Origin of the sequence: Martelella endophytica, assembly GCF_000960975.1 — a bacterium.
Classification (GTDB): domain Bacteria; phylum Pseudomonadota; class Alphaproteobacteria; order Rhizobiales; family Rhizobiaceae; genus Martelella; species Martelella endophytica.
Map to the genome: position 1 here is coordinate 3530781 of NZ_CP010803.1, position 57671 is coordinate 3588451.

The window sequence follows — 57671 nt, forward strand, 5'->3', positions numbered from 1 at the left end:
GAGCCGTCGCTCAACGTCTATCCCAACACGCTGGCGCCGATCGTTCGCGTCGGTGGCGATGGCAAACGGGAAATCGTCAGTGCCACCTGGGGCATGCCGACGCCGCCGGCCTTCGTCAAAGGCAAGGCCGATCGTGGGGTCACCAATATCCGCAACGTCGGATCTCCGCATTGGCGGCGCTGGCTTGGGCCGACAAGCCGCTGCGTCGTGCCGTTCACGTCATTTGCAGAACCCGATCCCGCCAGCAAGGTGGAGGGCGGGCGCGTGCCGAATGCCTGGTTTGCGCAGAACCCCGACCGGCCGCTGATGTTCTTTGCCGGTTTCTGGACGCCGTGGAAGGGTGTGCGGAAGGTCCGCGATGGCGAACAGGAATACGAACTGTTCGGGTTTCTTACGACAACACCGAACGAGATCGTCAAACCCATTCATGAGAAGGCGATGCCGGCGATCCTGACGACGCCGGAGGAAGTCGCTCTGTGGCTCACCGGCGAGTGGGCAGATGTGAAACACCTTCAGCGACCGCTGCCCGGAAACATGCTGGTCGTGGTCGACCCTCCTGAAAACTCCTAAGACGAATAACGTCGTCACGGATCACGCTCTTGAGATGGTCATGGCCGCCCTGGATGAAATGACAGCCTTGGAAAGAGACCACGAGGTCAAAACGGATGGTGCTGCCCCAGTCATCCGCAAGATCATCCATGTCGATATGGATGCCTTTTATGCCTCCGTCGAGCAGCGCGACAATCCCGACTTGAGAGGCAAGCCGGTCGCAGTCGGAGGCTCGGCGGCCAGAGGTGTCGTCGCGGCGGCCAGCTATGAGGCGCGGGCGTTTGGTGTGCGATCCGCGCTCCCCTCCGTGACCGCTAAGCGCCGCTGTCCCGACCTGGTCTTCGTGAAACCGCGGTTTGACGTCTACCGGTCGGTCTCGGCGCAAATTCATCAGATATTTGCCGAGCATACAGATCTGATCGAGCCGCTTTCGCTCGATGAGGCCTATCTCGATGTAACCGAAAACAAGCAAGGCATCGCGTTCGCAACCGAGATCGCGACGATCATTCGCGCCCGTATCAAGGAAGTGACCGGCCTCAACGCGTCTGCCGGGATTTCCTACTGCAAGTTCCTCGCGAAGATGGCGAGCGATCTGAACAAGCCAAACGGTCAGGCCGTGATCACGCCGAAGATGGGGCCGGCATTTGTTGCTGACCTCGCCGTCAAGAAATTCCATGGCGTCGGGCCGGCGACGGCCGAAAAGATGCAGCGGCTCGGGATCGTGACCGGAGCCGATCTGCGTCAGAAACCGCTCGCCTTCCTGCGTGACAACTTCGGCAAGTCGGGCGGGTGGTATTATCGGATCTCGCGGGGGATCGACGAGCGGCCGGTTCAGCCCGATCGGCCGCGCAAATCGATCGGCGCGGAAGACACGTTTGCTGCCGATATATTCGAGTTGGAGGCGGCGAGGGCGGAGTTGATTTCGCTTGCAGAGAAGGTCTGGCGCCACGCTGAGAACAAGCAGATCAGTGGGCGGACCGTCACGCTGAAGGTGAAATATGCTGACTTCCAGCAGATCACACGGAGCCGGACGGTTGGCCAAAATATGCGAAGTGCAAGCGATATTGCTGGAATTGCCAACGTGATGCTGACCGAGGTGTTTCCAATTCAAAAGGGTATCCGCCTGCTCGGGATTACCCTTTCCTCATTAGGGGAAAGCTCTGATGGAATACGAGAGCCTCAGATGAGTTTGCTGTGATCCCCACGACCGAAGGAAGAGACGTCTACTCTGCAGGTCCGACAGAAGCGAGAGAAAACCTTGGCACGCTGTGAACGGCAGTAAAGGGGCCGGAAGCGGACCTTCCGGTTCAAAGCACTGGAGGTGGCAAAACTAACGCGAGTTATAATCGCGATGACAGCGCGTGTCATTAGAATGCGCCTGCTATCAAGCCCGCTTCGGGCCTTCGCATCGCCTCTATCCACGCTTGCACCTGTGCGCGGTTCGCCGTCGTGATCGGATAAGCACGCGCGCTCACGTCGCTCGATGCGCCTGGGCTGATGTCGCTCGTTGTTACCACAAGCCCTGCATCGGCGCGCTCCTCAAGCATGTCGGCATAAAGCGCTTTCACCACCACGCGCCCGACCTTGCGCTTTTGGCGCTTGCACTGAACGATCACCGCCGGCGGCGCGCCCGGCGGTGCGTCGGCGTTCCACAGCCGCACATCGATGCTACCGTCGTTGCGTCCGGGCCCTAGCTCGACACTGTAGCCGCCGCGCTGGAACCACTCGGCGGTCAGTCCCTCGAATTGCCGCCAGTGAATGTCCTTGAGCCGTTCGGGATGGCTCGCAAGGTAGTTGATGAAGCGCTGATCGAAATAGCGCATGGGTTCGGCTGGAAGCTGCTCGCTCGCGAACAGCGCATCGAGTGTGATCCGATCAGCAAGCGCCACCGACCGCGTGAAAAAGGGCGAGAAGGCGAGATGATGGGTCATCGCCTCTTGGAGCGCGTCCCAGACGCCGGCCTTGCCTGCGACCATCGCCTTCAATTCCGCCAGGATCGCCGCCTGTTCAGCTTCATTGCTGCTGCGCAGGCGCAGATAATGGCTGGCGACCGCCTCGATTTCCAGCATCTCATCGAGCGTCGCAAATTCCCGCCAGTCACGCCCGACCAGCTTCATCAGTCGGATGCCCAGCGTCGGCATGCCTGGTTCGTCGGTGACGCCGAGCGCATACAGCAGATCACCGACCGTATCGGCATATTCATCCGATCCCACCCGCATCGCGACATCCCCTTCGAGGCCTTCACGCAAGCTGTGCACCTTCGGCAGATGCGCGAGTATCTCGGCTTCATTGAGCGCAAAACCGGAGCGCACTCCGGCATCCTCGCTGAGCGAGGTACGGAACGCAAAAGAGGGCATGATGATATGGCCCATTAGCTAGTCGTTCATTGTACTGCTGGGGAGCTGAGGCGGCCTAAAAGTGAACTTAATCTCTGTCGCTCCTACATCGCCAAAAATTGCCCAAACGTCGTCGCTCCCAGTGCGTTGAGCGCCTGCTTGATTGGCTGCTGATTCGTTGACAGGCAAATGTCAGTTTTCCTAGCGTGACCGCCAAGACCTGCCATTCCGCTTTACCACTTAATCGGGAACATTCAGCATACGCAAGCCGAGCGGCTACTTTCGGCAATTCTATAGCCCGCGCAAACGACCAGAATGACGGCGCTTAGCCGCCAGACCGCTCATGGCGCAACAAGATCGACAGAACCGGGGCCGTGAACGGACTGTCCGGACTTGGCAGTGGGCGAAGAAACAGCTGCCATAGACCACGGTCGGCCTCCATGACCGCTTCCGACCCCATCTCGGACACTCGATGGCCGTTTGCAGATCCCCGAAAGCTGTCCTTCGTACAACGACTGAGTACGACAAGTTCGGGGCCGATCTAAACAGTCCTAGTCATGCTGAAATGTGATCAGTTATGATATAAGTTGGTATGAGGGGGCACTATGTATCTGTCGCGAATCAGGATTGAGAATTTCCGCAACTTCCGCGACCTTGATGTCGCGCTTGGCGGTAACATTGTCATTGTCGGCGAAAACCGCGTCGGAAAGAGCAATTTGCTCTTTGGCCTGCGCCTTGTCTTCGACCCCTCACTGCCCGATAGCGGCCGACAGCTCGGCCTCGCGGACTTCTGGGACGGGTTGGAGGAGATTACCGCTGATACGACCATAACCATTTCGGTAGAGATCAAGGATTTTGAGGACGACCTCGACGTCTTGGCGGTGCTGACCGACTATCGACTCAATAGCGATCCGAACACCGTCTGCCTTACTTATCAATTGCGTGCTCAGCCTGGCCTTGGTCATGCCCCCGCTAGTGACGATGATTTCTCATTTGTCTGCTTCGGTGGCGAGGATGAAGCTAAGCGCTTCGGTCATGATCTTCGGCGCCGCATCACGATGGACTTACTGCAGGCCCTTCGGGATGCGGAGGGCGATCTTGCTGCTTGGCGCCGATCCCCCCTTCGTCCTCTCGTCGAAGATGCATTCATCGGAATCGACAAGGATGCTCTCAAAGAAATTGGAGAGAAGATTGCAGGGGCCAGTGCCGCGGCGATCGATTTCGATGAGGTGAAGACGCTCGAAGTCAACATCTCAGAGCTATTTTTGGCAATGGCCGGCTCGAAGCAGGATGTGCATCCATCACTTGGCTTCAGCTCGACCGACGCCACGCGCATCAACCGGCAGATTCGGCTGCTGATAGATGAAGGGCGACGTGGCATCGCCGACGCCAGTCTCGGCTCGGCAAACCTCATCTTTCTCACGCTCAAACTGCTTGATCTGCAGCGCTTGATCACTGCCAACAAGCGCGATCACTCGTTGCTCGCGATCGAGGAGCCGGAGGCGCACCTGCATCCGCATCTTCAACGCCTAGTTTACAAGCATCTCTTTGAGACTATCGTCGATGGCGGAGACGGCGTTGATGCTGACAACGACGAAGATGCCGCTGGTCCGCTTTCGGTTATTCTGACCACCCACTCGCCGCATATTGCAAGTGTTGCCCCGTTGGAATCGCTCCTACTCTTGCGAGCTTCCTTAAACGAGGGAACGGTGGGATATTCGACCGCTGCAGCGGACTTCACCAAAGCCGAAACCGAAGATCTCCAGCGATATCTGGATGTCACTCGTGCAGAGATGGTCTTCGCGCGCGGTGTCATCCTCGTCGAAGGCGAAGCAGAGCGGTTTCTGATCCCAGCATTTGCCGAGGGTATGGGCATCTCGCTCGATGAGCATGGGGTGTCGGTGTGCTCTGTCGCCGGGACGAACTTTCAGCCGTATGTCAAGCTGCTCTGCGCTTTGGGCATCCCATTCTCCGTGATCACCGATTATGACGAAGTGGACGAGATGCCACGCGCCAACAATCGGGCGCTCAAGCTCATTCGGATCATCGACGAAGCCGCTGAGGAGGGTGACACTGACGCAGTAATCAAAGCCATCGAGGACAAGGGAACATGGAAGGAGACATTTGCGGAAATCGAGAAGTTCGGCATCTTCGTGAACGGGAGTACGCTTGAGACCGAGCTGTTCGAGGGGGACTATGCTCAGGAGATGATCGACACCCTCCGTGAGCAGAAATTCGGCGCCGGACGCAAGGCATTCCTTGATGCATGGGAAGCGCAGCCAGAGGATTTCGACGCTGATGAACTGCTGAAGATGATCGAGCAAATGGGCAAGGGGCGGTTCGCGCAAAGACTAGCGACGCGTTCGGCCGGCAAGCCCGTGCCCGACTATATTAAAGATGCGATTAATCATGTCATCCGTCTCGTCTAACAGGGCACTTTTTCTTAAGGCGGCAGAGGATCTGCGTTCTAATGACAAGCAGTGGCAGGCCTATGAAGCTGCGGGGCATTGCGTGTTGCTGGCTGGGCCAGGCAGCGGCAAAACCAAGACGCTGACGGTCAAACTTGCCAGAATGCTTAGCGAAGATGTGGACGAGCCACGCGGTATTGCCTGTATCACCTACAATAACGAATGTGCACGGGAGCTTGAAAGCCGCTTGGAAACGCTAGGCATCGCACCCGGCGGACGCGTTTTTATCGGAACCGTTCACTCATTCTCACTCACACAAATTCTGCTACCCTACGCTAAAGTGGCCGGACTGGGCCTACCCGATGAATTCAAAGTGGCGACTCGGCAGGAGGCTCGAGCCGCATTGGCGGCCGCTCATGCGCAGGTAATAGGTGGACCGGAGAACCCGCAGAACTGGGACATGCGGCTCGGCCGTCATCGTCGCCGCTTCCTCAATCGCGAGCTGCCGGAGTGGAGAACGCTCGATCCCGAGCTTACCGAACTGGTCGAGGCGTACGAAGCCGAACTTCGCGCACGCCGACTGATAGATTTTGACGACATGCCGCTCCTCGCAGTGCGTGCGCTTGCCGCCAATGAGTGGCTTAGAACGGCGATGGTGGCGAAATATCCGATCCTAGCTGTAGACGAGTATCAAGACTTGGGCCGTGCGTTGCACGGTATGGTCATGGGCCTCTGCTTCAGCGCGGGCATGCGGTTGTTCGCGGTCGGCGATATCGACCAGTCCATCTATGGCTTTACCGGCGCAACGCCAGAGTTGCTGCGACGACTGTCCGAGCGCGATGACGTCGAAACGGTGCGACTAGGTCTCAACTATCGCTGCGGCTCGCGGATTGTCAGCGCGTCCGAATACGCGCTCGGAGAGAACCGAGGCTATAAGGCGCCCGACGGTGCCCATGAGGGAACGATATATTTCCATCCCTGCACAGGCGGCCATGCCGGGCACGCACGATATCTCGTCGAGGAACTGATCTCTGAGATCCGCGAGCGTCGACCCGGCACCAATCTTGGCGAGATCGCCGTACTGTATCCTGCGGCATTCCTCGGTGACGAAGTCGCCAACGCGGCTGCAAAGCATGGCTATTCCGTAATCCGAACCGATGGCAACGCGCTTTATCCGCGCGGCAGCAGGTTGATGCGATGGCTGGAGCAATGCGCAATGTGGTGCTGCGGGGGGTGGCGATCTGGGAGGCCCCGGCTGTCTCGTGTAGTAAGCGAAGGAGCCAGGCTATTCCACGAAACTATAATCGATGAGGATGAGCGGCTCACCTTTCAACGTGACGTCACCGCTGCGTTATGGGATCGGCGGGACGAAACGCTCAGCCTCTCCGATTGGCTGGCAGCTCTGCGTGATGAAATCATTCGTCCCCGGGTCGATCTCGCCCGATCACTCGCTGATGAACTTGGCATCCTAAACGACTTCCTCAATCGTATCGGTCCAGACGGCGATGTCGATGATTTTCCGCTGGGTGAGTTTGCGGGAATTGGGAGCGGCCTTGATCGTCTCAATCTTTCGACACTGCACAGTGCCAAGGGGCGCGAATTCGATGTGGTAATTCTGTTCGGCGTGGATGAAGGCCGATTGCCGCGCAACAATGCTACGGAGAACGACGTCCGTGAGGCTCGACGCCTCTTCTATGTCGGCTTCACGCGTGCGCGGCATGAGATTCATCTTGTGTATGCCCAGCACAACCCGTCGCGCTTCGTGACAGAAGTCCAGGAGCGCCTCGAAGGTGAATGAGCTTGTCCGACTGCTTAGGTACGGCAATGCTCGCCGGCAATCTCCAAGGACCGGATCGTGGGCGCGTTGCCGCCGAAGCCCGTTCACCAAGTAGAAGGCAGCTTTCCCGCCGTAGCCGTTCGAAACCTGTCAGTCCTCTTCCCACCCCAAATTCGACGCGGGCCTAGCGTGGCGGGAATGGCAGCTTTCGGAGCACCGCTAACCGAGTCTCGGTGACCGCATTGGGGGCGCAAAGCGGTCGTCGCTGGGGCGTGGGAAGTCGTTTCGGCAGAATCTCGAGAATGACCAGCGTTCATTCCATTGCAGGTAAGACAGATGAAGCGGTTTTCAATTCACTGTTTGTTCCCGGGCAGAATCGAGTAAATCGCCTAATCCTCTGGAAACCCGTTTCATTTGAAATCAATTCGTTGTTGTTGGAAGCATTTTCTCTTAATCAGCGGGTCGTAGGTTCGAGACCTACATCACCCACCATTTTTATCCTGATATGTTCTGAGATGGTATCCGGTCCTCTACGTGTCGCTGTAGGGCTTTTTCGTTATTCGCGGCACAAGGCGCAACCGTAATCAGCCTCCCTTTAGCGGGGCATACGCGGCCCCGCCATGCGTTTGGCGGAGCCTTGCCCGTCACGCCCTCATTCGCCCGAAAGCGCGGTCACGGGATCGAGTTTCGAGGCGCTGCGGGCCGGCAGGTAGCCGAAGGTGAGACCGATGAGGGTCGAGCAGACCACGGCGGCGATGATCGAACCGGGCGAATAGAGCACCGAGAAACCCGAGCTTAACGTCGTCAGCAGCGTTCCGAAACCGAGCGCCGCGGCAATGCCCAGGAAGCCGCCGATCAGGCAGACGATCGTCGCTTCGATCAGGAACTGCAGCAGGATATCGCTGCGGCGCGCACCGACGGCCATGCGCACTCCGATTTCCGAAACGCGTTCCGAGACAGAGACCAGCATGATGTTCATCACGCCGATACCGCCGACGACCAGCGAGATGACGGCAATCGCCGTGATCAGCAGCGCCAGCGTAGAGGCGGTGCTGGTGATCGTCTCGCGGATGTCGTCGGTGTTGAGGATATAGAAATCCTTGGTGCCGTGGCGTTGCGTCAGCAGCGCGGTCACGGCGTTCTCGGCATCGTCCATCTCGTAGCTGTCGTCCACCTGCAGGATCACGCTGCGCAGCGTTGTTTCTCCCAGAAACCGGGTCTGGACGGCCGTATAGGGCATGTAGAGGGCAAGGTTGCCACTTGAGCCGAATCCGGTCTGGCGGGTGGCCACGACACCGATCACGCGGGCCGGCACATTGCCGACGAGGATCACCTTGCCGATCGGATCTTCCCCATCCGGAAACAGCGTATCGCTTGTGTTGCTGTCGATGACGACATCCTGGGACCGCGCTCTGACCGCACTGGCGCCAAACAGACTGCCATCGGAGAGTTCGAGCGCCTTGGCGGTGAAATACTGGGCCCCGACGCCGTTGACGAGCGCGTTCGATTCTGTCGAGCCGTAGCGCACCGTCGACGATTTCGAGACGGTCGGCGTGACCGCCGCTGCATAGGGCTGCCCCGACAGGGCATTGGCATCATTGACCGTCAGCGTCGTGATCTTGCCGGCGCGCACATCGCCAAAGCTCTTGCCAGCGAAGATTTCCAGCGTGTTGGTGCCAAGGCTCGATATGTTTTCCAGAACCTTCGCCTGCGAACCCTGGCCGATCGCCACGACGCTTACCACCGAGGCGATGCCGATGATGATGCCGAGCATGGTAAGGAAGCTCCTGAGCTTGTGCGCCCACATCGCCACCAGCGCCATCTGGAAAGCCTCCGAAAGCGCCGCGCCGATACGAAAGGGCGAACGCTTCCTGGCGGTCGCCTCGGCTTGCCCATCGGCCTTGCGATCGAGAGAGCGGGTCACCGTATCGGCGGTGATCTCGCCATCGGCAATCTCGATGACGCGGGCCGCGCGGCTTGCCACCTTGGGATCATGGGTGACGAGGATGACGGTATGGCCCTCGGCGTTCAGTTCCTCGAGAATTTCGAGAACGTCGTCGCCGCTATGCGAATCGAGTGCGCCGGTCGGTTCGTCGGCGAGGATCACATTGGCGCCGTTCATCAGCGCCCGGGCGATCGAGACACGCTGCTGCTGCCCGCCCGAAAGCTGGCCGGGGCGGTGGCTGGTGCGTTCAGCCATGCCGAGCCGCGCCAGCAGCGCCGCCGCCCGTTCCCGCCGCGAGGCCGAGGCCATGCCGGCATAGATCGCCGGTATCTCGACATTGCCGACGGCGTTCAGTTCCGGCAGCAGGTGATAGCGCTGGAAGATGAAGCCGAAATGCTCGCGCCTCATTGCCGCCAGTTCATCGCTGTCGAGGCTCGAGACCGCGCGTCCGGCAATGCGGTATTCGCCCGCCGTCGCCTGGTCGAGGCAGCCGAGGATGTTCATCAGCGTCGACTTGCCCGATCCGGAGGAGCCGATGATCGCAACCATCTCGCCTTCCTGAATTTCAAGGTCGACGCCCTTGAGCGCTTCAATCTCTTCGTCGCCGGCGCGATAGGCGCGACGGATGCCCTTAAGGCTGATCAGCGGGGTGTTCATGGCTCAAAGCCCCATCGGTGGCGGGCCGCGGAAACCGCCGCTTCCGCCACCTGCACTGGCAGGCGCAACATCGCCGGTGACGATGCGCTCGCCCTCGCTGAGGCCCGAGGTCACCTCGGCCTTGACCCGGTTGTCGAGCCCGATCTCGATCTTCGTTGTCTTGATCTTGCCGGTGTCGTCTAGGACGCGGACAGTGTAGCGGCCGTCGGCATCGGCCGTTCCAAGTGCCGCGGCGGGAATGGTGAGCACGTCCTTCGCCGAGCCCAGCACGATCTCGACCTCCGCCGTCATGTAGGTTCTGAGCTTGCCATCCTCATTGGGCACGGTGAACACGCCATTGTAGTAGATCGCTTCCGAAGAGGACGAGCTGGAGGACGATGACGACGAGGATGACGAGGTCGAGAAGCTCGAATCGCTCTTCACCGATTCGGGCGCCGGCTCGATGCTCTCAAGCGTCGCCTGATAGACCGTATCGGGATCGCCGATCACGGTAAATGTGACCGGCATTCCGGGCGAGACCCGGGTGATGTCCGCCTCGGAAATCTCGGTGCGCACTGTCATCTGGTCGAGCTGGCCCAGAACCACGATGGTCGGCGCGGATTGCGAGGCGTTGACCGTCTGCCCCTCCTGGCTGACGATCGCCAGCACCGTTCCGTCGATCGGCGCGGTAATCTTCGTATAGCCGAGATCGACCTTGGCCGTGTCGACGGCAACCTCCGCCTCGACGATGGAAGCCTTGATGGCCGCGATTTGCGCGGTGGTGACGCCGACATCGGCCAGCGCGCTCTCATAATCGGCCCGCGTCCCCGAATTCTTGTCGAACAGCTCCTTGTAGCGCGCGAGCGCCTGCTCGTTCAGCGTCAGCGTCGCCTGCTTTTCGGTGAGCTGCGCCTTGGCATTGTCCAGCGCTGCCTGCGCGGTGCGCAGGTTGTTCTGCTGGGTGACCGAGTCGATCTCGGCAATCAGGTCGCCGGCCTTCACGGTCTGTCCGAGCGCGACGTCAACGGCGGTAATGCGGCCGGAAGCCTGCGCGCCAACGGCGACAAGGCGCGCCGGCTTGACGATCCCCGTCGCAAGCACCGTCTCTTCGATGTCACCGCGACTGACGGTTGCGGTCGCCGGCGGTGGCCCCGAAGGCGCTTCATAGCGACCCCACAACCAGTAACCCGTTCCCCCGAGGACAAGCAGAATGGCAATGGTGATGACAAGTGTACGGGGTTTCATCGCTGGACCTTCGATTGACGGACGGAAAGCCTGTCGCTTCCGCTATCGGCTTATGACGGCTTTATTGCCTGAATTCGGGCGGATGATCTCGCAATGTTGCCGGAAACAGGAAATTTGTAACCGAATGTTTCCGGCAGACCGAGGGCAACATTTCTTTTCCAAAAGGCCGACCGCGGCGAAGGTGGAGAGCTTTTCATCGGGCAGGAATTGAGGCAATTCAGGAACATGGAAACGCAGTATCACATCCTGATCGTCGATGACGACCCCGAGATCCGTTCGCTCCTGGCGCGCTATCTCGCAGGCCAGGGGTTCGACGTCAGCCTCGCCGCGGATCGCCGCGAATACGAGAAGCAGACGGAGCTGCGGCGGCCCGATCTCATCGTCCTTGATGTCATGCTGCCGGATGGTTCGGGCCTCGACATCTGCCGCGGCCTCTATGACGCGTTTCCGCATGTCCCCGTGATCCTGCTGACCGCGCTCAAGGAAGACGTCGATCGCATCATCGGGCTGGAGATCGGCGCCGATGACTATCTCGGAAAGCCGTTCAACCCGCGCGAACTCGTCGCCCGCATTCGCGCCGTGCTGCGACGCGCCCAGCAGTTCGAGGAGCCCGCACCGGCCGGGCTGGTCTACCGCTTCGGCGATTTCATGCTTGACCCCGAGCGCCGCCAGGTCGTTCGCCACAGCGGAGAGATGGTCGATCTCACGGGCGCGGAGTTCGACCTGCTGCTGGTCTTCGTCGAACGTCCTGGCCGGCTACTGACCCGCGACCGGTTGCTGGATCTCACCGCGCGGCGCCGGCACGATCCCTTCGACCGGTCGATCGACGTGATGATGAGCAAGCTTCGCCGCAAGCTCGGCGAGAGCGAGGAGGGCCCGATCTTCAAGACGGTTCGCAATGGCGGCTATCAGCTGACGCTACCGGTGCTCTCCGAGGCGGCCCCACGATGAACTGGCTGCGCAATCGGATCGTCATCCTTCTTATCGTCGCCATCCTCTCGGTGGTCGGACTGGCGACCTTTGCTGCCGTCAATGCCCTGCAGCGGCCGGATCCCGATACGCTCATGCTTCCGCTCGCCCGCCAACTTGCGACCCTGGCGCAGGTCGCGGAGGCAGACCCCTCTCTCGCGGCCGCCGAGGGGCTTGTGATGGCACCGGCGCCGGCCTCCGGCGATCTCGATCAAAAGGCCACCCGTCATGTGAAGCGAGCACTGCTGAAGGTCGGCTTCACGGGCGAGACACTGATAACGCGTCCGGAAGGCGGCGGGCTCACCATCTCGATCGATCTTGGCGAGGACGGCTTTCTGGTCATGCCGTTTCCCGATCTTCGTCCACCACCAGGAGGGCGCTATGTCTTTGCCGGCTGGATCGCGCTGATCATCATCGGCAGCATCGCCGTTTCGGTATTCGCGGCCTCGATGATCATGCGACCGCTGCGCCTCATCCAGAATGCCGTCGGCAGCATCGGACCGGACGGCATGCTGCCGCATGTGCCGGAAACCGGTCCGCCGGAAACACGCATGGCCGCGCGGGCGCTGAACCGGCTTTCGAGCCATCTGAAGGCCGCGACCGAAAGCCGGATGCGGCTCGTGGCGGCTGCCGGACACGATCTCAGAACGCCGATGACGCGCATGCGCCTTCGCGCCGAATTCATCGAAGAAGAGGCGGAGCGCGAGAAATGGCTGGCCGACCTTGAGGAGCTCGACCGCATCGCCGACAGCGCGATCCGCCTGGTGCGTGAGGAGGTGAGCCGGGACACCACCGCCATCGTCGATCTGGCCGCACTCCTGCGTGAAATCGTCGAAGGGCTGGCGCCACTCGGCATGCGCGTCGACCTGCAAGCGACCGTTCCCGTGGAAATCGAGGCTGCGCCTCTGGCGATCAAGCGGGCGCTGCGCAATCTGATCGTCAATGCGGCAACCCATGGCGGCGGCGCGACGATCACGCTCGACCGCGATGGCGGAGAGGCGGTGATCACCATCGCCGACGAGGGCCCCGGCATTCCCGAGGATCTTCTCGGCCAGGTCTTCGAGCCGTTCTTCCGCGTCGACCTCGCGCGCCGCAAGACCATCCCCGGAGCAGGTCTCGGCCTCGCCATCGCCCGCGAGATCATCGAACGCTCAGGCGGCCACATCACCATCGCCAACCGCAAGCCATCAGGCCTGCTGCAGACAGTGACGTGGACATTGTGACGAGAAACGTGGTGAGCGCGCAGGGGTTCGAACCCTGGACCTACTGATTAAAAGTCAGTTGCTCTACCGGCTGAGCTACGCGCTCCCAGGCCGGGCGGGCCCGGCGGAAAGTGGGCGGAACATAGGCAGGGTCTTTCTGAAGGTCAACCCGGAATATGTGCGCCGCAATGACATTTTGGCGGGTTCTGGCGCGCGGAAAGGTGATTGGCATCGGCGGGCGGCGTGGTTTATGACACGCGGCGAAGCAGGAGGATGGAGCGCACGGCCTGAGGCCGGGTCCGCCTGCCCAAAGCCCGGGCCATGTCGAAGTCCCGCGCAAGTGTGTTGAAGGGCCGGAAGGAATAGCCGTTGTCGTTTGGTGATATCTCGTTTCTGACCGCGCTTTTTGCGGGCGCGCTTTCCTTCCTGTCGCCCTGCGTGCTGCCGCTCGTCCCGCCCTATCTCTGCTATATGGCAGGCATTTCGATCGACGAGTTTCGCGGTGATGCCGAGGCGAAGGCGCCGAGGGCGGTGGCTGTGCTGCTGCCGGCGCTGTTCTTCACGCTCGGCTTTGCCACGGTGTTCATCGCGCTCGGCGCCGGCGCCTCATCCATCGGACAGTTGCTCCGGCAATATATGGACATCCTCGCCAAGATCGGTGGCCTGGTGATCATCGCTATGGGCCTGAACTTTCTCGGCGTCCTGAAGATCCCCTTCCTGTCGCGCGAAGCCCGGTTCCAGGGCGCCGGAAAGCCGGCCAGCGCAAGCGGTGCCTATGTCATGGGCCTTGCCTTCGCCTTTGGCTGGACACCGTGCATCGGGCCGGTTCTCGGTGCGATCCTCGCCGTCGCCGCGACCCGCGACACGGTCGAAAGCGGCGCGGTGCTGCTCGCCATCTATTCGCTCGGCCTTGCCGTGCCGTTCTGGATCGCCGCGTTGTTCTCGGGTGCCTTCACCCGCTTCCTCGCGCGCTTCAAGCGTCACCTCGGCATGGTCGAGAAGATCATGGGCGTGCTTTTGATCCTGACCGGCCTTGCCTTCCTGTTCGGCTTCATCGCCGACATGGCGATCTGGTTCCAGCAGACCTTCCCGGTACTCTCGCGCATCGGCTAGAGCGCCGTGCATCCATTCGGATGCACAAAGGACGCTCTAACCTATTGAATCTACGCCGTCAGTCCGTGAACAGCGCCTTCAGTCCGCGCAGCGGCTGCACACCCTCACGCATCGCAAACTGCCTGAGCGGGGGCAGGGAGGCGAGCATGTGAAGGCCGGCGGCCCGGGCAATCTGCGCCGGGATGAAATCGGCAAGAAGCGAGCGGTTGAGGAGATCGACGCTTGCCGTGCGGCTCCAGACATCCGACTTGCGCAGGAAATCGTAGCGGTCGCCGGTGCGGCCGGAAATCTTCGACCCGTCAATGCCATCGAGCAGCCGCGCGAGCCGCATGATATCGCGCAGGCTGAGGTTCAGCCCCTGCGCGCCGATCGGCGGGAAGGCGTGGGCCGCCTCGCCAACAAGCACGACACGTCCCCGACCGAACTGATTGGCGACCTGCGATGACAGCGGCCAGCGCTGCACCGGTTCTTCGACGGTAACGGCGCCGAGCAGCGATTGCATGCGGGCCTCGACCGCGCGGGCGAGGGCAGGGGCATCGAGCTTGGCCATCGCCTCGGCTTCGCCCGCACCCTGGACCCAGACGAGGCTTGAGCGGTTGGGATCCGGCAGCGGCACCTGGGTGAAGGGGCCGCCGTGCGTGTGAAATTCGGTCGATATATCGTCATGCGGCAGCGCATGCTGGAAATTGAGGACCAGTGCTGCCTGCTTGTAGGTCCAGCTCCGGACCGAAATGCCGGCGCTTTCGCGCACCATCGAGCGGCGGCCATCTGCCCCGACGGCAAGCGCGGCGGTGAAACGCTCGCCGGAGGAGAGCGTCACATCGAAGGCATTGCGCCCGGTTTCGACGGCCTTGGCCGGTTCGGCGAAGTGGGTGATGTTGGGCTCGCTTGTAATCGCGGCTGCGAGGTGTTCGACGAGGAGGGCGTTCGGAATGTTGTAGCCGAACGCATCAAGTTCGATCTCGGCGGCGCGGAAGCTGACGGTCGGCGCCCGAATCAGCCGGTCGGTTCCGTCGATGATCCGCATTGTCCGCAGCGGCGCCGCATGCGGGCGGATCGCCTGCCAGAGGCCGAGGCGATTGAGGAAGGCGATCGAGTGATCCATCAGCGCCGTGGTGCGGTGGTCATGCCCACCCGGTTCCGGCGCCACCAGCGCCACCTGCCGACCCGCCCGTGCTGAGGCGAGTGCAGTGATCATTCCGGCGGGGCCTCCGCCAATGACGGCGATTTCGTACTCGGACATGTTTCAGACCTCCTGCAATGCTGACGTTCATATAACGCGCGGACCCGGCCATGCCCCATGAAAAAATTCCGGCAGCCCGTGAAAAATGCTGGAAAGGCCATATTTTCTTGTACGGAGGCCGGGCTTCTGGTGCATTGTGGCCCTCACGATTGCAGCCAGCGACGGCAATGCAGCCAGGAAAGACGGAATTCGAATGGGTTTATTGAGCCAACGGAAAGTCCCTTACGCGGAAATTCGGGCGTTTTCCGTTCACATTCTCACCGCCTCGGGCTCGTTCCTCGCTTTTCTCGGCGTCGTCGCCGCGGCAGAGGGGCGATTCGTTTCGATGTTCTGGTGGCTGGGGCTTGCACTGCTCGTCGACGGTATCGACGGACCGATCGCCCGGCGTCTTCGGGTCAGCGAGGTGCTGCCGAGCTGGTCCGGCGTCATGCTCGACAACATCATCGACTACGTCACCTACGTGCTGTTGCCGGCCTTCGCGCTCTACCAGTCGCACATGATCGGAGAGCCGCTGTCGTTTCTCGCGGCCGCCCTCATCGTCGTGTCGAGCGCCATCTATTATGCAGACAGCGGCATGAAGACCGATGAGAATTTCTTCTCAGGCTTTCCGGTGGTCTGGAACATGGTGGTGTTTTCCTTCTTCGTCATCGAGCCGAGTTCGCTGGTGGCCATGGCGATCGTCATCGTCTCGGTGGTGCTCACCTTCCTGCCGATCAACTTCCTGCATCCTGTCAGGGTCAAGCGGCTGCGCCCGCTCAATCTGGCGATGTTCTTCCTGTGGTGCGCGACCGGTCTCTACGCCCTGCTGGTCTCGTTCAAGGCGCCGCCACTGGTCGAAATTCTGTTCGTTGCGAGCGGCATCTATCTTTATGTGGTCGGCGGGGTGCTGCAGTTCTTCCCGAAACTCGGTGCACGCAGCGCCGCAAGCCGCGCGGAATTGTGAGCCTGGCTCGCGCGAATGTGGGTCTGATGCAGAAAGCGGTTGGCAAACAAGCAAAAATGATTGCGCTCTCTCCTCTGATTATGCTTCATTTATACGCACAAAAGGGGGCAACCTAATTTTTAGTCATATCCATTTCCGACAGTGCGCCGTCGGGAAAAGCTGCGGCGCAATGGCATGAGTGTGGTCCGGAGGACGGGGTGAACACATCAGAAATGCCGGCGTCCGGCACGCTGCTTTCCGTCGAGGGGCTGACGAAATATTTCGGCAGCTTCGCGGCCTGCGATGGCATAGACCTGAAGATTGCCAAGGGCGAGATTCATGCTCTGCTCGGCGAGAACGGCGCCGGCAAGTCGACATTGGTGAAAATGCTGTTCGGCGTGCTGGAACCCTCCGCCGGACAGATCATCTGGGACGGAACACCGGTCACCATCGAGGCGCCAGCTCACGCGCGCCGGCTCGGCATCGGCATGGTGTTCCAGCATTTCTCCCTGTTCGAGGCGCTGACGGTCGCCGAAAACATCGCTCTCTCGCTCGAACCCGGCATCTCGCTTTCGCAGATTGCCGAGGAAGCCCGGCGGCTTTCCGTCGAATACGGTCTGCCGCTCGATCCGCGCGCGCACGTGGCCGATCTTTCGGTCGGCGAGCGGCAGCGCATCGAGATCGTCCGGGCGCTTCTGCAGAACCCGAAGCTCATCATCCTCGACGAGCCGACCTCGGTGCTGACGCCGCAGGAGGCGGACCGGCTGTTCGAAACGCTGAACAAGCTGCGGGCCGAAGGCCGCTCGGTCCTCTATATCTCGCACCGGCTGGAAGAAGTGCAGCGGATCTGCGACAAGGCGACGGTGCTGCGTCACGGCAAGGTCACGGGTGCCTGCGACCCGAGCCAGGAGACCGCGGCATCGCTGGCACGGATGATGGTCGGCGGCGACGTCTCAGAGATCAAGCGGCCAGAGGCCGGCAAGACCGGCAAGGTGCTGCTTGAGGCGAAAGGCTTGAACGCCCCGGCGCGAACCCCATTCGCCACGGCATTGAAGGATATTTACCTGCAGGTTCGCGCCGGCGAAGTCCTCGCCATCGCAGGCGTTGCGGGCAATGGCCAGACGGAACTCTTCGACGCGCTTTCCGGCGAGTTTCCGGTGGATGAAAACATCACGGTTCAAGTTGACGGACAGCCGGTCGGCGCGAAGGGGATCAATTTCCGCCGCAAGCTTGGCGCCGCCTTCGTGCCGGAAGAGCGCCACGGCCACGCCGCCGTCACGGGCCTGCCGCTCTCCGAAAACCTCATTCTCGCCCGCAATGAAGCCGAGTCTGAGACCTTTCTGGCGGGCGGACCGCTGAGAATCATCCGCCGGGCCGTGGCCAGGACGCGCACCGGCCTCATCTCCGGTGCGATGGATGTGCGCAAGAGCGGCGACAATCCGGCCGCAGGCTCGCTTTCGGGCGGCAACCTCCAGAAATTCATCGTCGGGCGCGAGCTCGATCGCAAGCCGAAGGTCATCATCGTCAACCAGCCGACCTGGGGTGTCGATGCAGGCGCTGCCGCCCACATCCGCCAGTCGCTGGTCGATCTGGCCAAGGCCGGTTCGGCCGTGCTCGTCATCAGCCAGGACCTGGACGAAATCTTCGAAATCGCCACGCGCATCGCCGTCATCTCCGAGGGGAAGCTCTCCGACAGCCACCCCGCCGAGACCATGACGCGCGAACGCATCGGCCTGCTGATGGGTGGCATCCACGGCGAGAACGTGAGCCCGGAGACTGCCGATGCGCATTGAACTCGAAAAACGGCCCGATCGCTCGGCGGTTTTCGCGCTTGCCTCGCCGGTGATCGCCTTCGTGCTGACGGTGATTGCCGGTGCCATCATGTTCGCGCTGATCGGCAAGGATCCGGTCGAGGCGCTCTACGGCTTCTTCATCCAGCCGCTCACCGACATATGGTCGCTGAACGAGTTGATGATCAAGGCCGCGCCGCTGATCATGATCGCCGTCGGCCTGACGGTGTGCTACCGGTCCAACATCTGGAACATCGGCGCCGAGGGGCAGTTCACGGTTGGCGCCATTATCGGCTCGATCGTTCCGGTCTATTTCTATCAGTGGGAATCGCCGCTGCTGCTGCCGATCATGCTGGTGATGGGCGCGATTGGCGGCGCGCTTTACGCCGGCATCCCGGCGCTCCTGAAGAACTATTTCAACACCAATGAAATCCTGACGTCGCTGATGCTGGTCTATGCGGCGCAGCTCTTCCTCGACTGGCTGGTGCGCGGTCCATGGCGCAATCCGGAAGGCTTCAACTTTCCTCAGACGCGTGAATTCGTGGATTCGGCGGTGCTGCCGGCAATGCTGTCTTCGGGGCGCGCCCATTACGGCTTCCTGCTCGCCATGCTGGCGGCCCTTGCCGTGTGGTTCATGATGCGGTTCACGCTGAAGGGCTTCGAGGTGAACGTCATCGGTCAGTCACAGCGGGCGGGGCGGTTTGCCGGCTTTTCCTCGCGGCGGATGGTGTGGTTCTGCTTCCTGCTGTCGGGCGGCCTCGCAGGGCTTGCCGGCATCAGCGAGGTTTCCGGCGCGATCGGCTATCTGCAGCCGTCGATTTCGCCCGGTTACGGTTTCACCGCCATCATCGTCGCCTTTCTCGGCCGTCTGAACCCGCTCGGCGTGATCGTCTCGGGTCTGGTTCTGGCGCTGACCTATATCGGCGGTGAGAACGTGCAGTTCGTGCTCGGCGTTTCCGACAAGGTCACCCGCGTCTTCCAGGGCATGCTGCTGTTCTTCGTGCTCTCCTGCGATACGCTCATTTTGTACAAGGTCCGCCTCATCTTCAGCGGCCGCCATGCCGAGGAGAAGGCGTCATGATCGTCGAGGCCATTCTTCTCACTGTCATCACCGCATCGACCCCGCTGGTGCTCGCCGCCATCGGTGAGCTCGTCTGCGAGCGTGCCGGCGTTCTCAACCTCGGCGTCGAGGGCATGATGGTGATGGGCGCCGTCGGTGCCTTCATCACCGCACAGCTGACCGGCTCACCCTATATCGGCATAATCGGGGGGCTGCTGACCGGTATGGTCTTCTCGCTGCTGTTCGGATTTCTGACGCTGACGCTGGTCGCCAATCAGGTCGCAACCGGGCTTGCGCTCACCATACTGGGGCAGGGGCTCTCGGCGATGATCGGCGAGGGTTATGTCGGCAAGGGCGGCATCAAGATGCCCTCGCTCGATATCCCGCTTCTCTCCGATATTCCGGTCATCGGCCCGCTGCTGTTCGACCAGGACTTTTTCTTTTATCTGTCGATCGCCCTTGTGGCGGGTACGGCGTGGTTTCTTTTCAAGACTCGCGGCGGCCTCGTGCTGCGCTCGGTCGGCGACAACCACGCCTCCGCCCATGCGCTCGGCATCAACGTCATCGGCATCCGCTATCTCGCCGTGATGTTCGGTGGAGCCTGCGCCGGGCTTGCCGGCGCACAGCTGTCGCTGGTCTACACCCCGCAATGGTCCGAAAACATGGCGGCCGGGCGCGGCTGGATTGCTCTGGCGCTGGTCGTATTTGCCTCCTGGCGACCATGGGGCGTGCTGATCGGCGGCTATCTGTTCGGCGCGGTCACGATCGGCCAGCTTCATGCCCAGGCTTTCGGGATCGCGATCCCGGCGCAGTTCCTGTCGGCGCTGCCCTACGTGGTCACCGTCATAGTTCTGGTTATCATCTCCAGAAACCGGAGAATGACCCTCATCAACACGCCTGCGGCGCTCGGCAAACCCTTTGTGCCGGACCGCTAGGCATGCCATTCTGAAACTTTCAAACCGAAAGAGGTGAACGATGAAATCCCTGAATATTGCCCTCGCTGCCTCCGCAGCCATCATCGCCGGTCTTGCCGCTACCGGCGCCAGTGCTGCCGATGACCTCAAGGCCTGCTTCATCTATGTCGGTTCGACGACCGACGGCGGCTGGACCGAGGCTCACGACAAGGCCCGCCAGCAGCTCGAAGAGGAAACCGGCGTCGAGACCGCCTACATCGAGAACGTGCCGGAAGGCCCGGATGCCGAGCGGGCCATCGAGCGCATGGCCCGTTCCGGCTGCTCGATCGTGTTCACGACCTCCTTCGGTTTCATGGAGCCGACGCTGAAGGTCGCCGCCAAGTATCCGGACGTGAAGTTCGAGCACGCCACCGGCTACAAGACCGCCGACAATGTCGCGACCTACAATTCGCGCTTCTATGAAGGCCGCTACATCTCCGGCGTGATCGCCGGTTCGATCTCCGAAAGCGGCATCGGTGGCTACATCGGCTCGTTCCCGATCCCGGAAGTGATCATGGGCGTTGATGCCTTCGAACTCGGTGCAAAATCGGTCAATCCGGACTTCAAGACCAAGCTGATCTGGGCCAACACCTGGTTCGATCCGGGCCGCGAAGCCGATGCCGCCAAGGCGCTCATCGACCAGGGCGTCGATGTTCTGGCACAGCATACCGACACCACCGCGCCGATGCAGATTGCAGCCGAACGCGGCATCAAGGCCTTCGGCCAGGCATCCGACATGATCGAGGCCGGCCCGGATACGCAGCTGACGGCGATCATGGATACCTGGGGCCCGTACTACATCAAGCGCGTCAAGGCGCTGCAGGATGGCACCTGGACCTCGGAACAGAGCTGGGATGGCCTTGTTGACGGCATTCTGACGATGGCGCCCTACACCAACATGCCGGATGACGTGAAGAAACTCGCCGAAGAGACTGAAGCGAAAATCAAATCCGGTGAGCTGAAGCCGTTTACCGGCCCGGTCAACCTGCAGGACGGCACGCCGTGGCTCGCCGAAGGCGAGGAAGCCGACGATGGTACGCTGCTCGGCCTGGATGTCCTCGTCGAGGGCGTCGAAGGCACGATCCCGAAGTCGGAATAACGACATCGCAATTGGCAGGAAAAGGCGTCCCTCGGGGCGCCTTTTTCGTTTGCTGGTCATGTGGCCTGAGCTGGTGAAAATCCATTCATAAAATTTGAAGAGGTCTCGTTCACGATTGGGCTAAAAGCGGAAAGCCAGAATCGCGTTGGAGGCCCCATGACACCCACCCGTACCGCCCTTGCCATCATTCTCGCGGCCGGCGACGGCACCCGGATGAAATCTGCCCGCACCAAAATGCTGCATGAGGTGGCCGGCCGGGCCATGCCCGCCCATGTTGTCGACACCGTTTCGCGCTCCGGCGTCGACGCAGTGGCCCTGGTCGTCGGTCGCGACGGCGAGGCGGTGGCGAAGGCCTGCGCGCTGCCGGGCGTTTCGCTTTCCACGTTCGAACAGACGGAGAGACTCGGCACGGCCCATGCCGTGCTCGCAGCCCGCGAGGCGATTGCCGCCGGTTACAACGATCTGCTGGTGACCTATGGCGATACGCCGCTTGTCACCGCCGAAACGCTGGCGCGGGCGCGTGAGGGGCTTGCCGCCGGTCACGATGTCGTTGTCATCGGCTTCGAAACCGACCGGCCGACCGGCTATGGCCGGCTGCTCGTCCGCGACGGCAATCTCCAGGCAATCCGCGAGGAGAAGGATGCGAGCGACGAGGAACGCAAGGTCACGCTCTGCAACAGCGGCCTGATGGCGATCAACGGCCGCCGCGCGCTGGACCTGCTCACCACGATCGGCAACGGCAATGCCAAGGGCGAATATTATCTGACCGACGTGGTTGAGGTGGCGCTGGCCGCAGGCGGCAGCGCCGGTGTCGTCATGGCCGAGCTTGACGAAGTCGCCGGCTGCAACAACCGCGCCGAACTCGCCGAGCTGGAGCGCATCTGGCAAACCCGACGCCGTCGCGAGATGATGCTTTCCGGGGTCACGCTGATTGCGCCGGAAACGGTGTTCTTTTCCTACGATACCGAGATCGGTCCCGATACGCTGGTAGAGCCGAACGTCTGGTTCGGTCCCGGCGTCACAATTGCCGGCGATGTCACCATCCACGCCTTCAGCCATATCGAGGGCGCGACCGTCGAGGCTGGCAGCCAGATCGGCCCCTATGCACGGCTGCGACCGGGTGCGGTGCTGCATGAGGATGCCAAGGTCGGCAATTTCTGCGAGGTGAAGAACGGCGACATCGGCAAGGGCGCCAAGGTGAACCATCTGACCTATATCGGCGATGCCGAGGTCGGCGCCCGCACCAATATCGGCGCCGGCACCATCACCTGTAATTACGACGGCGCCAACAAGGCGAAGACGATCATTGGCGAGGACTCTTTCATCGGCTCCAATTCCGCGCTCGTTGCTCCGGTCACCATCGGTGCGAAGAGCTATGTCGGATCGGGCAGCGTGATTACCGATGATGTGCCGGACAATGCGCTGGCGCTTGGCCGCGCACGGCAGACGGTGAAGGAGGGCAGGGCGGAAGCCATTCGTGAACGGGCGCTGGCGCTCAAGGCCGCAAACAAGGCCGCTGGCCAGAAATAGGGAGAAGCCCATGTGCGGCATTGTAGGCATCGTCGGCAACGCGCCGGTTTCTGAACGCATGGTGGAGGCGCTGAAGCGGCTGGAATATCGCGGCTATGATTCCGCCGGCATCGCCGTGATCGAGGACGGGCGGATCGCCCGCCGCAGGGCGCCCGGCAAGCTCGAGAACCTCCGTGCCGTCGTCGCCGAAAGCCCGGTGGATGGCGTCACCGGTATCGCTCACACCCGCTGGGCGACCCACGGCGTCCCCAATGAGGCGAATGCGCATCCGCATATCGCAGGCTCGGTCGCTGTCGTCCACAACGGCATCATCGAGAATTTCGCAGAGTTGAAGGCCGAGCTGATTGCTGCCGGCGCGGCCTTTACCTCCGACACCGACACCGAAGTGGTGGCGCGAATGCTCGACCATTATCGCTGTGCCGGCATGGCGCCGCGCGAGGCGGTGCTGGCAATGCTTGCCCGCGTCACCGGCGCATTCGCGCTGGTGATCCTGTTCGAGGACCGGCCGGACACGCTCTATGTCGCCCGCTTCGGTCCGCCGCTTGCGGTCGGCTACGGCGACGGCGAGATGTTCGTCGGCTCCGACGCCATCGCGCTTGCCCCATTCGCCCACGGCATTTCCTATCTTGAGGACGGCGACATGGCGATCGTCGACCGTGACGGCGTCGAGTTCTGCGACTTCGCCGGCAATCCGGTGTCGCGCCGCCGCCAGCCGCTGCAGCTTTCCTCGATGCTGATCGACAAGGGCAATCACCGCCACTTCATGGAGAAGGAGATCTTCGACCAGCCGGAGGTGATCTCGCACACGCTCGGCCATTATTGCGATTTCGCCAGTGAACGCGTGGCTGTGGATGGCGACGGGATCGATTTTTCGCGAGTCTCCCGTCTGCAGATCGCCGCCTGCGGAACCGCCTATCTGTCCGGCCTGATCGGCAAATACTGGATCGAACGCATTGCCCGGCTGCCGGTCGAGATCGATGTCGCATCCGAATTTCGTTATCGCGAAATTCCGGTTTCAAAAGAAGACCTTGCGCTGTTTATCTCACAATCCGGTGAAACCGCCGATACGCTCGCATCGCTGCGTTATTGCAAGGAGAGCGGAGCGCGGACCGGCGCGCTGGTCAATGTCACCGGCTCGACCATCGCGCGTGAGGCCGACGCGGTGTTTCCGATCCTCGCCGGCCCTGAAATCTCGGTCGCATCGACCAAGGCCTTCACCTGCCAGCTGGCGCTGATGGCCTCGCTGGCGCTGAGGGCAGGGCGCGAGCGCGGGACGCTCTCTGAAGCGGACGAGCGGCTGATGGTGCATCAGCTTTCGGAAGTGCCGCGGCTGATGAGCCGGGTTCTGCACGACGTTCAGCCGAAGATCGAACGGTTGGCGCGGGAGCTGTCTCGCTTCCACCACGTGCTCTATCTCGGCCGTGGCACCAGCTATCCGCTGGCGCTGGAAGGCGCGCTGAAGCTCAAGGAGATCACTTATATTCATGCCGAGGGCTATGCCGCCGGCGAACTGAAGCATGGGCCGATTGCGCTGATTGACGAAAACATGCCGGTGATCGTCATCGCCCCGCATGACCGCTTCTTCGAGAAGACGGTTTCCAACATGCAGGAGGTGGCCGCCCGCGATGGCCGCATCATCTTCATCACCGATGAGAGCGGCGCCAAGGCCTCCGACCTGAAGACGATGGAGACCATCGTGCTGCCGGACATGCCGGAATTCATCGCGCCGATGGTGTTCTCGCTGCCGATCCAGCTTCTGGCCTACCACACGGCCGTGTTCATGGGCACCGACGCCGACCAGCCGCGCAACCTTGCCAAGGCGGTGACCGTGGAATGATCATCCGCCGCGAGCGCTTTGAGGATGTGAAGGCCGTAGATGCGCTGGTGCGCAAGGCCTTTCAGGGGATGCCATATAGCGATGGCAGCGAACCCGCGATCATCCGGCGGCTGCGAAAGGCCGGCGCCCTGTCGCTGGCGCTGGTGGCTGAAGAGGACGGCAAGCCGGTCGGGCATATTGCCTTTTCCCCGGTCGGGATTTCCGATGGCGCGAGTGACTGGTTCGGCCTCGGCCCTCTGGCCGTCCGTCCCGACTTTCAGCGACGCGAGATCGGCACGGCCCTGGTGCTCGGCGGTCTGGAGCTTCTGCGCGATGACCGCGCCGGCGGCGTCGTGGTGCTCGGATCGCCGCAGTTCTACCAGCGCTTCGGCTTTCGCTGCGAACCATCGCTGACGCTCGAAGGCGCGCCACCGGATCACTTCATGGCACTGCCCTTCGAAGGCGACGTGCCGGCGGGAAAGGTGGCGTTTCACCGGGCGTTTTACGGGGAAGGGTGATTCACAGGTGCTGCAAGGGGCGGTTTGTTGACACCGGCCACATCACTCTGCGTCATCCTCGGGCTTGACCCGAGGCTCCAGGCCGCCTCCCGTCAGGTTTTGTCAGAGGCAGCCGACGCCGCTCGCTTGGAGCTGTGGTTAGATCCTCGGGTCAAGCCCGAGGATGACGCCCGTGAAGAGGAGGGAGCCAGCCCCCCAGAGCCTCACTCAACCCGCATTCAGATACCGGATCGCCTCATCCCGACGGAACAGGTAGAGCAGCGTTCTGAGCGCCTGACCGCGCTCGCCCATCAGCTCCGCATCCTTGTTCACAACATAGGCCGCATCCTTGCGGGCGAGTGCGAGAATGTCGCCGTGGGCCTCGAGGCTGGCGAAGCGGAAGCCGGGGATGCCGGACTGGCGGGTGCCGAGAAGTTCGCCTTCGCCTCTGAGCTTCAGGTCCTCCTCGGCGATACGAAAACCGTCATTGCTCTCGCGCAGCACCGAAAGCCTGGCGCGGCCGGTTTCAGACAGCGGGCCCTTGTAGAGCAGGATGCAGGAGGAGGCCTCGTCACCGCGGCCAACACGACCACGCAACTGGTGAAGCTGGGCAAGCCCAAACCGCTCGGCATGCTCGATCACGATGATCGTGGCGTCCGGTACATCGACGCCGACCTCGACCACTGTGGTCGCGACCAGAAGCCGGGTGCGGCCCGCCTTGAAGTCCTCCATCGCGGCATCCTTGTCTGCGGATGACATCCGGCCATGGATGAGGCCGACATGTTCGGGCCCGAGCGCCTTTGCCAGCGTCTCGAAGCGTTCCTCGGCGGACATCAGCTCGACGGCCTCGGATTCCTCCACCAGCGGGCATATCCAATAGGACTTTTTGCCTTGCGTCAGAGCCTCACGCAGCCGCCCGACGACATCGCCGATGCGTTCCAGCGGAATCGTCACGGTCTGGATCGGCTTGCGGCCAGCCGGCTTCTCCGTGAGGTTCGAGACATCCATGTCGCCGAAGGCGGCGAGCACGAGCGTGCGCGGAATGGGTGTCGCCGTCATCACGAGAAGGTGAGGGGCAGCACCCTTTGCCGTCAGTTTCAGGCGCTGATGGACGCCGAAACGATGCTGCTCATCGACAATGACAAGCCGCAAGTCGTGGTAGTTTACATTGTCCTGAAACAATGCATGCGTGCCGATGACGATATTCGCCGAACCATCGGCGATCTCGGCCTCGATCAAGCGGCGATCCTTGGCCTTGGTCTTTCCGGTCAAGAGCCGGACGGTGACGCCGGCGCTCTCCGCAAGGGCGGCGATGCCGTCGAAATGCTGGCGGGCGAGGATTTCGGTGGGTGCCATCAGTGCTGCCTGCCCGCCATCCTCGACGACGGCGAGCATGGCCATCAGGCCGACCACGGTCTTGCCCGAGCCGACATCGCCCTGAAGCATGCGCAGCATCCGGGTTTCCTTGCCCATGTCTGCGAGAATTGCGGCAATCGCCTCGTTCTGGCCGGCGGTCAGTGAAAAGGGCAGGGCAACCTTGCCTGAGAGAGCGCCTGTCGGATGCACCGGTCGGCCCTTGGCGCGGCGCATACGGCTTCTGACCAGAGCCAGCGATAGCTGGCCGGCGAGGAATTCGTCATAGGCGAGCCTGCGCCGCGCCGGTGACTGCGGATCGAGATCGGTCTCGTCGCGCGGATTGTGGAGCGTCAGAAGCGCGTCCTTCAGCGTCGGGAAACCCTGTCGCCGGACGATCTCGGCATCGATCCAGTCGGGGAAATCAGGAATACGCGCCTCGGCATTCTCGATCGAGCGGCGCAGGACCTTCGCTGAAAGCCCGCCGGTCATCGGATAGACCGGCTCGACCTCGGGCAGGGTGTGCGATTCGGCGGCCGGCACGATATAGTCCGGATGCACCATGGAGGGCCTGCCGTTGAACCATTCGGCGCGGCCGCTGACCACGACATCCTCTCCGACGGGCAAGGCCCGGTCCAGCCAGTCCGACTTGGCATGAAAGAAGGTCAGCATCAGCTCGTCCGTGTCATCGTGGAGATAGACGCGTGTCGGTGCGTTCGAGCGCGGCGGTGCCTTCTGGTGGCGGTCGACGCGGCCTTCGACGGTGACGATGGCGCCTTCGGGGAGGTGAGCGATGCCGGGCTTCAAACGCCGGTCGATCAGTGCATTCGGCGTATGAAACAGAAGATCGATCACGCGTGCTTCGTCATCGTCGCGCGCCAGAAGACGGGCGAGGAGTTTCGCGAGTTTCGGCCCGATACCGGCGAGCGTGGTGACGGGCGCAAACAGCGGGTCGAGTAGGGCCGGGCGCATATTTCTGAAATGTACCCCTAGCGAGGCTTTGGCAAGGCTGACAAGCCGGAAACAAGCCGCTATAGAGACCAATCAACAGAGAAGGTTTTGGAAATGACTGGCCTGAAACGTACGAGCGCCGATCTCGACCCCCGCCGCCGCCGGATCCTGTTCCGCGCCTGGCATCGCGGCCTCCGCGAGATGGACCTCATCCTCGGCCAGTTTGCCGAGGACAATATCGCCGATTTCGATGAGGCGACGCTCGATATCTTCGAGACCATCATGGCCGAGGAAGACAATGACCTGATCAAGTGGATCAATGGCGCCGAGGTGCCGCCGGAGCGGATGAACCTGCCGCTATTTGCGGAAATCCGCGCCTACCGTCCGGATTTCGATCCGGTTGAAAGCAAGACCTGACGAAGACATGATTGCCGGTTTCAATCCCAAAAAGCTCGACAGCCTCGAAGGCGTCGTCACCATTGCCAATGCCGTTCCGGGCACCGAGCCGCTGGTGCTGGCCGAGATGGCACGTTCAGGCATGCCTGTCGCCTATGTTCTCTCGGACGGACAGAAGATCGCCGATTTCGAACAGATGCTGTCCTTCGTTGCACCGGATATCCCGGTTCTGTCGCTGCCGGCCTGGGACTGTCTGCCTTATGACCGTGTTTCGCCTGGCGCCGATACCGAGGCGCGCCGCCTCTCGGCGCTCTCCGGGCTGGTGGCGCATGCGAAAAAGCCGCACCCGGCCATCGTGCTCGTCACGGTCAACGCCATGCTGCAGAAGCTGCCACCCCGAGACGTGGTCGCCTCGCTCGGCTTTTCAGCACGCGCCGGCCAGGTCATCGACATGGACGCGATCGTGCACCGGCTTTCCGATGCCGGGTTCGAGCGCGTGCCGACGGTGCGCGAGGTCGGCGAATATGCGGTGCGCGGCGGCATTCTCGATGTCTTCGTTCCGGGTGCTGAAAACGGCGTGCGGCTCGATTTCTTCGGCGACACGCTGGAGACGATCCGTTCCTTCGATGCCGCGACCCAGCGCACCGTCGGCACGCTGAAATCGCTTGAACTCAACGCCATGAGCGAAGTGGCGCTGACGCAGGAAAACATCGCCCGCTTCCGCAAGAACTACCTGTCGATGTTCGGCGCGGCGACCCGCGACGACGCGCTCTACCAGGCCGTCTCCGAGGGCCGCCGCTATGCGGGCATGGAACACTGGCTGCCGCTCTTTTATGAGCAGCTGGAAACGATCTTCGAATACCTCGACGGCTTTCGCATCGTTGTCGACCAGAATGCGCGGGAAGCCGCGAGCGACCGCGCCGAACTGATCGCGGATTACTATGAGGCCAGACGGGCCAACATGGCGGGCGGCGGTAGCCATGGCGCGCCCTACAAACCCGTGCCGCCGGCCATGCTCTATCTCGATGCGGATGGTTTTGGCGCTGGGCTGGAAAGTCGTAGCGCCCTCCGCCTGTCGCCCTTCAACGAGGCTTCCGCGGTCGGGCGCCCGGTGATTGCGCTCGAAGCTCATGCGGGGCCGCGCTGGGCGGTGGATGCGCAAGCGCGCGCGATGAGCGATGGCGAGCGCGCCAACGTGTTCGAACAGGCGGTGAAGCATATCGCCGACAAGCGCGCTGAAGGCGGCAAGGTGCTGATCACCGGCTGGTCGGAGGGCTCACTCGATCGGCTGCTGCAGGTGCTGAAGGAGCACGGGCTTTCGAAGATCAAGCCAGTGAAGGCTTACGGCGATCTCGACAGGCTGGGCAAGGGCGAGGCGGCAAGCGCCGTGCTCAATCTCGAGGGCGGGTTTGAGACCGGCGATGTCTTCGTCATCGGCGAGCAGGACATTCTGGGCGACAGGCTGATCCGCAAGACGCGTCGGCGGCGCAAGGCGAGCGATTTCATCTCCGAGGTCTCCGGTCTCGACGAGGGATCGTTCGTGGTGCATGCGGAGCACGGCATCGGCAAGTTCATCGGACTGCGCACGATCGAGGCCGCAGGCGCCCCGCGCGACTGCCTTGAACTCCTCTATGCCGACGACGCCAAGCTGTTCCTGCCGGTCGAAAACATCGAGCTCCTGTCGCGCTACGGCTCCGATTCGGCAGATGTGCCGCTGGACCGGCTGGGTGGCGGTGCATGGCAGGCCAAGAAGGCGCGTCTGAAGAAGCGGCTGCTCGACATGGCGGACGAGCTGATCGCGATCGCCGCCAAGCGGGCGACCCGCACCGCGCCGGTCCTGACCGCGACGGAAGGGCTCTACGACGAATTCGCCGCCCGCTTCCCCTACGAGGAGACCGAAGACCAGTATAACGCGATCGAGTCGGTGCGCGGTGATCTCGGTATGGGCCGTCCGATGGACCGGCTGATCTGCGGCGATGTCGGCTTCGGCAAGACCGAAGTGGCGCTGCGCGCCGCCTTCCTTGCCGCCATGAATGGCGTTCAGGTCGCCGTCGTCGTCCCGACCACACTTCTGGCGCGCCAGCATTACAAGACCTTCGTGGAACGCTTCCGTGGCCTGCCGATCAAGGTGGCGCAGGCCTCTCGGCTGGTGAGTGCCAAGGAACTGGCTCAGACCAAGAAGGACCTCGCCGACGGCAAGGTCGATGTCGTCGTCGGCACGCATGCGCTGCTCGGAACCTCGATCAGTTTCGCCAATCTCGGCCTGCTGATCATCGATGAGGAGCAGCATTTCGGCGTGCGCCACAAGGAGCGGCTGAAGGAACTGAAGAGCGATGTGCATGTGCTGACGCTCTCGGCGACGCCGATCCCGCGCACGCTGCAGCTTGCGATGACGGGCGTGCGCGAACTGTCGCTGATCACCACGCCGCCGGTGGACCGCATGGCGGTGCGCACCTTCATTTCCCCCTTTGATGCACTGGTGATCCGCGAAAGCCTGATGCGCGAGCACTATCGCGGCGGCCAGAGTTTCTATGTCTGCCCGCGGCTTGCCGATCTCTCGGAGGTGCAGGAATTCCTGCAGACCGAAGTGCCAGAGCTTAAGGTGGCCGTCGCCCACGGGCAGATGGCGGCGGGCGAGCTCGAAGACATCATGAACGCCTTCTATGACGGCCAGTACGACGTGCTCTTGTCGACGACCATCGTCGAATCCGGCCTCGACGTGCCGACGGCCAACACGCTGATCGTGCACCGCGCCGACATGTTCGGCCTTGCACAGCTCTACCAGCTCAGAGGCCGCGTCGGCCGTTCGAAGATTCGCGCCTTCGCGCTGTTCACGCTGCCGGCCGGCAAGCGTCTGACGGATACGGCGGACCGGCGGCTCAAGGTACTGCAGTCGCTCGACACGCTCGGCGCCGGCTTCCAACTCGCCAGCCATGACCTCGATATCCGCGGCGCCGGCAATCTGCTCGGTGAGGAACAGTCGGGTCATATCCGCGAAGTCGGCTTCGAGCTTTACCAGCAGATGCTGGAAGAGGCGGTCGCCGAAGCCAAGGGTGATGAGGACGCCGGCAGCAACGACTGGTCGCCGCAGATCGCGCTTGGCACCTCGGTGATGATCCCGGAACACTATGTGCCGGACCTCAACCTCCGCATGGGTCTTTACCGCCGTCTCGGCGAACTCACCGATGCCGGCGATATCGATGCCTTCGGCGCCGAGCTGATCGACCGGTTCGGTCCGATGCCGGAGGAAGTGCAATCGCTGCTGAAGGTCGTCTTCATCAAGCTTCTGTGCCGCACGGCCAATGTCGAAAAACTCGATGCCGGCCCGAAGGGCGTTGTCGTCCAGTTCCGCAACCGCGAATTCCCCAACCCTGCGGGGCTGGTGCAGTTCATCGGCGAAAACGCGACGACAGCAAAGATCCGCCCCGACCAGAGCATCTATTTCAACCGCGATCTGCCGACGCCGGACAAGCGCCTCGGCCAGGCGGCGGTAATCATGAGCAAGCTGTCGAAGATCGCTGTGGCATAGAGCAGTCGAGGGGCATTCGCAGCGCCATCAATCTCCCCCTTCGAGGGGTAGAGGGGGCGCAGCGCAAGCTTATGAACTCTGAGTATCTTTGATAGGGTTCACCCCTCTCTGTCGCTTTCGCGACATCTCTCCCTCAGGGGGAGAGATTGGGGGTGAGAAGCCAGAGGACCACCCAATGGCCAGCGCCCCCTGAAGTTTGTCTCACCCCGCCTACTACTCGTACCGCAACGCATCGATCGGGTTCAGCCGTGCCGCCCGGCGCGCCGGGAAATAACCGAAGACGACGCCTATAAGGGCCGAGAAGCCGAAGGCTGCGCCGATGGCGGTGTAGTCGATGACGAAGGGCAGGGCGAGATACTGAACGGCGGCGTAGGCGACGGCGAGGCCGAGCACGATGCCGGCAAGCCCGCCGATCAGCGCCAGCACCACGGCCTCCACCAGGAACTGCGCCAGCACCTGCCGCTCGAGCGCGCCGACAGTGAGACGCAGGCCGATCTCGCGAGTGCGCTCCGTCACCGAAACCAGCATGATGTTCATGATGCCGATGCCACCGACGAGCAGGCTGACGGCGGCGACCGCGCCGAGCATGCTTGTCAGCACACCCTTGGTGCCCGCCATGGCATTGGCGATCTCGGTCATGTCGTTGACCTCGAAATCATCGGCACGTCCGGGTTCGATATTGCGGCGCTCGCGCAGAAGGGCGGCGACCTGCGGGCGCACCTCATCGGTGGTGAGGCCGTCGCGGGCCGACAGAAGAATGCTCTCGATATAGTTGTCGCCGCCGACGCGACGCTGGAAGGTGGCGATCGGCATCAGCACGATGTCGTCCTGATCGCGGCCCATGCCGCTGTCGCCCTTCCTGGCGAGAAGTCCGATGACGGCACAGGAAACATTGCCGACCCGGATGTTCTTGCCAACGGGATCGCTGTCGCCGAAAAGCGTCGCGCTGACCGTGGCGCCAAGGATGCAGGTCGTGTCGTTATCGCCGTTGGAGCCACCGGTGAAATCACCGCCGGAGGCGACAGTCCAGTCCTGGGCGGCAAGAAAGTCGTCATTGGTGCCGATGATGGTGGTGCGCCGGTTGTTGCCCTCGGCGACGACGGTGGTCGTGGAGGTATTTTGCGGCGCGACGGCGGCAAGGCCGGGGATCTGGTTGCGAAGGGCGGAGATATCGCGATCGGTGAAGCCTTTGGCGGCTTCCGTCGGCGCCCCTGGCGCGCGCTGGCCCGGCCGCACGAACAGCACGTCGTTGCCGAGCCGCGCGATCTCGCTGCGGACCTCGGCGGCGGTGCCACTACCGATGGTCACCATCGAAATCACCGCCGAAACGCCGATGATGATGCCCAGCACGGTGAGGAAGGAACGGAACAGGTTGCGCCGGACGGCGCGGAGCGCGAGCTTCAGCATCTCAGGAAACATGGTCGTTCTCCTGCCGTTCGAGCCGGCCCGGCCTGAAGCCGCGGTCCAGCGAGCCATCGAGGAACTGCATGCGCCGGCTGGCATAGCGGGCGACGTTTTCCTCATGCGTCACGATCACCACCGTCAGGCCAATATCGCGATTGAGGCCGGTGATCAGCTCCATGATCTCGTTGCTCGTCTTGGTATCGAGGCTGCCGGTCGGTTCGTCGGCGAGCAACACTGTCGGCTGGGTGATCAGCGCCCGGGCGATCGCCACACGCTGCTGCTGGCCGCCGGAAAGGTCGTTCGCGCTCTGGTGCAGCCGGTCGCCGAGACCGACCTCGACCAGTGCCTGCTCGGCCCGCTCCCGCCGCTCGGCCCGCTTCACGCCCCGATAGATCAGCGGCAGTTCGACGTTCTCGATTGCCGAGGAGCGCGGCAGCAGATTGTAGCGCTGGAACACGAAGGCCAGCAGATGACGGCGCAAAAGCGTGAGTTTGGAGGAGGGGAGGTCCGTCGTGTCGACGCCCTGGAACAGGAACTGACCGTCGGTCGGCCGATCGAGCCAGCCGAGAATGTTCATCGCCGTCGACTTGCCCGAGCCAGATGGCCCCATGATCGAGACGAACTCGCCGGCCTCGATCGAGAAATCGACGCCGTTCAAGGCGTGGATCGCGGCCTCGCCGGCGCCGTAGATCTTGTAGACATTGCGGAATTCGATGAGCGGGCTCATGCCTTCTCCCTCATTCTGCGCCGGTGATGAGCGTGTCGCCGGCGCGCAGGTCGCCCTCGAGCACTTCCGAAAACTGCCCGTTGCTGGCGCCGACGACGATATCGACAGGACGCGCCTCGTCGTTGCGCAGCAGGTAGACACGGCGATGGTTGGCGCCATCCGAATTTTCCGGCGGCGTCTGGTCGGCGCCCGGCGGGGCGTAGCGCAGCGCCGCATTGGGCACCAGCAGCGCATCGTCATTCTCGTCGACGAAGATGTCCGCCGTCGCCGTCATGCCCTGGCGCAGCGTCAGGTCATCATTGGCGACGCTGAGCACCGCCTTGTAGGTGACGACATCGCTTGCAAGTTCGGAAGCATAGCGGATCGAGGCGATTTCGGCAGGAAAGCGCTGGCCGGGATAGGCTTCCACGGTAAACGTCGCCTTCTGGCCGATCGCGACCTGGCCGACATCGGCCTCGTCGATATCGACCCTCAGTTCCATCTTCTTCAAGTCGCCGGCGATGACGAAGAGAGTAGGGGCCTCAAGCGAGGCGGCGACCGTCTGCCCGACATCGACGTTGCGCTTCAGCACCACGCCATCGATCGGCGAGCGGATGGTGGCCTTGGAAAGCTTGAGCTCGGCAAGCTCCAGCTCGGCCTCGGCGACCGCCACCTGGGCGTCGGCACTGTCCTTGCCGGCGATCGCAGCATTGTAGGCGAACTGGGCATCCTGCAGATCCTGGCGCGGCGCGACGTCGCGATCGACCAGCGTCTGGGTTCGGTCCATCGTCACCTTGGCCGATTCGAGCGTCGACTGGGCGGCGGCAACATCGGATTTGGCGGCGGCGAGCTTCGCCTTGACGCTCAGAATATCGGCCTTCAGCTCATCGGTATCGAGCTCCAGCAGCGGGTCTCCGGCGCTGACATGGCTGTTGTAGTCGACAAGGACCTTCTTCACCGTTCCCGACAGTTCGCTCGAGATATCGACCTTTTCCGTCGGCTCGATCGACCCTGTGGCGGTGATCGAAACGGCGAGCGGCCCGCGTGCGACCTCGACCGTCTGATAGCTGGGCTTCGAAGCGACAATGGTGAGATCATCGCGGACATACTGATAGCCGACGTAGCCGACCGCGCCGAGAACGACCAGAAAGAACAAGAACCGCCAGGGAAAACCAGAGCCCGGCTTCTTGTCGAGGTCGCCCAGAATGGCGTGAATATCCGGTGTTTGCGGACGTGGGCGGGCCGGTTGTTCGGCTCCGTTCCTGTCCTGATCCGAGGACATGGGGCGGCGCTCCTGATACGCGATACGATGTTGCCGGGACTATGGCCATGAACCGGTTTTCATGCAAGCGCCCAGACGGTTTTCCCCGGATGACGGTACGACCCGGGCACCTGGGCGATGGAGTCTCCGTATTTCGCCTCAAAGTTGCTCTCGAACACTGATTGCGTGGCCTCAGTGGAGATTTGATGCTAAGTTCGTTGCGAATCTGGTGCAGCCTGGTTTGGCTGTGGAGCTTTTAAAATACCTTCGGAGGCGTTCTCGTGAAATTCCGTCTTTTTGCCATGGCCGCCGCGTCGGCCGTTCTTTCTCTCGCGCCGATGAGCGCCGCCCTGGCGGAACTGCCGGAAGGGGCAAGCTCGATCAACGAAGACTATCAGGACTGGCGCGTGGCTTGCGTTTCGGTCGACAACAACGACCGCTGCTCGATGCTGCATAACCAGGTGGCAAAGGACTCCGGGCAGCGTGTTCTCTCGATCGAGCTGACAGCGCCAACAGCCGACGGGCTTCAGGGTATCGTGCTGATGCCGTTCGGCCTGGCGCTTGCCAACGGCGTTACGCTCAACATCGATACGGCGACCGACGGACCGAAATTCGGCTTCTCGACATGCCTGCCGCAGGGCTGCATCGCGCCGATCCGTTTCGATGCGGCGATGATCGACAAGCTAAAGAATGGCGGCGCGCTGAACATCACCGCGACGGTCGTCGACAGCGGCGAGCCGATCAACATCACGGCCTCACTGAAAGGCTTCACCGCCGCCTATAACCGACTGAACGCGCTGCGCTAAGTCTGGTTCAAGATAGACGAGAAGCCGAAGCCGCGATCAGCATCGCGCTTCGGCTTTTTTGTTGCTGCCGGACACTGACACTGTGTGGGCGACAATGCCTGGGCAACAGCTAACACTTTGCCTTATAGGACACGTTTCAGTTCCATAATCTGTCTTATGCAACAATTGCCGTGATGGGATATCGTTGGTTGTTGCCGCGAACGAGTTGCACTTTATGCGAAAAATGATATCGATTAGTAACATATAAAAGCGTCACTGGGTTGAAGTCCTACATGGGGGGGATATGAACTTTTACGTCAAACCGCTAGCGCTTTTCACGGTTGCCTTTGCTAGCATCACCAACGGGGCATTTGCCGCAAATCAGGACCCTGCCGAATGTCATAACCAAGACACTGACCGAGCGCGCCTGATTTGCTATGATCATGTCACAGGCTACGAAGCGTCGGCGGAGCCGGGTGCCCCCATTTCGGGAGATGAACTCGACAAGAACCTCGCGAAGACTGCCGACAAGGTCAAGAAGCTCGGCCTCCAGTGGCGCGTCAGAGAGACGAAGAGCAAACTCGATGAACGCCATGATGTTTTCCTGACGACATTGAGCTCAAATACGCAGCCGAACCAGATCGGGCAATATGAACACGCCAGCTTGACTGTACGCTGCATGGAAAACACGACCAGCGTACTTTTCGGCCTGCCCCAATATATCAGCGACAGCCAGACAGTTCGATATCGCCTGGATGACGATCCAGTGCGTTCGATCTGGATGGATCCCATGAGAGGAGGAGACGGCGCTGGTGTATGGACGGGTGCAAAGGCAATCCCGTTCATCAAACAAATGCTGGGAAAGAACGAGTTGATCTTGAGCTTTAAGGCCTACAGCCGAGGACTCGAATTCACCTTTCCAATCTATGGACTAAAAGGTCACATCAATCAGGTCGCCGAAGCCTGCAAATGGAAGTTATAGGCTTTGTCGTTGTATAGAGCCCTCTTAGCCGAGGCGCATGCAACGTAGGCTGTTTTGCGGGCAAGAGCGGCCAATATTCAATCATAGGACATTTCCTGCCTGCTTCTGCAGCATTTTCGGTTTTCCCGCCCGCCCCGGATATGAACGCAAATTTCCGGGGCCGGGGCTAGAGCGCCGGCACGTCACCCCTCGCCCAGCCTTCCTGCGTTTCTGCCATGAAGTCCTCATACCGGCCTTCGGCGATCGCTGCTCGAATACCCTGCATAAGTTGCTGATAATAATGAAGATTATTCCAGGTCAACAGCATGCCGGCAAGCGATTCATTGGCACGGACGAGGTGATGCAGATAGGCGCGGGAATAGTCACGCGTTGCCGGGCAGATGCTTTCTTCGTCCAGCGGGCGGAGATCCTCCGCATGGCGGGCGTTCCTGAGGTTCACCTTGCCGCGCCGGGTGAAGGCGAGGCCGTGGCGCCCTGCCCGTGTCGGCATCACGCAGTCGAACATGTCGATGCCGCGGGCGACCGACTTCAGGATGTCGTCCGGCGTGCCGACACCCATCAGATAACGTGGTTTCTGCGTCGGCAGCTCCGGCAGCGTGATTTCCAGCATGTCAAGCATCACCGCCTGCGGCTCGCCAACCGCGAGACCGCCGACCGCATAGCCCTTCAGGTCCAGATCGGCGAGACCTCGGGCGGATCGGACCCTGAGATCGGGAATATCACCACCCTGAACGATGCCGAACATCGCCTTGCCGGGCTGATCGCCAAAGGCGACGCGGCAGCGCTCGGCCCAGGCAAGCGACATTTCCGTCGATTTCTCGATTTCCGGCCGCTCGGCCGGCAGCCGGACGCATTCATCGAGTTGCATCTGGATGTCGGAGCCCAGAAGCCCCTGAATCTCGATCGAGCGCTCCGGGCTCATATGGTGGACGCTGCCGTCGATGTGCGACTTGAAGGTCACGCCCTTCCTCTCGTCGATCTCCCGCAGCGCGGCGAGCGACATCACCTGAAAACCGCCGGAATCGGTCAGGATTGGATGCGGCCAGCGGATCAGCGAATGCAGCCCGCCAAGCCGGGCGACGCGCTCCGCACCCGGCCGCAGCATCAGGTGATAGGTGTTGCCGAGGATGATATCGGCACCGAGGTCCCTCACCTGATCGAGATACATCGCCTTCACCGTGCCAGCCGTTCCGACCGGCATGAAGGCCGGCGTACGGATCACGCCGCGCGGCATCGAGATCTCGCCAAGACGGGCATTGCCGTCGGTGTTCTTCAGGGTGAAGCGGAAGTCTTCGCTCATGGGTCTTTCCTGAACAGCAGGCTGGAATCGCCGTAGGAGTAAAAACGGTAACCGGTTTCGATGGCGTGGGCATAGGCAGAACGCATCGTCTCAAGACCGGAAAAAGCCGAAACCAGCATGAAAAGCGTCGATTTCGGCAGGTGGAAATTGGTCATCAGCATGTCGACGGCGCGGAAGCGATAGCCGGGGGTGATGAAGATGCCGGTCTCGCCCTCCCAGGGCTGAATCCCGCCCTCTTCCGCAGCGGCGCTTTCCAGCAGCCTGAGCGATGTCGTGCCCACGGAAACGATGCGACCGCCCCGCGCCTTCACCGCGTTCAGCGCCTCTGCCGTTTCCGGCGAGACGATACCGCGCTCGAAATGCATGACGTGGTCATCGGTATCATCCGCCTTGACAGGCAGGAACGTGCCGGCGCCGACATGCAGCGTGACGAAGTGCTGCTCGATGCCGACCTCTTCCAGCGCCTTCATCAGCCGTGGGGTGAAATGCAGGCCGGCCGTGGGCGCGGCCACGGCGCCGTTTTCGCGGGCATAGACGGTCTGGTAATCGTCCCGGTCCTTGCCATCCTCGGCGCGTTTCGAAGCGATATAGGGCGGCAGCGGCACATGGCCGACCCGCATCAGCGCCTCGTCGAGCGCAGCGCCGCGGGCATTGAAGGTGAGAACGACCTCGCCCCCTTCCCGCTTTTCCTCGACCGTGGCCTCAAGTGCCGTCTCACCGTCTGGGGACGTGAACCGCAGCATATCGCCGGGCTTGATCCGCTTTCCCGGACGCGCAAATGCGTGCCAGATATTGTCGGCCTTCCTCAGATGCAGCGTCGCCGACACCGGCACCTCCTCACCGCCCGCGCGGTGGCGGATGCCTTCGAGCTGGGCCGGGATCACCTTGGTATCGTTGAACACCAGCGCATCGCCCGGCCGCAGGAAGGACGGCAGGTCGGTCACGACGTGATCCTCGAGAACACCATCCGCGCGCTCCGGCCGCACCACTAGCAGCCGCGCGCTATCGCGCGGATTTGCGGGTCGAAGCGCGATGTTTTCATCCGGCAGGTCGAAATCGAAGAGGTCTACACGCATTGTATCAGGACATTTCTCAAATTCGAAAACCCGCCGGCCTTGGCCGGGCGGGTTTGAGGCGTTTCGATAGCACGGGCGTCATGCTCGGGCTTGACCCGAGCATCCGATCACATCGGACCCGAGCAGAGTATCAATCAGGTCGTGACGAACCGTGCCTGGATCCTCGGGTCAAGCCCGAGGATCCAGGCACGGTGATGGAAGGGCAGGCCCAACCCGATCACGCGTCAGCGGCAACCTTCATCGTGATGATGTGGTCGGGGTCGCGCACCGGCTCGCCCTTCTGGAAGGCGTCAACGGCGTCCATGCCCTCGATGACCTGGCCCCAGACCGTATACTGCTTGTCGAGCCACGGGGCGTCGGTGAAGCAGATGAAGAACTGCGAGTTGGCGGAGTTCGGGTTCTGCGAACGCGCCATCGAGCAGGTGCCGCGCACGTGGCGCACGGTCGAGAACTCGGCCGGAAGGTCGGGCTTGGCCGAGCCGCCGGTACCGGCGCGGGACGGATTGAACTTGTCCGAGGTCTTGTCGCCGTGCTGGACATCGCCGCCCTGCGCCATGAAGTCGGCAATCACGCGATGGAAGACGACGCCGTCATAGGCGCCCTCACGGGTGAGTTCGCGAATGCGCTCAACGTGCTTCGGAGCGACATTCGGGAATGCCTCGATGACGACCTTCCCCTTGGTCGTTTCCATGATGAAGGTGTTCTCGGGGTCTTTGATTTCGGCCATTGATCTCTCCTGTGGCGCTGGTCGAAGTCGAGGCGGCAAGCCCGGAAGGGCGCTGCCGCACACCATAATTACTTGCCGGGTGTGACAGTCAGTATCCGGTCTGGGTCGCTCACCTTGCCGTTCTGCGCGGCATCGCCCTTCTTGATCTTGTCGACGTTATCCATGCCTTCGACGACCTCGCCGATCACGGTGTACTGGCCGTTCAGAAACGGGCTGTCGTCGAACATGATGAAGAACTGCGAGTTGGCGGAGTTCGGATCCTGGGCCCGGGCCATGCCGACCACGCCGCGCTTGAACGGCACGTCGGAGAATTCTGCCGGCAGATCGGGCATGTCGGAGCCGCCCATGCCGGCGCGGTCCAGGTTGTAGCCATCCTTCTCGTCGCCAAACTGAACGTCGCCGGTCTGTGCCATGAAGCCGTCGATCACGCGATGGAAGACGACGTTGTCATAGGCGCCGTCCGCGGCGAGTTCCTTCACACGGGCAACATTCTGCGGCGCGACGTCATCGAAAAGCTCGATGACGAACGGACCTTCCGTCGTGTTCACCGTCAGATAGTCGCCACTGTCCTGCGCCATGGCGACGCCAGAAAATGTCGAAAGCAGCGTTGCCGCGGCCAGTCCCGCAATCATCTTGCGCATATCGTTCTCCTAAAGATTTCCTCACCTGGGCCTATTGCGAAAACTTCGCCTTCAGCGCCGACGCCACATAATCCGGCACGAAATGACCGACTTCGCCGCCCATGGCCGCGACCTGCCGCACCAATGTGGCCGATATCGGACGCGATGCCGGTTTCGCCGGTAAAAACACGGTCTGGATATCCGGCGCCATGTCGCCGTTCATCCCGGCCATCTGCATTTCGTAGTCGAAATCCGTCGTATCGCGAAGCCCGCGGACGATCAGGCTTGCGCCCTCGTTGCGAGCGGCAGCGACGGCGAGACCGCTGAAGGCGATGACGGCGATGTCCCCTGCCCGCTCGGGCAGGCTTTCAGCCACGCCGCGCTTCAGGAAATCGGCCCGCTCATCGAAGGAGAATAGCGGCTGCTTGCCGGCATTGACGCCGATGCCGATGACGAGCGTCTCCGCGACATTCAGTGCCTGCAGCACGATGTCGAGATGCCCGTTGGTCATCGGGTCGAACGAGCCTGTATAAAATGCCTTCGCCATATCTGCGCCCCGTTTCCGGTTTCGGCCTTTTGTCACGGAACGCGCCGTCCCGCAAGCCAGTTCGCGCCGGCAGGCGTCAGACCCGCCGGGCGAGCCAGGCGCCCCAGAACAGGCTCGCGAAGAAGCGGATCGGCGCGTCGAAACCCGCATCGGCAAGCAGCGTGCTCACCGCTTCCTCGGATTGCGGCGGTTCGGCCCCCTGCATCAGCCTGCCCATCTTGGCCTCCACCTCGTCCGCCGCAGCGCCATGCATGCGCCAGCGGTTTGCCCACGCGGCCATTAGCAGCGGCTCGGAGGCATAGGTACGATAGTTTCCGGCAACGACAAGGGGCGAACCCGGTTTCAGTCGCAGCGCGATCTGCGCCAGGATGTCCTGCTTTTCGGCATCGCTTGGCAGGTGATGCAGAACGCCGATCAAGATTGCCGCGTCAAAATTCGCCTCAGGCGCGAGGTCGGTAACAGACCCGAGCACGGTTTCGACACGCTCTGACAGCGAGGCCTCGGCGATATGCGTGCGCGCGAGTTCCAGCATCGGTTCGGAAGGATCGACGGCCAGGAAGCGCCATTGCGGCTCCAGCCGGGCGGCGGTCACGATCTCGCCCGCCGTTCCGCCGGCGCCGACCACCAGCACCTGCGCCGGACGCCCCTCGCCGATCGCTGCCGCAAGCATGCAGGCCGATAGCTCGTGGCAGGCGTCATAGCCGGCAAGGCCGATGCGGCTCTGGCGCGCATATTCGCCGGCCCGCGACTGATCGAACTTCGCAGCAGAATCCTGTTTCACGTCGTCTCCTCCCTGACATGTCTTGATTCACGCAAAAGCCGGACCACAGGCCCGGCTTTGCTTTGTTTCTATCCGATCGAGGATCACGCCTCGCCGTCTGTCTCTCCGGCAGCGCCGCCTTCCGGAGCATTGCCTTCGGCAGCCGGCGCTTCACCGTCTTCAACGGCCCCTTCGATGACTTCGTCATCGTCCGGCTCGCTGATGACCTCGACCGAGACGACCTTCTCATCAGCACCGGTCTTGAACACGGTGACGCCCTTGGCGGTGCGGCTGGCGATGCGGATGTCGTAGACGGGCACCCGGATCAGCTGACCGGCATTGGTCACCAGCATGATCTGGTCGCCGTCGAGAACCGGGAAGGCGGCAATCAGCTTGCCGATTTCGTCGGTCTTCGACGTATCGGTGGCGCGGATGCCCTTGCCGCCACGACCGGAAATGCGGAAGTCATAGGACGACGAGCGCTTGCCGAAACCCTTTTCCGTGACGGTCAGGATGAACTGCTCGCGGAACTTCAGTTCCTCGTAGCGGTCATCGCTCAGCACACCCTCTTCCGTCACCTCCTCGCCGACAAGCGCGATATCCTCGCCCTCCCCGGTTTCGGCGCGACGTTCAAGTGCCGCACGCTTCAGATAGGCGGCGCGTTCCCACGGCTCGGCATCCACATGGCTGACGATGGTCATCGAGATGACCTCGTCGCCTTCCGCCAGACCGATGCCGCGCACGCCGATCGAATTGCGCCCCGCAAAGACGCGGATCGCCGGAACCGGGAAGCGGATCGCCTGGCCCATGGCGGTTGTCAGCAGCACGTCGTCATCCGGCGTACAGGTCCAGACCGACAGGATGCGATCGTTCTCGTCGTCGAGCTTCATCGCGATCTTGCCGTTGCGGTTCACCTGCACGAAGTCCGAGAGCTTGTTGCGGCGCACGGTTCCGCGTGTGGTGGCGAACATCACGTCGAGCTCGGCCCAGCTGTCCTCATCCTCCGGCAGCGCCAGAATGGAGGTGATCGCCTCGCCCTGCTGGAGCGGCAGCATGTTGATCAGCGCCTTGCCGCGCGATTGCGGCGTGCCGATCGGCAGGCGCCAGACCTTCTCCTTGTAGACGATGCCACGCGAGGAGAAGAACAGCACCGGCGTGTGGGTATTGGCCACGAACAGGCGGGTGACGAAATCCTCATCGCGGATCGACATGCCGGAGCGGCCCTTGCCGCCGCGGCGCTGGGCCCGGTAGGTGGTCAGCGGAACGCGCTTGATGTAGCCGTTGCGCGACACGGTGACGACCATGTCCTCGCGGGCGATCAGATCCTCGTCGTCCATGTCCGGACCACCTTCGAGGATCTCGGTGCGCCGAGGCGTGCCGAACTCGTCGCGCACCGCGATCAGCTCTTCCTTGATTAGCTCCTGGATCCTCAGGCGCGAAGACAGGATTTCGAGGTAGGACTTGATCTCGTCGCCGATCTTGTTCAGCTCGTCTCCGATTTCATCACGGCCAAGGGCCGTCAGGCGCGACAGGCGCAGTTCGAGGATGGCGCGGGCCTGTTCCTCGGAAAGCTGGTAGGTGCCGTCCTCGTGGATCTTGTGACGCGGGTCATCGATCAGCAGGATCAGCGCCTCGACATCCTGCGCCGGCCAGTGGCGCTCCATCAGCTGTTCGCGCGCGGTCGCCGGATCGGGCGCACGGCGGATCAGGTTGATGATCTCGTCGATATTGGCGACGGCGATGGCAAGACCGACGAGCACATGGGCCCGGTCGCGTGCCTTCTTGAGCAGGTATTTGGTGCGGCGGCTGACGACACTCTCGCGGAAGGCGACGAAGGCCCTCAGGATGTCGAGCAGCGTCATCTGCTCCGGCTTGCCGCCGTTCAGCGCCACCATGTTGCAGCCAAACGAGGTCTGCAGCGGCGTGTAACGGTAAAGCTGGTTGAGGATGACGTCGGCATTGGCATCGCGCTTCAGCTCGATGACGACGCGGTAGCCCTCGCGGTCCGACTCGTCGCGCAGGTCGGAGATGCCCTCGATGCGCTTTTCGCGCACCAGATCGGCCATCTTCTCGATCATCGTCGCCTTGTTCACCTGGTAGGGAATTTCGGTGATGATGATCTGCTCGCGATCGCCGCGCATCGGCTCGATGGTGGCGCGGCCGCGCATGATGACCGAGCCACGGCCAGTCTCATAGGCGGACTTGATGCCGGCGCGGCCGAGGATCTGGGCACCGGTCGGGAAATCCGGGCCCGGAATGATCTGCATCAGCTCCGGCAGTTCGATCGCCGGATTGTCCATCACCGCGATGCAGCCGTCGATCACTTCCGACAGGTTGTGCGTCGGGATGTTGGTCGCCATGCCGACGGCGATGCCGCCCGCGCCATTGACCAGGAGGTTCGGGAACTTCGCCGGCAGCACAACCGGCTCTGACAGCGTGCCGTCATAGTTCTCGCGGAAATCGACGGTCTCCTTGTCGAGATCGTCGAGCATGGTGTGCGCGACCTTCTGCAGCCGGCACTCGGTGTAGCGTTCGGCCGCCGGCGGATCGCCGTCGACGGAGCCGAAATTGCCCTGCCCGTCGATCAGCGGCAGGCGCAACGACCAGTCCTGCGCCATACGCGCCAGCGCATCGTAGATCGCCGAATTGCCATGGGGATGGAACTTACCCATGACGTCACCGGTGATACGGGCGCACTTCATGTATTTCTTGTTCCAGTCGACGCCGAGCTCCGACATGCCGTAGAGGATGCGCCGGTGCACCGGCTTCAGCCCGTCACGTACATCCGGCAGCGCGCGGCTGACGATCACGCTCATCGCGTAATCGAGATAGGAACGCTGCATTTCCTCCATGATGGAGATGGGCTCGATGCCCGGCGGGAGGCCCCCGCCCGATGGTGTCGTTTGATCTGTCAAATCACGATCTCAAATCTAGAATCATATGGCGTTTTTATAGCCGAAACCGTCTGCCGACGCCAATTTATCGGCGCTTGGGCCCGCGATACGCCCTGTTTTCCCTCATAATTTATTCGTATTCGGGGGCGAAGTTATGGCAGGGTGGTAAAACCCGGCCGATTGCTACCCTTAAGCGGTGAGATCGGAGGCCATCAGCGCATGAGAGCGGTTGCCGCCCTGCCAGACGAGAGACCGAAGTGGGAGCGCACATGATTGACTTTTCGGCCTGGATCAACGGCTTCACCACGCTGATGGTGACCACGGATCCGCCTGGCATGGTGCCGATCTTCCTGGCGCTGACCGCCGGCATGACGCGCGACGAACGCCGCAGCGTCGCCATCCGCGGCACGATCATCACATTCTGTCTGCTGATCGCCTTCGGCCTTTTCGGCGACGACATTCTCGGCGCACTCGGCATCTCGATGAGCGCCTTCCGCATCGCCGGCGGTCTGCTGCTGTTCTGGATCGGCTGCGAAATGATCTTCGAAAAGCGCCAGGAGCGAAAGGAAAAGACGACAGAAACCGCCGTGACCAAGGATCACATCGCCAATCTCGCGGCTTTTCCCCTTGCCATGCCGCTGATCGCCGGCCCCGGCGCGATCTCGGCCACGATCCTGCTCGGTTCGCGCACAAACGGCGTTCTGGACGTGCTGGCGCTGATCCTGATGATCCTGATCACCTGCCTCGTTGTTCTCTCAGCGATGCTGCTCGCCGGCTACATCGACCGGCTGCTGGGCGAAACCGGCCGCAACATCCTCACGCGCATTCTCGGCATGATGCTGACCGCGCTGGCCGTCCAGTTCGTCATCGACGGCGTCAGGTCGGCGATCCCCGCATAAAGCAACCGCGCGGCACGAAGCGTCCCCAGAGACAAGGCTGAAAGCCGCCGCAAACGAAAATCGGCGGCTTGCGCCGCCGAAAACAATGCGTTTCGTCTTAATGATCAGAACGGAATGTCGTCGTCGAGGTCCTGCGAGAAACCACCACCGCCGCCGCCGCCACTGCTGCGACCGCCGGAGGAACCCTGCGAGGAGCCGTAGTCGTCGTAGCCGCCGCCACCGCCCTGGTAGCCGCCGCGATCACCGCCGCCACCGAAATCGCCACCCTGACCGCCGCCTTCGCCGCGACCATCGAGCATGGTCAGCGTGGCGTTGAAGCCCTGGAGGACGACTTCGGTCGAATAACGGTCCTGGCCGCTCTGATCCGTCCACTTGCGGGTCTGGAGCTGGCCTTCGATATAGACCTTGGAGCCCTTGCGCAGGAACTGTTCCGCGACCTTGCAGAGACCTTCCGAGAAGATCACCACACGGTGCCATTCCGTACGCTCCTTGCGCTCGCCGGAATTGCGGTCGCGCCAGGTTTCCGAGGTGGCGACGCGCAGATTGGCGATCGGCCGGCCGTCCTGGGTGCGCCGGATTTCCGGATCCGCACCGAGATTGCCTACGAGGATGACCTTGTTTACACTACCTGCCATGAGAACCACCTGTTTGACCGCCGACCGCGGTCCGAATACACAATTTCACCCAGCATAGACGATATGCCTCGCCGAAAGCAGGCCGCGTGGCGAAATCCACAACAAAACGGCGAGCCATCGGGGCGGTGAATGACACTGCAAAAATGTTCTTTATTTGTTCTAGTTCACTGCTATGATCAAGTCAAGCGCGAGTCATTTCCGCCACTGATCTTGGCGCCCCCTCGACAGATTGCCCCTTTGACCTACATATGAAGCGATTTCCATTGCCGAGAAAGCCATGAGCGAACTCAAAAACATCTCCATTCGCGGTGCCCGCCAGCACAATTTGAAGGGCATCGACGTCGACCTGCCGCGCAACTCCCTGATCGTGATGACCGGGCTTTCCGGCTCGGGCAAGTCGTCGCTTGCCTTCGACACGATCTATGCGGAGGGCCAGCGCCGTTATGTCGAGAGCCTGTCGGCCTATGCCCGGCAGTTCCTCGAGATGATGGAGAAGCCGGATGTCGACCGGATCGAGGGCCTCTCCCCGGCGATCTCGATCGAGCAGAAGACGACGTCGAAGAACCCGCGTTCGACGGTGGGCACCGTCACCGAGATCTACGACTACATGCGCCTGCTGTTTGCCCGCACCGGCGTGCCCTATTCGCCTGCGACCGGTCTTCCGATCGAAAGCCAGACCGTGACGCAGATGGTCGATCGCATTCTGGCGCTCGAAGAACGCACGCGGCTTTATCTTCTGGCGCCGATGGTTCGCGGCCGCAAGGGCGAGTTCCGAAAGGAGCTGGCGGAGCTGCAGAAGAAAGGCTTCCAGCGCGTCAAGATCGATGGTGAGTTCTATGAAATCGCCGACGCGCCGAAACTCGACAAGAAATACAAGCACGACATCGATATCGTCGTCGACCGTATTGCGGTGCGCTCCGACCTTGCCACCCGTCTCGCAGACAGCCTCGAGACATGTCTGCAGCTTGCCGAGGGATTGGCGGTCGCCGAATATGCCGACCGGCCGCTGCCCGAGGGCGAGACAGCCGCTGGCGGCGCCAAGAACAAATCTCTGAACGAAACCCATGAACGGATTGTTTTTTCGGAGAAATTCGCCTGCCCGGTTTCCGGTTTCACGATCCCGGAGATCGAGCCGCGCCTGTTCTCGTTCAACAATCCCGTCGGTGCCTGCCCGACCTGTGACGGCCTCGGATTCCAGCAGAAGATCGACGAGGGATTGATCGTTCCCGATCGGACGAAGAAGCTCTCCGATGGCGCCGTCGCGCCATGGGCGAAATCGTCCTCGCCTTACTACAAGCAGACGCTGGAGGCGCTCGGCCGCCATTTCGGCTTCAAGATGACCAACCGCTGGGAAGAGCTTTCCGAGATAGCCGCCGAGGCCATCCTGCACGGGACCGACGACAAGATCGAGTTCAACTATGCCGACGGTGCCCGCTCATACAAGACCACGAAGAGCTTCGAGGGCATCATGCCCAATCTGGAGCGGCGCTGGAAAGAGACGGATTCGGCTTGGGCGCGCGAGGAGATCGAGCGCTACATGGCTGCAGCCCCCTGCCCGGCCTGTAACGGTTATCGCCTGAAGCCGGAGGCGCTCGCGGTCAAGATCGACAAGCGCCATATCGGCGAGGTCAGCCAGATGTCGATCCGTGCCGCCCGCGACTGGTTCGAGGAACTGCCCAAGCATTTTTCTCAGAAGCAGAACGATATCGCAGTGCGCATCCTCAAGGAAATCCGCGAGCGGCTGCGTTTCCTGAACGACGTCGGGCTCGAATATCTGACGCTGTCGCGCAATTCCGGCACGCTTTCCGGCGGCGAAAGCCAGCGCATCCGGCTGGCCTCGCAGATCGGCTCCGGGCTGACGGGTGTGCTTTATGTGCTCGACGAACCGTCGATCGGGCTGCACCAGCGCGACAATACACGCCTGCTCGATACGCTGAAGCATCTGCGCGACATCGGCAACACGGTGATCGTGGTCGAGCATGACGAGGACGCGATCCTTGCCGCCGATTATGTGCTCGATATCGGCCCGGCCGCCGGCATTCACGGCGGCGAGGTGATTGCGGAAGGCCCGCCGCCCGCGATCATGGCCAACCCGAAATCGCTGACCGGTCAGTATCTGAGCGGCGCCCGCGCCGTGCCGGTGCCTTCCGAGCGGCGCAAGGGCAAGAAGGGCAAGGCGCTGAAGGTGGTCGGCGCCCGTGGCAACAATCTGAAGGATGTCACGGCGGCGATCCCGCTCGGTGTGTTTACCGCCGTCACCGGTGTTTCCGGCGGCGGCAAGTCCACCTTCCTGATCGAGACGCTCTACAAGGCGGCCGCCCGCCGGATCATGGGCGCGCGCGAAAACCCTGCCCCGCATGACCGGATTGAAGGGCTCGAATTCGTCGACAAGGTCATCGATATCGACCAGTCGCCGATCGGCCGCACGCCGCGCTCCAACCCCGCGACCTATATCGGCGCCTTCACCCCGATCCGCGAATGGTTCGCCGGGCTGCCGGAGGCGAAGGCGCGTGGCTATCAGCCGGGCCGCTTCTCGTTCAACGTCAAGGGTGGGCGCTGCGAGGCCTGCCAGGGCGATGGTCTGATCAAGATCGAGATGCACTTCCTGCCGGACGTCTACGTCACCTGCGACGTCTGCCATGGCCAGCGCTACAATCGCGAAACGCTGGAGGTGAAGTTCAAGAGCAAGTCGATCGCCGACATTCTTGAACTCACCGTCGAGGAAGGCGTCGAATTCTTCTCGGCCGTGCCTTCGGTCCGTGACAAGCTGCGGACGCTTTCCGATGTCGGGCTCGGCTATATCAAGGTCGGCCAGCAGGCGAACACGCTTTCGGGCGGCGAGGCGCAGCGCGTCAAGCTCGCCAAGGAACTGTCGCGCCGCTCCACCGGCAAGACACTCTATATTCTCGACGAGCCGACGACCGGCCTGCATTTCCATGATGTCGCCAAGCTTCTGGAAGTGCTGCATCAGCTTGTGGAACAGGGCAATTCGGTCGTCGTCATCGAGCACAATCTCGAGGTCATCAAGACCGCAGACTGGGTCATCGACATCGGGCCGGAAGGCGGCGATGGCGGCGGCGAGATCGTTGCGACCGGCACGCCGGAGGCCATCGTGAAAGAGAAGCGGTCCTATACCGGGCAGTATCTGCAGGAACTCCTGGAGCGGCGGCCGCCGAAGAAGACGGAAGCGGCGGAATGATTGGGCCGCGTCGCGCCGTTCTGTCGGATTTGCAATCCGTCGCGGACCTGACGCGGGAGGCCTACGCCGTCTACCTTCCGGTTCTCGGCTATCCGCCGGTTCCGGTGACGGAGGATTATGCGCCGCGCATCGAACGGGGAGAGGTCTGGCTTTTTGCCGATGGCAGCGATATTGCCGGGCTTTGCGTGACCGAACTCCTCCCAGACCACCTCATGCTGTTCAGCATCGTCGTGGCGCCACCCCATCAAGGCAAGGGCTATGCGGTCATCATGCTCAACTGGTTGAGAGAGCTTGCCAGAGCTGAAGGTCTGGCTGAGCTCCGGCTATACACGAACGCCTTGATGACCAGGAATATTGAGCTCTATCGGCGTTTTGGTTTCATCGAGACGGGCCGGCGGCCCAATCCGAGGCAACCCGGTTTCACTATTGTCGACATGGCAATGCCGCTCGACTGAGAACTCGACAGGGGGAAATAATGTCCAAGGCAGGTAAAATCAGGGTCGGTATCGGTGGCTGGACCTTCGATCCGTGGAACGAGTCCTTCTATCCGGATAAGCTGCCCAAGACCCGCCAGCTCGACTATGCCTCTGAAAAGTTGGCCGTGATCGAGGTGAACGGCACCTATTACTCCTCGCAGAAACCCGCAACCTTTGCCAAATGGGCCGCGAGCGTGCCGGATGGCTTCATCTTCTCGCTGAAAGCCAGTCGTTTCTGCACCAACCGCAAGAATCTTTCGGAAGCCGAGGGGTCGATCGAGAAGTTCCTGGGCCAGGGCATCACCGAGCTTGGCGACCGGCTCGGCCCGATTCTCTGGCAGTTCATGCCGACGAAAAAGTTCGAGGCCGACGACTTCGAGGATTTCCTGAAGCTGCTCCCGGCCGAACGTGACGGGATTGCCCTGAAGCATGCCATCGAGGTCCGGCACCCTTCCTTCGTGGTGCCGGAATTCGTCGCTCTTGTGCGCAAATACGGCGCCACCATCGTCTGCGCCGAACATCCGGAATATCCGATGATTGCCGATGTCACCGGCGATTTCGTCTATACCCGCCTGCAGAAGGGAGCAGACGACAATCCACATTGCTATCCGGACAAAGGGCTTGATGAATGGGCTGGTCGGTTGAAGCAGTGGGCGAGTGGCGAGGCGCCCGGCGACCTGCCGCTTCTCGATGACGCCAGGCCGAAGGCGGCGCCGCGCGATGTCTATGCCTTTTTCATCACCAACGGCAAGGTTCGGGCGCCCGCAGGCGCCATGGCGCTGCAGGAACGGGTCAGCTGAACGCGCTGAGCGGCGGCAAATGGCCCGGCAGGTCCTCTGCCGTCAGCCCCTCGCCCGCCCGGCTCCCGGCTTCCCCATGCAGGAAGGCGCCGGCGCAGGCCGCTTCGAAGGCCTCCATGCCCTGGGCCAGGAGGCCGCCGATGATGCCGGCGAGCACATCGCCGGAGCCGGCGGTCGCGAGCCAGGGCGGGGCATTGGCATTGATTGCCGCCCGGCCATCCGGCGCGGCAATCACCGTGTCGGCGCCCTTGTAGAGCACGACGGCATGGGCGCGAGCGCTCGCTGCGCGCGCCTTCTCCACCTTGCCGCAGTCGTCATCGGCGGCGATATCCGGAAACAGCCGGGAAAACTCGCCCTGGTGCGGCGTCAAAACGCAATGCGGCGCGAAACGGCCGAGTGTCACGAACAATTCGTCCGGCGCCTCCGCAAAAGCACTGATGCCATCGGCATCGATCACAGTCGGCCGTTCGGCGAGCGCCTGGACAAATTCGCGTGCCCGTGCATCGGCGCCGAAACCGGGCCCGATCACGAAAGCCGAGAGGCGCCGGTCGGCGAGCCAGTCCCGAAGATCGTCGGCCTCGTCGAGCCTGCGCTGCATGATGGCGGTCTGGTGGGCAGCGACCTCGGCCTCCGCCGAAGCCGGAACGGCCAGCGTGACCAGCCCGGCGCCGCACCTGATTCCCGCCATCGCCGAAAGTCTTGCCGCGCCGGTCTTGCCGGCAGGGCCACTGAAAACGCCGAGGTGCCCACGACTGAACTTGTGCGCGCCGGCGGCCGAATGCGGCAGCGCCGCGCGCCAGAGTGCCGGGCTGTTGACCGAAAGCTTGCCGCCCTGAGCGGCCCTGACGATCCGCATCGGAATGCCGATATCGGCGACCTCCAGCACGCCGCAAAGGTCGCGGCCGGGCAAGAGATAATGCCCCGGCTTCGGCGCCATGAAGGTGACGGTGCGGGTTGCGTGGAAGGCTGCGCCCAGCGGCGCGCCGGTTGCGCCCGAAAGTCCCGAAGGCAGGTCGACGGCAAGCACCGGCACGCCCTTCCGGCCGATAGCCTCGATCAGCGCGGTGACAGCCCCGGAAAGCGGCCGCGCCAACCCTGCCCCGAACAGCGCATCGATCACCAGGTCTCCGGCTTGCGGCAAATAGGCCTCAAGCGATTGCGGCTCGATGGGGCATTCAAAACGGGCGGTGCGCGCATCGCCCTTCAGCTTGTCAGGATCACCGAGCGCATGGATGGCAACGTCCATACCGGATTCTGCGAGGGCCCGTGCGACAACATAGCCGTCGCCGCCATTATTACCTGGCCCGGCCAACACGATCGCGCGCCGGACGGTTGCGAAGTGCTTCAGCGCCGAAGCGGCGACCGCGTAGCCCGCCTTCACCATCAGCCCGTAGCTATCGATTCCGCTTTCGGCGGCCAGCCGGTCGGCCGCGCCCATTTCGTCCGGTGTCAGCAAAATCATCGGTGGCTCCTTGAATACGGCGAATAAACGAAAAATCCCGCAATAAGGCAAGCATTCGCCAATTGCCGTCTAATTTATGGTCAATTGCCTATAATGGCAGCACACCCCCATGCCTAAAAACCATGCGAACATGCCCTCCGACGGCCACGAACGCCTTTCTCTTGACGCCGATGCGCCTTTTCGCGAACCTGATCCGATGCGAAAAGGCGATGCAGCGGGCATTTGCTGAAATGCGGTTTTATTTCGGTTGATTTGGCCGGCAAAAACGCAAGTTGGCATGCAATGTGCATCTGATGTTCCGAGCGGGTTCATACCTGCTTCAACGGGAGAAGCGGAGAGCAATTTCCTTATGAAAAAGATCGAAGCGATCATCAAACCTTTCAAGCTTGACGAAGTGAAGGAAGCCCTTCAGGAAGTCGGCTTGCAGGGAATCACTGTCACGGAAGCAAAAGGCTTCGGGCGCCAGAAGGGTCACACGGAACTTTACCGTGGCGCCGAATATGTCGTCGACTTTCTTCCCAAAGTCAAAGTCGAGGTCGTGCTGGCGGACGAGAACGTGGACGCTGTTATCGAGGCCATCCGCAACGCCGCCCAGACCGGACGCATCGGCGACGGAAAGATCTTCGTTTCCAACGTCGAAGGCGTCGTCCGCATCCGTACCGGTGAGACCGGTGTAGACGCCATCTGATCCATCGCCCCTCTTTCGCCCGAAAGACGGGGAATTTCTATCGTCATCTTCTTATGCAAGGAAAACGTTAAATGACGACAGCTGCTGAAATCATGAAACAAATCAAGGACAACGACGTCAAGTTCGTCGACCTGCGCTTTACCGATCCGAAGGGCAAGCTGCAGCACGTGACGATGGACGTATCGGCTGTCGATGAGGACATGTTTGCTGATGGCATCATGTTCGACGGTTCGTCCATCGCCGGCTGGAAGGCGATCAACGAGTCCGACATGGTGCTGATGCCCGACGCCGAGACGGCCCACATGGACCCGTTCTTCGCGCAGTCCACCATGGCTGTCTTCTGCGACATCCTTGAGCCGCTCACCGGCGAAGCCTACAACCGCGACCCGCGCGGCACGGCCAAGAAGGCCGAAGCCTACCTGAAGTCCACCGGCATCGGCGACACCACCTATTTCGGCCCCGAGCCCGAATTCTTCGTCTTTGATGACGTTCGTTTCGCTGCCGATCCCTACAACACCGGTTTCAAGCTCGACAGCAGCGAACTGCCGTCGAACCAGGACACCGAGTACGAAGTCGGCAACATGGGCCACCGCCCGCGTACCAAGGGCGGCTACTTCCCGGTCCCGCCGGTCGACAGCGTTCAGGACATGCGTTCGGAAATGCTCACGGTTCTCGCCGAAATGGGCATCACCGTTGAAAAGCATCACCACGAAGTTGCCTCCGCCCAGCACGAACTCTGCATGGTGTTCGACACGCTGACCCGCATGGCCGACAAGACCCAGATCTACAAGTACGGCGTCCACCAGGTTGCCAATGCTTACGGCAAGACGGCAACCTTCATGCCGAAGCCGGTCTTCGGCGACAACGGCTCGGGCATGCACGTTCACCAGTCGATCTGGAAGGACGGCAAGCCGACCTTCGCTGGTGATGAATATGCCGGCCTGTCGGAAACCTGCCTGTTCTATATCGGCGGCATCATCAAGCACGCCAAGGCCATCAACGCCTTCACCAACCCGCTGACCAACTCCTACAAGCGTCTGGTCCCGGGCTACGAAGCACCGGTTCTGCTGGCCTACTCGGCCCGCAACCGTTCGGCCTCGTGCCGTATTCCGTTCGGCTCCTCGCCGAAGGCCAAGCGCGTTGAAGTCCGCTTCCCCGATCCGGGCGCGAACCCCTACCTCGCCTTTGCCGCTCTGATGATGGCTGGCCTCGACGGCATCAAGAACAAGCTCCATCCGGGCGAAGCCATGGACAAGGACCTGTACGACCTGCCGAAGGAAGAGCTCAAGGAAATCCCGACCGTTTGCGGCTCGCTGCGCGAAGCTCTGGAAACGCTCGACAAGGACCGCGAGTTCCTGACCGCCGGCGGCGTGTTCGACGACGACCAGATCGATGCTTACATCGAACTGAAGATGGAAGAAGTGATGCGTTTCGAAATGACCCCGCATCCGGTCGAATTCGACATGTACTACTCGGTCTGATCACCGATCATACCGGATCTGATCCGATACGAACCGGCCGCTCTGTGCGGCCGGTTTTTTTACGGGCGACAGGACCTGACGATCCTCAATGTTCGCGCTACCCCTTGAGCCAGCCGACCGGCATTTCCATATAGACTTGTGAAAGGAAATGCTCATGAAGATACGTGACGCGAAATTCAATCTCGGCGACGTCGTTCGCCACCGCACCCTGCCCTTCCGTGGCGTGGTCTTCGATGTCGACGCCGAATATGCCCGTACCGAGGAGTGGTATCAGTCGCTCCCGCCGGAGATCCGTCCGGACAAGAACCAGCCGTTCTATCACCTCGTCGCCGAAAACGACGAGAAGGGCTATGTGGCCTATGTCTCGGAAGCGAACCTTGTGGTCGATACCAGCGGCGAGCCGCTGCGCAACCCGCAGGTGGGCGAGATTTTCACATTGAGCGAAAACGGCCATCTCTCGCCGCGTTATTCCGTCTGCCACTGACAGACGGACCGCACGAGGGCCTTGGGCAAACAAAAAACCCGGCTGCCGCGGCAGCCGGGTTTTTCGTGTTCGCAAACAGTGCCTGATCAGTTGCCGGAGGCCGGGGCAGCGGCGCCGGCTGCGGCGTTCTGCTGGGCTTCCTCGATCTTCTTGCGGCGGTCGTCGGCCATCTTCTTGATCGATTCATCCAGGTTGCGCTGGCTTTCAACCAGGTCGGGCTGGCTGATCGGATCGCCGTCAAAGGCGGCCGTGAAGCCGGAAAGCGTCAGCTCTACCGGGTTAGGCTGCTGGCGCAGGTTGACGGAGGTGAAGGTGACCTTGCCGCCGCGCTTCATGGCATTGATCATGGCGTCGGTCAGCGGCGCCTGGGCGATGCACTGCTCGTTGGTGCAAACCGCGTAGTCGAGCTTCTGCGGCGCGGAGGTGTCGATCTGCACGCCAACCCCGGCGGGAATCAGGCGGAAGGTCGGGACAGTGACCTGGATCATGGCCTGGCCGGAACCGCCTTCGGGGCGGATAAGGCCAACGGCCGTCAGGATCTGGCCGTTTTCGGCGCGGGCATAGTTCTGCACGATGCAGACCTTGTTGCTGCCGTTATCATTGCAGGTCTTGAACCAGCCCTGCTGCGGAATGCCACCATTCTGCTGCTGCGGCGCCGGCTGCTGCTGCTCCTGCGCGGAAGCGCCCGCTGCCGTGAGCCCGGCGATGGCGAAAACGCAAGCCGCGACATGCTTCAGTGTACTGGCTCGTGAAACCATAAAAAATCTCTCCTGGTCTTTCTCTGCATGGGGTCGATTGCGCGCGACCCTGCCTTCCCAATGTTACCGAATTGCGGCAAGCCGCGTCATCTTGTGGCCCCAGGCCGTCGGTTTTCCCTGATACCGCCAGATTGTTCGTCAATCCACCCCTTCAGCGTGCAAAAAGCGATCTCGACCACTGATCGGGGGCTATTTCCGCTTTGCTGGAGCTCATGATACGGTTCCGCATCCGTTTTCGAACGCAGGACGAATCGATGCGCTTTCTCCTCACTCTCTTCGCCGCTGCCGCACTTGCAGGTGCTGCCAGCGCCGAACCGCTCTACGGCATCGCCATGCACGGCGACCCAGCGCTGCCGCCGGACTACTCGCATTTCAGCTACGTCAATCCGGATGTCAAGAAGGGCGGCGAGATTACCTATGGGGTGGTCGGTTCATTCGATGCGCTCAATCCCTTCGTGCTGAAAGGCATGCGCTCCTCGGCGCGCGGCACCTGGGAAGAGGAGATCGGTCACCTGGTCTACGAGCCGCTGATGCAGCGTTCACGCGACGAGCCGTTCACGCTTTACGGCTTGCTGGCCGAAACAGTCGAATGGGATGACGAACGCAGCTTCATCCAGTTCAATCTCAATCCGGATGCGAAGTGGTCGGATGGCGAGCCGGTGACGCCGGAAGATGTCATCTTCACCTTCAACCTGCTCGATGAAAAGGGCCGTCCGCCCTATAACCGTCGTCTCAGGCAGGTGGAGAAGATGGAAAAGGTCGGCGAGCACAGCGTCCGCTTCACCTTCAACGAGAATGCCGACCGCGAGACCCCGCTGATCTTCGCGCTGATGCCGGTGTTCCCCGAACATGCGATCAACAAGGACACGTTCGACACCGACACGATGGCCGTGCCCGTCGGCTCCGGTCCCTATCTGATCGACAACGTCGAGCCCGGCCAGAGCATCGTATACAAGCGCGATCCGAATTACTGGGGCAAGGACCTGCCCTCGATGGTCGGCTTCGCCAATTACGACAAGATCACGGTTGAATACTATCTGCAGAACTCGACGCTGTTCGAGGCCTTCAAGAAGGGCGCGGTCGATGTCTATATCGATGACGATCCGGGACACTGGTCACGCGCCTATGACTTTCCGGCCGCAAGCAACGGCAGCGTGGTCAAGGACGAGTTCAAGCCGGCCATCCCCACCGGCATGCAGGGCTTTGTCTTCAACACCCGCCGCCCGATGTTCTCCGACCCCAGGGTTCGCGAGGCGCTCTCGGATGTCTTCGACTTCGAATGGGTGAACCGGACGCTGTTCGACGGTGTCTACCAGCGCACCGAAAGCTATTGGCAGAATTCGCAGCTCGGCGCCTATGGCAACCCGGCGACCGACAGCGAGAAGGCCCTCCTCGGTGAGGCTGCAAACGCGCTCGACCCCGCGATCCTCGCCGGTGATTATGCCATGCCGGTGACCGATGGCTCGGGAGCCGACCGCAAGGTGCTGGGCGCGGCCGTGAAATTGCTTGGCGAGGCCGGCTACAAGATTGCCAACGGCAAGATGACCGGGCCGGATGGAAGCCCCCTCGCCTTCGAGGTGATGACGACATCTTCGGCCCAGGAAAAACTCGCGCTTGCCTATCAGCATTCGCTGAAGCTCATCGGTGTCGATCTCGCAGTCCGCACCGTCGATGACGCGCAGTATCAGAAGCGCCTCAACACCTTCGACTACGACATGATCATCCTCGCCACTCCCGGCTTCTGGTATCAGTCGTCGCTGTCGCCGGGCGCCGAGCAGGTCTGGCGCTGGGATTCGCGCTCGCGCGATGTCGAAGGCACGTTCAACTTCGCCGGCATTGCCAATCCGGATATCGACCGGATGATTGCCGACATGCTGGCCGCCCGCTCGACCGAGGATTTTACTGATTCCGTGCGGGCCCTTGACCGGCTTCTGGTCAACGGCCATTACGTGCTGCCGCTCTATCACCGCGACGGTCAATGGGTTGCCCGCTGGCAGCATATCGCCCATCCGGAGAAGACGCCGGTCTACGGCTACCAGTTCCCGACCTGGTGGGACGAGAGCATTCAGTAGCGGGAGCCGGCCCCGTCCGGCTCGCCCCTTTTATGATACCGGCAAACGCCGGAACTGCCTGAGGAGAAACGGCATGAAAACCGTTACCGTCGACGCCATCGTCGATGTCGTCTGCCCGTGGTGCTACCTCGGCAAGGCGCGGCTCGACCGCGCCATTCAAAGCCTAAGCGGCGATGTCGAGGTGGTGGTGCAATGGCGCCCCTTCGAGCTCGATCCGACCGTTCCGCCCGAAGGCGTGGACAACCATGCCATGCTCGCCGAGAAGATGGGCAGCCCCATCCGTCGCGATGAAATTCATGCGCAGATCACGGCGCTTGGCGAGGAGCTCGGCATCAA

General features: G+C 62.0%; 46 protein-coding genes and 1 tRNA gene (2 of these 47 cut by a window edge). 28 read left to right on the forward strand and 19 right to left on the reverse strand.

The features are described 5' to 3' along the window. Positions 1 to 570, forward strand: partial view of an SOS response-associated peptidase gene (locus TM49_RS16225; RefSeq protein WP_045682805.1) — the 3' portion only. 84 nt of this gene lie to the left of the window's left edge; 570 of the gene's 654 nt are visible here — the last part of the coding sequence; the start codon falls outside the window, past its left edge; it ends in the stop codon at positions 568 to 570. A gap of 58 nt (positions 571 to 628) precedes the next feature. Further along, positions 629 to 1747, forward strand: coding sequence for a DNA polymerase IV (gene dinB, locus TM49_RS16230; RefSeq protein WP_045685360.1), 1119 nt, complete (start codon positions 629 to 631; stop codon positions 1745 to 1747). A gap of 169 nt (positions 1748 to 1916) precedes the next feature. Here the strand turns inward: dinB and TM49_RS16235 are convergent, their stop codons facing one another. Then, positions 1917 to 2921 carry a restriction endonuclease gene (locus TM49_RS16235; protein WP_052699892.1) on the reverse strand — a complete coding sequence of 335 codons (1005 nt, stop codon included), beginning with the start codon at positions 2919 to 2921 and terminating at the stop codon, positions 1917 to 1919. A gap of 569 nt (positions 2922 to 3490) precedes the next feature. On the opposite strand from TM49_RS16235, the gene TM49_RS16240 reads away from it, so the two are divergent. Together TM49_RS16240 and TM49_RS16245 are read left to right on the forward strand one after the other, a co-directional pair. Continuing rightward, positions 3491 to 5314, forward strand: coding sequence for an ATP-dependent nuclease (locus TM49_RS16240; protein ID WP_045682808.1), 1824 nt, complete (start codon positions 3491 to 3493; stop codon positions 5312 to 5314). Further along, the gene (locus TM49_RS16245; protein WP_045682810.1) at positions 5295 to 7091 is read left to right on the forward strand and encodes an ATP-dependent helicase; all 1797 of its coding nucleotides are present in this window, start codon (positions 5295 to 5297) and stop codon (positions 7089 to 7091) included. The genes TM49_RS16240 and TM49_RS16245 overlap by 20 nt, the downstream gene beginning before the upstream one ends. A 631-nt stretch (positions 7092 to 7722) precedes the next feature. On the opposite strand, the gene TM49_RS16250 is transcribed toward TM49_RS16245, so the two are convergent. Together TM49_RS16250 and TM49_RS16255 are read right to left on the reverse strand one after the other, a co-directional pair. Continuing rightward, a complete protein-coding gene (locus TM49_RS16250; protein WP_045682812.1) occupies positions 7723 to 9672 on the reverse strand; it encodes a MacB family efflux pump subunit in 1950 nt (649 codons plus the stop codon). 3 nt (positions 9673 to 9675) lie between these two features. Then, the gene (locus TM49_RS16255) at positions 9676 to 10896 is read right to left on the reverse strand and encodes an efflux RND transporter periplasmic adaptor subunit (protein WP_045682814.1); all 1221 of its coding nucleotides are present in this window, start codon (positions 10894 to 10896) and stop codon (positions 9676 to 9678) included. Between the two features lie 225 nt (positions 10897 to 11121). On the opposite strand from TM49_RS16255, the gene TM49_RS16260 reads away from it, so the two are divergent. Next, entirely contained in the window at positions 11122 to 11847 is a 726-nt protein-coding gene (locus tag TM49_RS16260; protein WP_045682816.1) for a response regulator, read from the forward strand. Next, positions 11844 to 13088: an ATP-binding protein gene (locus TM49_RS16265; RefSeq protein WP_045682818.1), complete on the forward strand. Its 1245-nt coding sequence runs from the start codon at positions 11844 to 11846 to the stop codon at positions 13086 to 13088. Before TM49_RS16260 ends, TM49_RS16265 begins: the two co-directional genes overlap by 4 nt. A gap of 9 nt (positions 13089 to 13097) precedes the next feature. On the opposite strand, the gene TM49_RS16270 is transcribed toward TM49_RS16265, so the two are convergent. Next, positions 13098 to 13173 (reverse strand) — tRNA-Lys (locus TM49_RS16270). 263 nt (positions 13174 to 13436) lie between these two features. Between TM49_RS16270 and TM49_RS16275 the strand changes: the two genes are divergently transcribed. Continuing rightward, positions 13437 to 14180, forward strand: a complete 744-nt coding sequence (locus TM49_RS16275; RefSeq protein WP_045682820.1) for a cytochrome c biogenesis CcdA family protein — start codon at positions 13437 to 13439, stop codon at positions 14178 to 14180. A gap of 58 nt (positions 14181 to 14238) precedes the next feature. Here TM49_RS16275 and TM49_RS16280 read toward each other — a convergent pair whose 3' ends face one another. Next, positions 14239 to 15423: a UbiH/UbiF family hydroxylase gene (locus tag TM49_RS16280; protein ID WP_045682822.1), complete on the reverse strand. Its 1185-nt coding sequence runs from the start codon at positions 15421 to 15423 to the stop codon at positions 14239 to 14241. Between the two features lie 193 nt (positions 15424 to 15616). Here TM49_RS16280 and pcsA point away from each other — a divergent pair, with 193 nt between their 5' ends. The 8 genes from pcsA to TM49_RS16320 all read left to right on the forward strand — a co-directional run bounded on the left by pcsA (position 15617) and on the right by TM49_RS16320 (position 25111). Beyond that, complete coding sequence (pcsA, locus tag TM49_RS16285; protein ID WP_045682824.1) at positions 15617 to 16366, forward strand: phosphatidylcholine synthase; 750 nt, start codon at positions 15617 to 15619, stop codon at positions 16364 to 16366. Between the two features lie 212 nt (positions 16367 to 16578). Further along, on the forward strand, positions 16579 to 18138 hold the full coding sequence (locus tag TM49_RS16290) for an ABC transporter ATP-binding protein (protein ID WP_045682826.1): 1560 nt from the start codon (positions 16579 to 16581) through the stop codon (positions 18136 to 18138). Next, positions 18128 to 19216 carry an ABC transporter permease gene (locus tag TM49_RS16295; protein ID WP_045682828.1) on the forward strand — a complete coding sequence of 363 codons (1089 nt, stop codon included), beginning with the start codon at positions 18128 to 18130 and terminating at the stop codon, positions 19214 to 19216. The genes TM49_RS16290 and TM49_RS16295 overlap by 11 nt, the downstream gene beginning before the upstream one ends. Continuing rightward, positions 19213 to 20130: an ABC transporter permease gene (locus TM49_RS16300; protein ID WP_045682830.1), complete on the forward strand. Its 918-nt coding sequence runs from the start codon at positions 19213 to 19215 to the stop codon at positions 20128 to 20130. Before TM49_RS16295 ends, TM49_RS16300 begins: the two co-directional genes overlap by 4 nt. A gap of 40 nt (positions 20131 to 20170) precedes the next feature. Further along, positions 20171 to 21247, forward strand: a complete 1077-nt coding sequence (locus TM49_RS16305) for a BMP family ABC transporter substrate-binding protein (protein ID WP_045682831.1) — start codon at positions 20171 to 20173, stop codon at positions 21245 to 21247. Between the two features lie 156 nt (positions 21248 to 21403). Beyond that, positions 21404 to 22777 carry a bifunctional UDP-N-acetylglucosamine diphosphorylase/glucosamine-1-phosphate N-acetyltransferase GlmU gene (glmU, locus tag TM49_RS16310; RefSeq protein ID WP_045682833.1) on the forward strand — a complete coding sequence of 458 codons (1374 nt, stop codon included), beginning with the start codon at positions 21404 to 21406 and terminating at the stop codon, positions 22775 to 22777. 10 nt (positions 22778 to 22787) lie between these two features. Next, on the forward strand, positions 22788 to 24614 hold the full coding sequence (glmS, locus tag TM49_RS16315; RefSeq protein ID WP_045682835.1) for a glutamine--fructose-6-phosphate transaminase (isomerizing): 1827 nt from the start codon (positions 22788 to 22790) through the stop codon (positions 24612 to 24614). Next, positions 24611 to 25111 (forward strand): GNAT family N-acetyltransferase, encoded by a 501-nt coding sequence (locus TM49_RS16320; protein WP_045682836.1) that lies wholly within the window; start codon positions 24611 to 24613, stop codon positions 25109 to 25111. The genes glmS and TM49_RS16320 overlap by 4 nt, the downstream gene beginning before the upstream one ends. 207 nt (positions 25112 to 25318) lie before the next feature. Here TM49_RS16320 and recG read toward each other — a convergent pair whose 3' ends face one another. Then, a complete protein-coding gene (gene recG, locus TM49_RS16325; RefSeq protein ID WP_045682838.1) occupies positions 25319 to 27415 on the reverse strand; it encodes an ATP-dependent DNA helicase RecG in 2097 nt (698 codons plus the stop codon). Positions 27416 to 27508: 93 nt separating this feature from the next. Here recG and TM49_RS16330 point away from each other — a divergent pair, with 93 nt between their 5' ends. Together TM49_RS16330 and mfd are read left to right on the forward strand one after the other, a co-directional pair. After that, complete coding sequence (locus TM49_RS16330) at positions 27509 to 27811, forward strand: FAD assembly factor SdhE (protein WP_045682839.1); 303 nt, start codon at positions 27509 to 27511, stop codon at positions 27809 to 27811. 7 nt (positions 27812 to 27818) lie between these two features. Next, positions 27819 to 31319, forward strand: coding sequence for a transcription-repair coupling factor (gene mfd, locus TM49_RS16335; RefSeq protein WP_045682841.1), 3501 nt, complete (start codon positions 27819 to 27821; stop codon positions 31317 to 31319). Between the two features lie 213 nt (positions 31320 to 31532). Here the strand turns inward: mfd and TM49_RS16340 are convergent, their stop codons facing one another. From TM49_RS16340 to TM49_RS16350, 3 genes are read right to left on the reverse strand one after another with little or no spacing between them, the layout of a single operon-like run. Then, positions 31533 to 32738, reverse strand: coding sequence for an ABC transporter permease (locus TM49_RS16340; protein ID WP_045682842.1), 1206 nt, complete (start codon positions 32736 to 32738; stop codon positions 31533 to 31535). Further along, positions 32728 to 33450 carry an ABC transporter ATP-binding protein gene (locus tag TM49_RS16345; RefSeq protein WP_045682844.1) on the reverse strand — a complete coding sequence of 241 codons (723 nt, stop codon included), beginning with the start codon at positions 33448 to 33450 and terminating at the stop codon, positions 32728 to 32730. The genes TM49_RS16340 and TM49_RS16345 overlap by 11 nt, the downstream gene beginning before the upstream one ends. A gap of 10 nt (positions 33451 to 33460) precedes the next feature. Beyond that, the gene (locus tag TM49_RS16350) at positions 33461 to 34711 is read right to left on the reverse strand and encodes an efflux RND transporter periplasmic adaptor subunit (protein WP_045682847.1); all 1251 of its coding nucleotides are present in this window, start codon (positions 34709 to 34711) and stop codon (positions 33461 to 33463) included. A 260-nt stretch (positions 34712 to 34971) separates the two neighbouring features. On the opposite strand from TM49_RS16350, the gene TM49_RS16355 reads away from it, so the two are divergent. Next, entirely contained in the window at positions 34972 to 35496 is a 525-nt protein-coding gene (locus TM49_RS16355; RefSeq protein ID WP_144409587.1) for an invasion associated locus B family protein, read from the forward strand. Between the two features lie 283 nt (positions 35497 to 35779). Then, entirely contained in the window at positions 35780 to 36457 is a 678-nt protein-coding gene (locus tag TM49_RS16360; RefSeq protein ID WP_045682851.1) for a type VI secretion system-associated protein TagO, read from the forward strand. Between the two features lie 166 nt (positions 36458 to 36623). Here TM49_RS16360 and tgt read toward each other — a convergent pair whose 3' ends face one another. The 7 genes from tgt to gyrA all read right to left on the reverse strand — a co-directional run bounded on the left by tgt (position 36624) and on the right by gyrA (position 44402). After that, on the reverse strand, positions 36624 to 37757 hold the full coding sequence (tgt, locus tag TM49_RS16365) for a tRNA guanosine(34) transglycosylase Tgt (RefSeq protein WP_045682853.1): 1134 nt from the start codon (positions 37755 to 37757) through the stop codon (positions 36624 to 36626). After that, a complete protein-coding gene (gene queA, locus TM49_RS16370) occupies positions 37754 to 38833 on the reverse strand; it encodes a tRNA preQ1(34) S-adenosylmethionine ribosyltransferase-isomerase QueA (RefSeq protein ID WP_045682855.1) in 1080 nt (359 codons plus the stop codon). The genes tgt and queA overlap by 4 nt, the downstream gene beginning before the upstream one ends. A gap of 217 nt (positions 38834 to 39050) precedes the next feature. After that, complete coding sequence (locus tag TM49_RS16375) at positions 39051 to 39560, reverse strand: peptidylprolyl isomerase (protein ID WP_045682857.1); 510 nt, start codon at positions 39558 to 39560, stop codon at positions 39051 to 39053. Between the two features lie 68 nt (positions 39561 to 39628). Continuing rightward, positions 39629 to 40201: a peptidylprolyl isomerase gene (locus tag TM49_RS16380; protein ID WP_045682859.1), complete on the reverse strand. Its 573-nt coding sequence runs from the start codon at positions 40199 to 40201 to the stop codon at positions 39629 to 39631. A 31-nt stretch (positions 40202 to 40232) separates the two neighbouring features. Then, positions 40233 to 40727, reverse strand: a complete 495-nt coding sequence (coaD, locus tag TM49_RS16385; protein ID WP_045682861.1) for a pantetheine-phosphate adenylyltransferase — start codon at positions 40725 to 40727, stop codon at positions 40233 to 40235. A 76-nt stretch (positions 40728 to 40803) separates the two neighbouring features. Beyond that, complete coding sequence (locus TM49_RS16390) at positions 40804 to 41508, reverse strand: class I SAM-dependent methyltransferase (RefSeq protein ID WP_045682862.1); 705 nt, start codon at positions 41506 to 41508, stop codon at positions 40804 to 40806. Between the two features lie 83 nt (positions 41509 to 41591). Beyond that, positions 41592 to 44402, reverse strand: coding sequence for a DNA gyrase subunit A (gene gyrA / locus TM49_RS16395; protein ID WP_045682864.1), 2811 nt, complete (start codon positions 44400 to 44402; stop codon positions 41592 to 41594). 248 nt (positions 44403 to 44650) lie between these two features. Here gyrA and TM49_RS16400 point away from each other — a divergent pair, with 248 nt between their 5' ends. Further along, positions 44651 to 45280 (forward strand): MarC family protein, encoded by a 630-nt coding sequence (locus tag TM49_RS16400; protein ID WP_045682866.1) that lies wholly within the window; start codon positions 44651 to 44653, stop codon positions 45278 to 45280. Between the two features lie 104 nt (positions 45281 to 45384). On the opposite strand, the gene TM49_RS16405 is transcribed toward TM49_RS16400, so the two are convergent. Continuing rightward, entirely contained in the window at positions 45385 to 45915 is a 531-nt protein-coding gene (locus TM49_RS16405) for a single-stranded DNA-binding protein (RefSeq protein ID WP_045682868.1), read from the reverse strand. 277 nt (positions 45916 to 46192) lie between these two features. On the opposite strand from TM49_RS16405, the gene uvrA reads away from it, so the two are divergent. From uvrA to TM49_RS16420, 3 genes are read left to right on the forward strand one after another with little or no spacing between them, the layout of a single operon-like run. Next, positions 46193 to 49114 carry an excinuclease ABC subunit UvrA gene (uvrA, locus tag TM49_RS16410; protein ID WP_045682870.1) on the forward strand — a complete coding sequence of 974 codons (2922 nt, stop codon included), beginning with the start codon at positions 46193 to 46195 and terminating at the stop codon, positions 49112 to 49114. Continuing rightward, positions 49114 to 49569 carry a GNAT family N-acetyltransferase gene (locus tag TM49_RS16415; RefSeq protein ID WP_425283295.1) on the forward strand — a complete coding sequence of 152 codons (456 nt, stop codon included), beginning with the start codon at positions 49114 to 49116 and terminating at the stop codon, positions 49567 to 49569. Before uvrA ends, TM49_RS16415 begins: the two co-directional genes overlap by 1 nt. 20 nt (positions 49570 to 49589) lie before the next feature. Continuing rightward, complete coding sequence (locus TM49_RS16420) at positions 49590 to 50390, forward strand: DUF72 domain-containing protein (RefSeq protein ID WP_045682872.1); 801 nt, start codon at positions 49590 to 49592, stop codon at positions 50388 to 50390. Here TM49_RS16420 and TM49_RS16425 read toward each other — a convergent pair. Then, positions 50383 to 51852, reverse strand: a complete 1470-nt coding sequence (locus TM49_RS16425; RefSeq protein ID WP_045682873.1) for a bifunctional ADP-dependent NAD(P)H-hydrate dehydratase/NAD(P)H-hydrate epimerase — start codon at positions 51850 to 51852, stop codon at positions 50383 to 50385. The two genes, TM49_RS16420 and TM49_RS16425, sit on opposite strands and share 8 nt — an antisense overlap. A gap of 349 nt (positions 51853 to 52201) precedes the next feature. On the opposite strand from TM49_RS16425, the gene TM49_RS16430 reads away from it, so the two are divergent. The 3 genes from TM49_RS16430 (at position 52202) to hspQ (ending at position 54505) form a co-directional block, all read left to right on the forward strand. Beyond that, positions 52202 to 52540 (forward strand): P-II family nitrogen regulator, encoded by a 339-nt coding sequence (locus TM49_RS16430; protein WP_045682874.1) that lies wholly within the window; start codon positions 52202 to 52204, stop codon positions 52538 to 52540. 71 nt (positions 52541 to 52611) lie between these two features. Further along, on the forward strand, positions 52612 to 54021 hold the full coding sequence (gene glnA / locus TM49_RS16435; RefSeq protein WP_045682875.1) for a type I glutamate--ammonia ligase: 1410 nt from the start codon (positions 52612 to 52614) through the stop codon (positions 54019 to 54021). A 154-nt stretch (positions 54022 to 54175) separates the two neighbouring features. Further along, positions 54176 to 54505: a heat shock protein HspQ gene (gene hspQ, locus TM49_RS16440; RefSeq protein WP_045685363.1), complete on the forward strand. Its 330-nt coding sequence runs from the start codon at positions 54176 to 54178 to the stop codon at positions 54503 to 54505. An 86-nt stretch (positions 54506 to 54591) separates the two neighbouring features. Here the strand turns inward: hspQ and TM49_RS16445 are convergent, their stop codons facing one another. Beyond that, positions 54592 to 55263 carry an invasion associated locus B family protein gene (locus TM49_RS16445; RefSeq protein WP_045682876.1) on the reverse strand — a complete coding sequence of 224 codons (672 nt, stop codon included), beginning with the start codon at positions 55261 to 55263 and terminating at the stop codon, positions 54592 to 54594. Between the two features lie 254 nt (positions 55264 to 55517). Between TM49_RS16445 and TM49_RS16450 the strand changes: the two genes are divergently transcribed. After that, positions 55518 to 57335 carry an extracellular solute-binding protein gene (locus tag TM49_RS16450; protein ID WP_045685365.1) on the forward strand — a complete coding sequence of 606 codons (1818 nt, stop codon included), beginning with the start codon at positions 55518 to 55520 and terminating at the stop codon, positions 57333 to 57335. A gap of 73 nt (positions 57336 to 57408) precedes the next feature. After that, positions 57409 to 57671: the 5' portion of a DsbA family oxidoreductase gene (locus tag TM49_RS16455; protein ID WP_045682877.1), read on the forward strand. 382 nt of this gene lie beyond the right edge of the window; only the first 263 of its 645 coding nucleotides appear in the window; the start codon lies at positions 57409 to 57411; its stop codon lies beyond the right edge, outside the window.

What these genes read in the sequence shown, in the direction of transcription:
- TM49_RS16260 (WP_045682816.1), top strand. Translation starts at nt 11,122, where the DNA reads ATGGAAACGCAGTATCACATCCTGATCGTCGATGACGACCCCGAGATC.
- dinB (WP_045685360.1), top strand. Translation starts at nt 629, where the DNA reads ATGACAGCCTTGGAAAGAGACCACGAGGTCAAAACGGATGGTGCTGCC.
- glmS (WP_045682835.1), top strand. Translation starts at nt 22,788, where the DNA reads ATGTGCGGCATTGTAGGCATCGTCGGCAACGCGCCGGTTTCTGAACGC.
- TM49_RS16300 (WP_045682830.1), top strand. Translation starts at nt 19,213, where the DNA reads ATGATCGTCGAGGCCATTCTTCTCACTGTCATCACCGCATCGACCCCG.
- TM49_RS16350 (WP_045682847.1), bottom strand. Translation starts at nt 34,711, where the DNA reads ATGTCCTCGGATCAGGACAGGAACGGAGCCGAACAACCGGCCCGCCCA.
- TM49_RS16345 (WP_045682844.1), bottom strand. Translation starts at nt 33,450, where the DNA reads ATGAGCCCGCTCATCGAATTCCGCAATGTCTACAAGATCTACGGCGCC.
- TM49_RS16360 (WP_045682851.1), top strand. Translation starts at nt 35,780, where the DNA reads ATGAACTTTTACGTCAAACCGCTAGCGCTTTTCACGGTTGCCTTTGCT.
- TM49_RS16330 (WP_045682839.1), top strand. Translation starts at nt 27,509, where the DNA reads ATGACTGGCCTGAAACGTACGAGCGCCGATCTCGACCCCCGCCGCCGC.
- TM49_RS16450 (WP_045685365.1), top strand. Translation starts at nt 55,518, where the DNA reads ATGCGCTTTCTCCTCACTCTCTTCGCCGCTGCCGCACTTGCAGGTGCT.
- TM49_RS16280 (WP_045682822.1), bottom strand. Translation starts at nt 15,423, where the DNA reads ATGTCCGAGTACGAAATCGCCGTCATTGGCGGAGGCCCCGCCGGAATG.
- TM49_RS16430 (WP_045682874.1), top strand. Translation starts at nt 52,202, where the DNA reads ATGAAAAAGATCGAAGCGATCATCAAACCTTTCAAGCTTGACGAAGTG.
- hspQ (WP_045685363.1), top strand. Translation starts at nt 54,176, where the DNA reads ATGAAGATACGTGACGCGAAATTCAATCTCGGCGACGTCGTTCGCCAC.
- TM49_RS16445 (WP_045682876.1), bottom strand. Translation starts at nt 55,263, where the DNA reads ATGGTTTCACGAGCCAGTACACTGAAGCATGTCGCGGCTTGCGTTTTC.
- recG (WP_045682838.1), bottom strand. Translation starts at nt 27,415, where the DNA reads ATGCGCCCGGCCCTACTCGACCCGCTGTTTGCGCCCGTCACCACGCTC.
- TM49_RS16380 (WP_045682859.1), bottom strand. Translation starts at nt 40,201, where the DNA reads ATGCGCAAGATGATTGCGGGACTGGCCGCGGCAACGCTGCTTTCGACA.
- TM49_RS16255 (WP_045682814.1), bottom strand. Translation starts at nt 10,896, where the DNA reads ATGAAACCCCGTACACTTGTCATCACCATTGCCATTCTGCTTGTCCTC.
- tgt (WP_045682853.1), bottom strand. Translation starts at nt 37,757, where the DNA reads ATGAGCGAAGACTTCCGCTTCACCCTGAAGAACACCGACGGCAATGCC.
- coaD (WP_045682861.1), bottom strand. Translation starts at nt 40,727, where the DNA reads ATGGCGAAGGCATTTTATACAGGCTCGTTCGACCCGATGACCAACGGG.
- TM49_RS16295 (WP_045682828.1), top strand. Translation starts at nt 18,128, where the DNA reads ATGCGCATTGAACTCGAAAAACGGCCCGATCGCTCGGCGGTTTTCGCG.
- mfd (WP_045682841.1), top strand. Translation starts at nt 27,819, where the DNA reads ATGATTGCCGGTTTCAATCCCAAAAAGCTCGACAGCCTCGAAGGCGTC.
- TM49_RS16340 (WP_045682842.1), bottom strand. Translation starts at nt 32,738, where the DNA reads ATGTTTCCTGAGATGCTGAAGCTCGCGCTCCGCGCCGTCCGGCGCAAC.
- glnA (WP_045682875.1), top strand. Translation starts at nt 52,612, where the DNA reads ATGACGACAGCTGCTGAAATCATGAAACAAATCAAGGACAACGACGTC.
- TM49_RS16420 (WP_045682872.1), top strand. Translation starts at nt 49,590, where the DNA reads ATGTCCAAGGCAGGTAAAATCAGGGTCGGTATCGGTGGCTGGACCTTC.
- queA (WP_045682855.1), bottom strand. Translation starts at nt 38,833, where the DNA reads ATGCGTGTAGACCTCTTCGATTTCGACCTGCCGGATGAAAACATCGCG.
- TM49_RS16375 (WP_045682857.1), bottom strand. Translation starts at nt 39,560, where the DNA reads ATGGCCGAAATCAAAGACCCCGAGAACACCTTCATCATGGAAACGACC.
- TM49_RS16265 (WP_045682818.1), top strand. Translation starts at nt 11,844, where the DNA reads ATGAACTGGCTGCGCAATCGGATCGTCATCCTTCTTATCGTCGCCATC.
- TM49_RS16405 (WP_045682868.1), bottom strand. Translation starts at nt 45,915, where the DNA reads ATGGCAGGTAGTGTAAACAAGGTCATCCTCGTAGGCAATCTCGGTGCG.
- TM49_RS16425 (WP_045682873.1), bottom strand. Translation starts at nt 51,852, where the DNA reads ATGATTTTGCTGACACCGGACGAAATGGGCGCGGCCGACCGGCTGGCC.
- TM49_RS16400 (WP_045682866.1), top strand. Translation starts at nt 44,651, where the DNA reads ATGATTGACTTTTCGGCCTGGATCAACGGCTTCACCACGCTGATGGTG.
- pcsA (WP_045682824.1), top strand. Translation starts at nt 15,617, where the DNA reads ATGGGTTTATTGAGCCAACGGAAAGTCCCTTACGCGGAAATTCGGGCG.
- TM49_RS16250 (WP_045682812.1), bottom strand. Translation starts at nt 9,672, where the DNA reads ATGAACACCCCGCTGATCAGCCTTAAGGGCATCCGTCGCGCCTATCGC.
- TM49_RS16240 (WP_045682808.1), top strand. Translation starts at nt 3,491, where the DNA reads ATGTATCTGTCGCGAATCAGGATTGAGAATTTCCGCAACTTCCGCGAC.
- TM49_RS16235 (WP_052699892.1), bottom strand. Translation starts at nt 2,921, where the DNA reads ATGGGCCATATCATCATGCCCTCTTTTGCGTTCCGTACCTCGCTCAGC.
- TM49_RS16290 (WP_045682826.1), top strand. Translation starts at nt 16,579, where the DNA reads ATGCCGGCGTCCGGCACGCTGCTTTCCGTCGAGGGGCTGACGAAATAT.
- TM49_RS16245 (WP_045682810.1), top strand. Translation starts at nt 5,295, where the DNA reads ATGTCATCCGTCTCGTCTAACAGGGCACTTTTTCTTAAGGCGGCAGAG.
- TM49_RS16305 (WP_045682831.1), top strand. Translation starts at nt 20,171, where the DNA reads ATGAAATCCCTGAATATTGCCCTCGCTGCCTCCGCAGCCATCATCGCC.
- TM49_RS16320 (WP_045682836.1), top strand. Translation starts at nt 24,611, where the DNA reads ATGATCATCCGCCGCGAGCGCTTTGAGGATGTGAAGGCCGTAGATGCG.
- uvrA (WP_045682870.1), top strand. Translation starts at nt 46,193, where the DNA reads ATGAGCGAACTCAAAAACATCTCCATTCGCGGTGCCCGCCAGCACAAT.
- glmU (WP_045682833.1), top strand. Translation starts at nt 21,404, where the DNA reads ATGACACCCACCCGTACCGCCCTTGCCATCATTCTCGCGGCCGGCGAC.